This is a genomic window from Orenia marismortui DSM 5156 (assembly GCF_000379025.1).
Classification (GTDB): domain Bacteria; phylum Bacillota; class Halanaerobiia; order Halobacteroidales; family Halobacteroidaceae; genus Orenia; species Orenia marismortui.
Genome location: NZ_KB900622.1, coordinates 57,672 through 115,342, shown reverse-complemented (window position 1 = coordinate 115,342; position 57,671 = coordinate 57,672). Strand labels below are relative to the sequence as shown.

Below are 57,671 nucleotides of genomic sequence, written 5' to 3'. Positions count from 1 at the left end.
TATGCAATATTTATTCTTTAAGCAATGGACAGCAGTTAAGGATTATGCTAATGAAAAGGATATTAAAATAGTTGGTGATATTCCTATTTTTGTAGCTTTTGATAGTGCTGATGCTTGGGCTAATCCAGAGCTATTCTATTTTGATGAAAACTTAAATCCAACTAAAGTTGCAGGAGTACCACCTGATTTCTTTAGTGAAACTGGACAATTATGGGGGAATCCACTTTATAATTGGGATAAATTAAAAGAACGAAATTATGATTGGTGGATTAAGAGATTTGAAGTAATTCTTGATCAGGCTGATATTCTTCGTTTAGATCATTTTAGAGGTTTTGCAGCATATTGGGCAGTTCCTGCAGAAGAAGATACTGCAATCAATGGTCAATGGGAGTCTGGTCCAGGTGCAGATCTATTTAATGTACTTAGAGATAAATTAGGCAAATTACCTATTATCGCTGAAGACTTAGGTATAATTACTGAAGATGTAGAAGAACTAAGAGATCAATTTGAATTTCCAGGAATGAAGATCTTACAATTTGCATTTGAAACTGATGAAAGCAATGAATATTTACCACGTAATTATCCTGAAAATTCTGTAGTTTATACTGGAACTCATGATAATGATACTACTTTAGGATGGTTTTTGAATTCTGATACTAAAGTAAAAGAGAATGTTGAGAAATTTTTAAATATAGAAGCAAGTAATATTTGTTGGGGACTAATAGAAGCAGCTTGGTCATCGGTATCTGTTTTTGCTATTGCACCATTACAAGATGTATTAGAGCTTGGTAGTGAGGCAAGATTCAATACTCCAGGAGCTCCTGCTGGTAACTGGCAGTGGAGGTATAAAAAAGAAATGTTAACTGAGGATGTTAAGAATAAGTTAAAGGAATTAACAGATAAGCATCGTAATATGAATTAATTAGAATCTAAGATCTAATAATTAAAGTATTATTAAAAGAGAGTGGTATTTACCACTCTCTTTTAATATAACAAGCAATTAGATTCGAATTAGCTATATTTATGATGATGCTTTTGAAATATGTCACAATTACCATCTTGCCAATTAACACATAGGTTACATTTAGCTTTCTCTAAAGCCTCTAGATTATTTAAGATAGATGCTCCATAGTTTTGGGCTATAGTTATAGCTTCATACTCTGGACAGTTATCTGCCACAGTTTTAAGTAATTTATCATTATTCATTATTTTTACCTCCTTTATTTTAGAAAACTATCAAAATAAATATTTTCTAATAATTTAGTACTTATACTTGTATAATTAATTTCTCTTAAGAGAAGATATTTTATACAAAATAAAAGGAGGCTATAATTACTAAAATAATAACAATTAAAATAATTAAAAGAGGAGCAATATTGCTCCTCTTTTAATTATTTTAATTGTTGAAAAGATAATAATATTAATTGAGCAGTGGATTTATTTGTAGCTAAGGGTATATCATGAACATCACAGACTCTAAGTAAAGCACTAACATCTGGTTCGTGGGGTTGAGCAGTTAAAGGATCTCTTAAAAATATTACGGCATTTAGATGTCCTGAAGTTACTTGAGCACCAATCTGTTGGTCACCGCCTAGTGGTCCTGAAGCCATTCTAATTACATCTAAATTTGTTTCTTCAATTAATCTCTTTCCAGTAGTTCCTGTAGCAACTAATTCATATTTTTCTAATATTGCTTTATTATCTTGGGCAAAGGAGATTAGATCATCCTTTTTTTGATCATGAGCAATTAGAGCTATTCTTTTAGACATTTTAATTCCTCCTAATATTATTTGATAAATTATAATTTTAGTCTGTATTAAATTTAATAGATATATTTCTTAAAAAGATCGATAATACCTCTTAAAATTATAATAAATTTATTAGAAGGATATTTCAGCGCCCAAGTATAGACCGTTAAAACTTTCATTATAACTGGCTATTTCTTTAACTTGATTATTATCTGTTTTATTATTTGGGTTTGAGTCAGAAGCAAATTTATAGTTTTGATTTAGATAGCCAATTTTAATATCAAAAGTATCTGTTAACTTTCCTTTAACTGATAAATCAATTTTATATCCTGAAAGTCTTCCTTTATAATCTAATGTTTTTGAATTAACATTATATTTACCAAAGGGAGAATAGCTTAGAGAAGCAATAAATGTACTTTTTTCAGATATGATTTGTTCAGTTTTAAGTGTTATAGGTATTGTATAGCCTTCTGCTTTAGCATTGGGTTCAGTTTTGTTTAGCGAATTCAACCCTAAACCAATATAGTTTCTTCCTTGTCCTAATTTTAATTCCTTGTAAGCTGAAAAATCTAAAATATTGTAATTGTTTTTTTGTTTATCTTTGATCTTTTCTCCCATAAATAATTTTAATTCAGATGGTAAAAAGATATTAGCTCCATTATCTTTATAAGTAAAGATTGTAGTATCCAGATTATGTGCATCATTAGTTTTAAATTTTCCTGCTAAGAATTCGAAATCATTATTAAAGTCTTTGGCAAAGGATGTACTAGAAGAAATTACTGTAAATATAAATACCATTACTAAAATTAATTTTTTTCTCATATTTAATTACTCCTTTAACTAATAGTTAAAAATATAAGTTTCTTTATCTATATTATAAAAGAATTAAGTTAATTAATAAATGTTTTATTTATAGTAAGGATGTAATGAATAGGTAATTCAGGTAGTTTAATAAGTAGAAAGTGCTGCTTAATGAGTATAAAGAGACACTTTTAGGTGCTAGGTGATAGGTCATAGGAGTTAGTAAGATCTTTCTATGTCCTATCTCCTAACGCCTAACTCCGAAACTGTAGCTTTATCTATCTTAAACATCAATTTTAAGGTAACTGGTATTATTTTCTGGAATGGATACTGCTATTTTAGCCAATAATATTAATGGAGGTGGAAATCCCAATGGCTCGTATTATGTCAGATAAGACAAAATATGAATTGGCTGAAGAGCTAGGATTTGCTGATAAGGTCAAAGATGGTGATTGGGGTAATATAACCACCAGAGAAGCTGGGTCATTAGTTAAACGAGCAATAGAGAAGGTAGAAGAGAGTATGGCTCAGCAAAAATAATAGAAAGTAGAGGTCTTTTGACCTCTACTTTCTATTTGAAAAATTAAAATGAATTTAAATGGTCATATTTTACAGTTTAATAATTAATATTTTGGTTAAAATATTAATGGAGGTGGTTAGTTTATGCTATCATCACATCAAATACCGAAACAAACTTTTAGGAGTTTCGGGTTGAGATAGTAGATTATAATGAATAGCACATCTTTAACCACCAGATCATTGAGATAAGTTATTAACTCAATGATAAGGCAGCAGGAATGAATTCATTCCTGCTGTTTTTTTATATCTAAATTAAATTTTTAGTTTCATAGAGAGTCTTATGCCAATTTAATTTAGTAGTTCTATCCAGCTTAGTAGAAGTACTAAATCATAAGCTATAAATGATGAAGGAGGAACCAAAGAATGGGCCTTCGTACTGGATCAACCTTGCGTCATTAAAAGTTGAGGTCTAATATTAGAGCTATTTGAATAGCGGGTAAAAATAAAATTATATATTTTATTAGTTGTGTATACTTTTGATTTACTTTAAATATATATTTTATATAAAGAGAGGAGGATGGTAGATGAAATTATGTGATGATTGTATTAATATCCTATCATCGGAATTATCACAAAGGTCTATTGATACTTTGAATAAGTCTTTAAATTTATTTACTAGTGGAGAGCCTATAACGGCTAAAGAGATTTGGCAAGTTGCTAAAATTAGTAAATATCATATGGAAGAAGTATTAAATGAATTAGAAGAGAATATGTTCATAAAATCTTCTCAAGCAGGAAGAAGAGTCTTTTATGAGTTAACTGAAAATGGTAAGAGATTATTGGAGTTGGAATTAGAGGATAACTTTATAAAAGAAGATGCTATAGATGATCAGATTGAAGAAGTAAATAACAAGGTAGATTCTTTAGGAGAAGATTTAGATAAAGATCATAAGGAAGATTTATCTAATGATAATATCGAAGAAGTTGATGGAGAAAAGTCAGAAGTAAACAGTGTTAAGGAAGATAAAGCTGAGAAAAAAGATTCTAAGAATATTGTATGGGATTTAAAATTTTAATGGACCAAATTTGGTCCATTTTTTATTTGTCATATTTAATATATATTTAGCTATATATTTCCAATCTTAGAATGAAATTTAAATATGTCCTTGCAGAATAGTAATGTGACATTCTAACCAGTAAATAATTTAACTTGTTATTGTCACTTTAGAATTTAATATTTCTCAGTAATTTATAGATTAATATCAAAAAAAGAAGGATATATATAAATAGATTTAGAATATAAAGATAAAAAAGGTAATAATTATAAGCTCAGTAGTTTTAAATAATTTTTAGTTTTAAAATATAAACTTATTGCTGACAATTAATGTTAGAAAGGGGAGAGTAATGAAGTATAATTGGAAGCTTATTTTACTAATAGCAGTGATATTTCTATCATTATTACCACTGAAGGTATTGGCTAGTGACACTCCACAAATAATACAAGAAGTTAGAAATGGTAATATAAAGAAAATTAAATCTTTAGAATATAATCAAGATAAGATCAACATTAAAGATGAAAATGGAAAAACTCCTTTAATTCATGCAGCTTATATGGGAAATATAGAGCTAGTTAAATTCTTAATAAATCAAGGAGCAAAGATTGATATTAAAGATAAACACGGTTGGACAGCCTTACGTTGGGCTGTTTATAAAGGTCATCTGAAGATATGTGATTTTTTAGTGAAAAATGGTGCTGATGTTAATTTGAGAGATAATAAGGGAAGGACAAGCTTAACTTGGGCTGCTTATCGTGGTTATTTAAGTATAGTTAAACTTTTAATTAATAATGGAGCCGAGATTAATTCTACAGGAATATATGGATCTACTCCCTTTTTTGAAGCAGTAAGTGAAGGAAACTTAGATGTGATTAAGTTTTTATTAGAGAAAGGAGCCAAGATAAACAAAACAGCTAAATATAAGAGGCTTCCTATAATAGAAGCAATTGATAAGAATAATTTAGAAATAGTAAGTTTTCTGATAGAAGAAGGGGCAGATATTAATATTAAATCTGATTATGGTGGGACTGCTTTGATGAAGGCAGCTTATGAAGGGCAATTAGAAATTGTAAAGCTACTATTAGATAGAGGAGCAATGGTTAATCAGATAGCTGATTATGGTGGAAACGCTTTGATGGAAGCAATTTCTGGGGATAATTTAGATGTTGTTAAACTACTTTTAGAGTATGGTAGTCAGGTTAATATTAAAACTGTTAATGAGAGTACACCATTAATTTTAGCTGCTAGAATAGGTAATTTAGAAATAATTGATTTATTAATAAAGCATAAAGCAGAAGTTAATGCGATAGACATTTATGGTGGAACACCATTGATTTATGCAGCAGCTAATGGCTATCTTGATGTTGTTAAATTTATTATTCAGCATGGGGGAAGCTATAATAAAAGAGATACTTATGGAAGACCTCCTTTATTAGAAGCTGCTAAAAAAGGATATTTACAAGTTGTAGACTTATTGATTAGAAAAGGTGCTAAAGTAAATGTTAGGGACCAGCAAGATAAGACAGCGTTGATTTATGCAGCAATTAATAATTATCCTAAATTGTTAAAATTATTATTAGACCATGGAGCTAAGACAGAACTTAGAGATTCAGAGGGGAATACTTCATTAATTTGGGCAGCTAGTAAAGGTAATTTTGATATAGTGAAGTTGCTAATTAATTTAGAAGCCGAAATTAATATACAGAATAATGATGGTATTACACCATTAATAGCTGCTATTAAAGCTGATAGCTTGGATATAGTTAAATTTTTAGTTGATAATGGGGCAAAGATTGATATTAATACCGATAAGGGAGTAACTCCTTTGATGGTTGCTGCTCAAGTAGGAAATAAAGATATAGCTAGCTATTTATTAAGGCTAGGTTTAGATATAAATAAAATTGATAGCTATAATAAAACACCATTAAAGTATGCTATAGATAGTCAAGAGTTGGGATTGCTTGAACTGTTAATTCAAAAGGGGGCAGATATTAATCAAAATCAAAAAGGTAGTAGCCCTTTAATGTATGCTATCAGAAGAGATAATATTAAGGTTGTTAAATTATTATTAGAAAAAGGAGTAAATGTTAATCAAAGGGAAGAGAGTGGTTTTACCCCCCTAATGTATGCTTCCTATAAAGGTAATAATAAGATATTAAAGTTATTAATAGAATATGGTGGAGATATTAACCTTAGAGATGAGAATAATTGGACTGCTTTAGAATGGGCAGATATTAAAGGATATGATAAGATTAAGAATTATTTGAGGAAAATAATGAAGTAAAATTTGAATAGCTAGCATTATTAAGAGTTTATATAGTGATTATAAGGCTTTTAAATAACAAAGGGATATATCCCTTTGTTATTTATTAAATTTTATAGCTTAAATTAGCCTTGGTTCAAATATTAGAAAGAATAGGATTAAAAATGATTAATGCCAAAGTTTGATGGTTTCTTCATCGCTTAACTTTATCACTTCATGATCTTCTATTTGTTTATAGAGTTTTGCATAAACTTTCACAGAATCATTCAAACTTAAGCCTTGTAATTCAATACTACTTAATAATTCATCTAAGATAAGGTTATGATTTTCATAAACCCCTAAGACCATCTCTATTACCTTGTCAATATCTTTTTCTAAGATAATATCAGGGTGAATGATAAGTTGTATATCTTGAAATTCATTTAGTGTATTATCTACTACTTGTTCCATTTCTTTAATTCCTCTCATAGATATTCCCCCTTAATATATTTGTCTTTATTAAGAGGGTTTACAATTTAATTATTTTTTATCAGAATAGATATAGTGGAATTTTATCAATTAACATCAATTTAAAGCTTTATTGTAACTAAGAGTATTAAAATACATAATATTTCTTATTTATTAGATTTTATGAATTGATTTTTCATTGAAAAAAGGTATTATTTTAAATTTATTGAACTATATTATATAATTATTTTGTATATATAATGTTTTGAAATTACACAAAAAATATATTGCTATCAATTTAATATTAACTTTAGTAATAAATTATAGTAAAGTATATGAGTAGATTTAATGGTATGAGTCTTAGATATAAAATTAAATTAAAAAATTAACTTTAGCAAAGATAATAAAATATAGATATAGAAGTATTTGAAAAAAGGAGAGATTAAAATGTCTAAAGAAAGTAGAACAGATAAGAATTATTCTAAGAAGTTAGGACTGAAATTTGCTATAGGAGCTATTATATCAGCTTTACTTAGTATTCCTTTTAGTAATTTTCTGAATGGGATTATAACAAAATATCTTTATAATGGTGATAAAACTATATATTTAAATAAAATAGTTGAATATTTAATTTTATTAATTTTAATTGAAATAGTATTGAATCTGCTTGTTACTAAAAGAATTGAAAAGATTAGTAATTCGGTAGAAAGAATTAGGATAAACAGATTAGAGCCTGAGAATATCAAATTAGGTATTAATGATGAAATTGATAATTTATATAAAGAAGTTGTTAATGTTAATACTGATATAGTATCTGACCTAGATAATACGATCAAAGAGATAAAAAAAGAGATAGATAATCTATCTATTTATAGTAATGAATTATCGGCATCTTCTAAAGAAGGAAATGAAACTATTGAAGAGACCCATGAGCTTGTAGAAAATATTATGGCTAATATTCAAGAAATATCAGCAAGTGCCGAAGAGGTTACAGGCTTTGCTGAAGAATCAACAGCTCAAACACAATTAGGAAGAGATAATATAGAAAAAACAATTAGTAGTATTCAAGAAATTAATCGACTAGTAGATGAAACTGTAGAGATAATTAAAGAGTTAAATAATAATTCACAACAGATTGGAGAGATTATAGAGTTGATCACTAATATTGCTGATCAAACTAATCTATTAGCATTAAATGCATCTATAGAGGCAGCAAGAGCTGGAGAACATGGGCATGGTTTTGCTGTAGTAGCTGAAGAGATTAGACAATTATCTGAAGAGACAGCTAGTGCTACTAGTGATATAATCAAAATTGTTAAAGAAACTCAATCAAAATCGACTCAAGGTTTGAATTCTATTGAACGAGTTGAAGCTAAGGCAAAAGAAGGGAAAGTAATTGCTGAAAATACAGATCGTGTATTTTTTGAGATAGAAGAGTCTAGCCAAGAAACAGCTTTAATGATTGAACAGACAGCTAATGCTGCCCAAGATTTAGCTGATAATAGTGATAAATTAGTAGAAGAGTCCCAAATTATTTCGAGAATATTTGGTGTGGTATCAACATCTTCTGAAGAATTAGCTCAGATGAGCCATAAAGTAAATAATTTAGTAAATAAGTCAGATTTTAATCAAGACGAAGCTGATAAATTAGGTTTAGTAGAATGGGATGATAGCTATTCAGTTGGAGTAGATATAATAGATCAACAACATAAAGAATTATTTAATAGAGTTAATAATTTGATTATGTCTAATAGATTAAATAAAGGTAAGAAGGAAATTGGCAAAACATTAGATTTTTTGGCTGATTATACGGTTAAACATTTTGAGGATGAAGAGAAGTTACAGAAAGAATCTGCTTATCCTAATTATGATGCTCATAAAGAAATACATGATAATTTTGTACAGGATGTTTTAGATTTTAAAGAGAAATTTGATCATGATAAAATAGATACAGCCACAATGATGGATTTTAATAAGACTATAACTAGATGGTTAGTACAACATGTTAAAGGAATAGATCAAAAACTTGGAGAACATATTAAAACTAGTTAATTGTTAAAAGAGAGTTGCTTAGCAACTCTCTTTTTGATTATTGATAGAAAATAAAGGTATAGCTTTATATTTGACAAAGTTGTAACTCTATAATAGAATTATCAGGAAAAGTTTTTTATGAGGTGAATATAAATGGGGGTTAAGATAAAAGATATTGCTAAAAGGTTGGAGGTATCTCCTGGAACAATTTCTAAAGCATTAAATGATAAGAAGGGAGTAAGTGAAGAATTAAAAAAGAAGATAAAAAAGCTTGCAAATGAGATGGGATATAGACCTAATTTAATAGCCCAAAGGCTATCAAGTAAGAAAAGTAATACTATAGGTGTTTTTATATTGAGCCGTGATAAGATTAAATTAAGGGATAGTTTTGCTATAGAGATATTGGATGGAATTACTGAGAAGGCTAATAAACTTGGGTACGATATATTATTATTTACTACTACTGGTAATAATCTCAATGAAGAGCAGTACATAGAATTGTGTAAAGCAAGACGAGTAGAAGGTGCTATATTTATTGGCTTATGTTCTGATGATCCTCAATTAGAAGATATAAGAGCCTCAGATATTCCAATTGCTATTATTGATTTAGAGCTTGATGCTAAAAATGTTGGATATATTAGTTCAGATAATGAACTTGGAATTATTAGTGCCCTAGAATATTTGATTAATTTAGGGCATCGAAAAATTGGTTTTATTGGATCTTCTAAAACTGCCGAAGTATCTCAAATAAGATATAAAGCATATCAATCATATTTAAAAGCGAGAAATTTATATAAAGTAGATTATGTCTGGGAAGGAGATTTTACTAGAGAAAGTGGAGAGAAGGTAGCAGAGGAAGTTTTAAGATTGAAAGATATACCAACTGCTATAATCTCAGCTAGTGATTCTATGGCATTAGGTGCTCTTAAGATCTTTAAGGATAAGGGGATTAGAATTCCTGAAGATATATCCTTAATTGGCTTTGATAATATCTCTGCAACAGAATATTCTAATCCAAGGTTAACAACTATAAATCAAGATGGAATTGCTTTAGGTAAAGAAGCTCTAAATTTTATTTTAAATAAATCACAAGGTCATTCAGTTCCAAAAAGAAGGTTATTGAAACCAGAATTAATTATTAGAGATTCTGTAAAAGATATTAGAAATAATTTTTAAAAAGGTGGGATTATGATGAGTCAATTAGATTTTATTTATAAAAGGCATAGTGTTAGGAGTTTTAAAGAAGAGGAAGTACCCTTAAATGATATTAAAGAGATTATCAAAGCAGCAACTTATGCACCTTCGGGTAAAAACTCGCAAAACTGGCATTTTGTAGTGGTTAAAAATAAGGCTAAGATAGAGAAAATGGCTAAGGCTATTGAAATAAAAAATGAAGAATTAGCCTCACAAATTGAAGATCAAGACATAATTGATAATTTCAAAAGATATTTAAAATATGCAACTGTATTCAAAAATGCTCCGGTAACAATTTTAATATATACTAAAGCTTATCCTGTTACTGGATTAAATGTATTAAGAGAATTAGGTGCTTCTACTAAAGAAATACATAAATTATTAAGACCAGCACCTGGTATCCAAAATATAGGTGCAGCGATTGAAAATTTGATGTTAGCTGCTGCTAATATGGGATATGGAACTTGTTGGATGACTAGTCCTAATTATGCGGCTCAGGAGATATCAGAGGTGATTGAGTTTAATAAAGAAGATTATTTCTTAGCCGCAATTACTCCTTTAGGAATTCCAGCAGGTGAAGTGAAAAGTCCACCTAGAAAAGATGTAGATGAAGTTATGACAATAGTTGAATAAGCTTTAATTTTAAATTAACTACTGAGTCTCCCAAAAGGGAGGCTTTTTTATTATCCTTAAAGTTATCTCAGATATTATTTTTAGGCTAATGACCAGGACTAAATTTGAACATGAATTAATAGTAATAGGAGAGAGGTTGATTTATTTACTGCTAACTTATCACTAGTTTTGGTTGGCCTTGGTACTAAGTTTCAAGGGGAGATAATTATTATCTCCTATTTTATAGGCAATGTTAATCGTGGTACTACCGAATCGACTTGGCATAACCACGATCTTCTATATAAATACGCAATGTTGATCGTGGTACTACCGAATCGACTTGGCATAAAAATCCTTTTGAAACTAAGAAGTCACTTTATCTATCTTAAAAGATACTTTTATAAATATTTCATCTTATTTATTGGGATAATACTCATAGAAGATAGAATTAGGTTAATATAATCTGAAAGGGGTATTTAGGATGAAAAAAAGATTTATTTTCTTTATTGTTCTAATTTTATTACTATCTTTAGCTGTTGGATGTCCAGATAAAAGTACTAATCCAAAAGCTGGTGATGAAAAAGGAGAAGTAGGTGAATATAGCTTACAAAATGAAGAAGAGAGTGATAAAGAAAGTAAGAAAAATCAAGAGAATATTTTAAAAGATAAAGAGGGAAGAGAAGGGGAGTATAGCTTACAAGCAGATAAGAATATGAATAATAAAGAAGGAGTAGCTTCTATGGAGAAAGGAGAGATTATAAGCCAAGATAAGAACTATAAGATTAATCGAGGTCAAAGTGCTAACTTTAAATTTGATGATGAGATAGCAGTTAAATATGCTGTAATTGCTTTAGAAGAGTTTGATCAGGTTAGTAATTCTGATAGAATGGAAAATTTTGATCTTACTAGACCAACTGTTCACTCAGTACTTGCTAATAATAAAGATGATCAGAATCGTAAAGTAGTCTTAGTTGTTTTCCCTCATAAAACTAAAAATAATCATTTAGCAATGGTGTATTTACTCCTTGATCAGGATGGTTATTTCAAACTAAAAGAAAGAGGATATACAACTGCTAAAAGTGAAGAGTTAATAAAAAGAGTTGATCAAGAGGATTTTTGGGTTAGTGATATATAAATCGAAAATTTAGATATCTTGCTATCAAATTTGGTAGCAAGATTTTTTATTTGTTAATATAAATTATGATTCAGATGAATAATAATTTATTTAAGAAGTATTGAATAAAGTTACTAATTAAATTATTTAAGTTATAATCTGAAAAATAGAAAGACTTAGAAGGTTTGACTTTGAAAATCAGATAGATTATAATAATATAAAATTTGTATTTATTTTCATCAATAGGTTAATATCTTCAAAATTAAAAGGAGGAGAGAAATGAAAAGAATATTATATTTATTATTAATTTTTAGTTTAGCTATTTTTATTTTAGCAGGATGTAGTTCAGAATCTACATCATTAAATTCTACACAGAATAGGAACATAGAGAAGAATAAAAAAGTATTAACTATAGGAATTTCTAAAGAACCAGCAAATCTCAATCCTGTTTTAGCTTCAGGAGTCTATGCTGAAGCATTATTAGGTAATATTTTTGACACACTTGTTTCCTTTAAAGAAGACTCATCTATTCCAAATCCAGCCTTAGCAAAGAGTTGGGATATTTCAGATGATGCTAAGACTTATATCTTTTATTTGAGGGAAGATGTGGAGTTTCATAATGGTGAAAAATTAACTGCAAAAGATGTAAAATTTACTTTTGAATCGATCTTAGAACCTGATAATGCATCACCAAGCAAACAGTTTTTTGAGCCAATAGATAAAATTCAAATTGTAGATAAATATACCATCAAAATAAAGCTTAAAAATCCTTATGCACCATTTTTGATGGCATTAGGAAATCCTACTGCCGCTATTATTCCAAAAAAAGTAGTAGAAAAGATAGGGATGGATGAATTTGATAGACATCCAATTGGAACTGGGCCTTATAAATTTAAGGAATGGATTCCAGATGATTATATTAAGTTAGTCAAGAATAACAATTATTTTATTGCTGAACCGAATTTAGATGAAGTTGTTTTCAGGCCTATTCCTAAACCCGAGGTTATGGCAGCTGAGATTCAGGCTGGAGGAATTGATATTGCAAGTAATTTATTGCCACAAGCTATTGAAAATTTGAAAAAAGATGATAATTTAGTGGTTAAAACTATTCCAGGCCTATCTTTTAAATATGTTGGTTTTTCATATCAAATTTCACCTTTTTCAGATCTTAGATTTAGAAAAGCAGTATATCATGCAGTTCCTTTTGATCAAGTTGTAGAAGGTATATTTGGTGATATAGGTGAAAGGGCTTATTCCTGGATTCCACCATCAGTATTCCCTGATGATACTAAATATATGAAGAAAAATGCATTGAAATATGATCCTACTAAGGCTAAAGAACTATTTGATCAATTGAAAGCGGAAGGTATTATTAAAGATGGAGAAGAAATTTCAATCTATACTCCTCAAGATCCTTATCGCAAGAAAGTTGCAACTGCTATTGCTACAAGTTTAATGAAATATGGTATTAAAGCTAAAGTAGAAGCTCTTGAATGGGGTACTCTTCTTCCACTTTTAAAAGGCGGGAAGGCTGGGTTATATGTACTTGGGTGGTTCTCAGTTCCTGATCCAGATCGTTGGAGCTATAGGTTATTCTATACCGGCTCACCAAATAATTTCTCTAGATATAGTGATTCAGAGGTTGATAAGGCATTAGATAGAGGGAGAAGTCTTGTTGATCGTGAAGATAGAGCTACAGAATACAAGAAGGTTATGAGAAAGGTATTAACAGAAGATTACATTCATATTCCTCTTGCTTTTACTAATGTTACAGTTGTTATGAATAAAAATGTAAAAGGATTCGGTCCTTCACCTCAAGAATATTTCCATTTAGTAACTGAAGAGAGAAATGTATCTTTAAAATAATATTTTAAGGAGGTAGTTTTTACTACCTCCTTACTCTTTAATTAGGGAGGAGATTAATATGTTTGCATATTTGATAAGAAGACTTTTGTGGTTAATACCTTTATTATTATTTCTCTCTATTTTTATATTTTTTATTATGAAGCTAGCTCCTGGAGATCCTGCACTTATTTTAGCAGGAGAACAAGCTTCTGATGAGACTATTCAGCAGATTAAGGTAAAGTATGCATTGGACAAGCCTTTTTATATACAGTATTTTAGAATGATGAAATCTTTTTTTAAAGGAGAGTTAACATCAATTTATTATAAGCAAAGCGTACTTTCATTAGTAATTAAAAGATTGCCAGCAACCTTAGAATTAGGTTTTACAGCGCTATTTATTGCAGTGGTAGTAGCTATTCCTGTTGGGATAATTTCAGCTGTGAAAAGGAAGTCATTTTTTGATTATTTTTCGATGTCTGCTGCTTTATTTGGAGTTTCAATTCCAGTTTTTTATACTGGGATTGTTTTAATATATATTTTCGCTGTAAAACTTAAGGTTTTGCCTGCTTCCGGATATGGAGGACATTTATGGACTTTGAAAGGTCTTAAGCATGTAATTATGCCTGCCTTAACATTATCTTTTGTATTAATGGGATCTACAACTAGGCTAACTCGTTCTGCTATGCTTGATGTGATAGCAGAAGATTATATTAGAACAGCAAGAGCTAAAGGGGTAGAAGAAACTAGAGTAATATTAGTTCATGCTTTAAAGAATGCATTAATTCCTATAGTGACTAATGTAGGAAACCAAGCAGCAAGAATCTTTGCTGGAGCAGTTTTAACAGAAACTGTATTTGCTTGGCCTGGAGTTGGTAGGTTAGCAGTAAAGGCAATTTTTAGAAGAGATGAACCAATGGTATTTGCTTGTGTATTATTTTTAGCTACTATATATGTAATAGTAAATTTAATTATAGATCTTAGCTATGTTCTTATTAATCCTCAAATCAAGTATGATTAGGAGGTGATTAAATATTGTTTAAAAAATTATTTTCTTTATTATTATTTAATTTGTTTATGTTAGTTAATAATTTATCTGATATACAAAAGAATCAGGATACATTAATTTCTTATCTTTTTTTAATACTTCTAACTATTATGGTAGCAATACTTATATCAAGGCAATTGAATAAAAGTCCCTCTTCAAGTAAAAGTAGATCATTAATTGTAAGGAAGTTAGTAGGAAATAAGAATGCTATGATAGGGTTAGTAATTATAATTTTTTTGTTATATATATCTATTTTAGCACCATTTATTATTCCAGATGATCCATTAAAAATGAATTGGGGTTCATTAACTCAAGGGCCATCAATGGATCATTACTTAGGCACAGATGAATTTGGAAGGGATATTTTATCAAGAACAATTTATGGTACTAGAATAGCAATGGGGATAGGTATTTTCGCTGTTTTAATAAATTCTTTGATAGGTACTACTTTAGGATTAATTGCTGGATATTATGGAGGTAAAGTTGATAATTTGATTATGAGATTTATTGAAATGTTCAATTCTATTCCCTTTATTTTGCTAGCCATAGCACTTATGTCTGTTTTGGGTACTGGATTATTTAATTTAATCATTGTGGTGAGTATTACTGGAATGATGCAATTTGCTCGAATAATTAGGGGATCAGTGCTACAAGAAAAAGGAAAAGAATATATTTTAGCGGCAGAAGCAATGGGAAATTCAGATTTTAGAATTTTAATTAAGCATATATTACCAAATTGTCTCTCGCCTGTAATTGTTTTATCAACTCTTAGAATTGGTGAAATGATACTCACAATTGCAGGATTATCCTTTTTAGGCCTTGGTATTCAACCACCTACACCTAGTTTGGGTTCTATGCTATCATCAGGGCAACAGTATATTTCAGAGAATATAATGATGTCGATAGCTCCAGGAACTATGATATTATTAATAGTATTTGCTTTTAATTTGTTAGGTGATGGGTTAAGGGATGCTTTTGATTCAAAATTAAATAATTAAAACATGTATCATAATTATTATTCCGAAATATAAGTTAACAAAGGAGGAGAATTATGGATAAACCAGTAATTGGAATTACTACCTTTTGTGCTAAGGAACCTAGAAAAGTATATACTAAGGTAAGTTATAATTATATTAATTCTGTCTCTTTAGCAGGAGGTATTCCTGTATTGATACCTTTGTTGAATAAAACAGAAGATATAGAGAAATATATTGAATTAATAGATGGTTTGTTATTAAGTGGCGGTGAGGATGTATGTCCTCGTGAGTATGGAGAAAATCCAATTAAAGAGGTAACTATGATTAATCCCGACCGCGATGAATGGGAGTTAAAGCTTTATAAAAAGGCTTACGAAAGCAATATGCCTATATTAGGTATTTGTAGAGGCTTACAGCTAATAAATATTGCAGAGGGTGGAAGTCTTTATCAGGATATATACCAACAGGTTAATGATGTTTTAGGACATCTATCTTCAGATACTGAAATTTATCATTTATACCATTCTATTGAGATCGAGGAGAAGAGCAAATTATTTGATATTTTTTCTTCAAATCGTATTGATGTCAATTCTTATCATCATCAGGCAGTTAAGGATTTAGCTCCAGGTTTCAAAGTGACTGCTAGATCAGAAGAAGGTATTATAGAAGCTATAGAAGATAAGAAAAAGAACTTTGTTATTGGTATACAATGGCATCCTGAGGATCTAACTATGCAACACTCTGAATTTATTAAATTATTCAAGGCTTTAGTTGATAAGGCACGTATTTTATATTGATTATTTAAGATTATAAATTTAGTTATTTATTATGATAATATTAATATCCAAGCTTATTTTTGCTAACTATTTAATTACTGTTGATTTTATAATTCAATATACTAAATTTTCAAGGCACCCTAAAGGGTGCTTTTAATTTGATAACTGATAAAAATAATTTCTTTAAGTGGTTTTATTTACCTAAGATTTTTGATTTCAGATAAGATATAATAGAAAACAGTTGAAATTAGTAAAATGGCTTTTGATTTTTAGATTGAAATTTATTATTTAATGGTTCAACTATGTCATAATACTTATATGTCATAATACTTAGTAATGTTGATTTTATTATAATTTGTACAAAAAAGAGAGGATGATTAAAATTAAGAAGATATCTATACTAGGATTAATAGCAATATTTACTGTAACTTTTTCTGGGGTTAGCTTTGCTTTGAATAGTCCTGTTGTTGTGCAGGATCATGGAGTGATTACTGGAATGATAATTAGTGATAATGGACTTAGATTAACAGGGGAATATGGTTTAACTTCTCAATTAGCGCTCATAGGGACTGCAGGTGATCCAATTAATAGAATTGGAGTTAAGTATGAGATTGATCCTAACTTTGCTATAGTAGGAGGAGTTACTGAAGATAGTCCCTTTATTGGAATTAATGGTTCTCGTAAGTTACACAAAGACATAGTAGGGCTTTATGAATTTGATCTTTCAATGAGAAGAGATGATCTATCATTATTATATGAACTAGGTATTAAATTGAATTTAGATAATAATGTTGATTTAAGAGCAGGAGTAATAGATTTTGTTGAACATAGCCATTTTCCTAGTCTAGAGGTTGGAATAGGGTATAAATTTTAAAATAATTAAAACTTAATCTAAGAAACCCCCACTAAAAATTAGTGGGGGTTTTTGAATTTGTCTCTTATTTAGCAAATTTTTATTTTGTCAAAAATAGATTATACTTATACAACTATAGAGATAAATTTAAATATCTCTTCATATATTGATAAAACAAAAGTTCAGTAACCTGTAAATAACTTAACTAGTGACCTGTTACTGTTGCTTTATATTCAGTAAATTTTACTTAAACTGGGACATCTATAATTTTTTATTTGCATAAATATACATATAGTAGAAGAAGGAGGTGAATTATGAACAAAGTCTTTGAAAAAGCATTTCAAAAAATTTTAAGATTTGAAGGTCGATATTCTAATGAAAAATATGACCATGGAGGTAAGACTAAGTATGGAATTTCGGAAGAGGTGGCTAAAAGATTAGGATATGATGGGGATATAGAAGATTTAACTATAGTTGATGCTAAGAAAATTTATTATAATCATTATTGGAAGAATCTCAATTATCATAAGATAGAAGATATAGATATTGCAATTGAATCTTTTGATCAAGCAGTTAATATGGGGCCTAGAACTGCTACTAAGCATTTACAAGAGGCATATAACTTATTGAGTGATAATGAAATTGAAGTTGATGGAATTGTTGGAGCAGTTACATTAGATGCCATTAATAACTGTCCCCATCCTTTCGAGCTACTGCAACTACTTAATATTATTCAGGGAATAAAGTATATTGAAATAGTTAAAAAGGATAAAAAACAGAAAAAATTCATTAAAGGATGGTTAAAAAGAACACTATTATAGGTTATAAAAATTTATTTAGCTTATATTTTTATAGAAGTGGATAAGTTATATAATCAGATAAAGTTATTATTTAGTAATAATAGGGCTGTTTAAAATTAAACAATTATCAAATTAAAAGAGCTTTTAAAAGCTCTTTTAATTTGATAATTGAAGTGGAAGTCATTCAACTTCAGTGGTATCTTTAAATAGTAGACTGATTGAATATAATCCTGCTAAACCAACTAAAGAATAAATAATTCTACTCATAAGGTTTAAATCTCCAAATCTAGTCATAGAGATTGCAGCAACCAAATCAAATCCAAACAGTCCAATAAGCCCCCAATTTAATGCCCCAATAATAACCAATAATAATGCAATTTTATCCATCAAATTTCAGCTCCTCATATTATTTGTTCTAATTTTATTATTACAAAATTTAATAGCATCTATTCAATTTAATTATATAATTAAATAAAATAAGGAGTCCTTAAAGGACTCCTTTGACTCTAACTTTTAATGGTGGAATTTGCTCCAATCTTTACTATATCATTTGATTGGTGTCGACTTTGGGCTAAGTCTATACTTCCTAAAACTATATGGGCTAAACCAAATCCAGCAATTCCCCATCCTAATACAGGATTTATTGATCTTAGTTTCATTCCCACTCCTGTAACTACAGTACCTAATGCTGCAGGAATAGTACCCTCTTTAACTTGTGTTTTAATAACAAATCCCTCCTTGATTAGAGCTTATTATTTATTATTAGTAAAACTTTTGTTAATAATACATCTTATTTTTATTTGAATTTTAGATTTAGTATTTTGTTAAATAAATAATTTTTTATAAAATAGGTATAATAATACTAAAAATATCTTTAATTTCAAAAACCAGATGGCTATTTGATATATATGTTGTTTTTGTTAAGTTATTAGAAAGGAGGGTAAACTTAGTGGTTGATAAAGTAGAGTTAGGTTGTAAAGTTAAATTAAAAGATTTAATTATTGAGTTAGAGCATGATTATAGAATTGTAGATGAGAATATGCAAGATATAAAAAATCAGAATTTTTCTTATAAATCTCCTTTTGGACAAGCAGTCTTAGGAGCAAGAAAAGGAGAGATAGTAGAAGTTAAATCTGAAGCTGGTATTATAAAATATAAGGTGCTAGACATATTTGAAAGATAACTTAATTTTCAACTCATTAGCTATCAAAGGATAAAAATAATTTTGTCAGTAGTGAATAGATTATCATATAAATGCATATATTTCTATTAGCTGTTTTTTAAATTTTTTAAATATGTTTTACAGTAGTATTATGTGTTTTTTATGAAAATATATTTATTCAAGTTTATTTTCTTTTAAAAATGATTTATTGTAGGTAAAATAGTTGATTTATTAAAGTTGTATTTTACATATTATGTAAAATTACATTGATATTCTGTCTATATTAGTGATTTAATAAAATTAACTATTCAAACAATATAATTTTCTATATAAATTTCTATTTAAATAAATATTTTAATTTATTACTTGAAAAAAGTAGTAAAAAGTATTAATCTAAGATTATGACACAAGATTGTTTAACAAATAATGTTAATATATAAATATTTTTAAAGTAATAGGAGGTAATTATTTGAAAGTAAAAGGTTTAGTTATAGTGCAGGCAATATTAATTATAATATTATTGTCTAGTAGTTCTAGTGTTCATGCTTATGATCATCAAACATTGGAAAATTATATATCATATAGGATTAAGTATATTCACAATATAGCTTATAATAGTAATCTTACTCTAAGTAAGGTAAGAGTTCGGGAATATGCAAATACAATTGTAATGTGGTCTAATTATTATTCTAGAGAATTAGGGGTGATGATTGATCCATTACTACTAACTGCTATCTTAGAGACTGAAACTAATTTTGTTTCTCGATCTGATTATGATAGAGGAGCTAGTATAGGTATTTCTAGTATGAGAATAGATACTGCTAAATGGATTGCAAAGAGGTTAAATATTAGATATAGCAAGTGGAGAATGTTAGATGCAACAGATTTGGGGATTCGATTTACTGCATATTATTTAGGTCTTGCTTATCAACAATATAATAACGATATTAATAAGATTATTGTTTCTTATAATCAGGGATTTAATAGTGCTAATAGTAAGGACATAGATCAGTTATATAATAATTATTTATTTAAAGTTTTAGGTAGATATAATTATTATAGAAAGAGAATTAATTCCTATGGTAGTTCTGCTACCAAATATTTTGCTTATAAACTTGCTCAGTTAGAATAATTAAACAAAAAGCCTGGAGAATATTCTCCAGGCTTTTTGTTTAATTAAATTTAGTTTTTAGATATTTTATTAAGGGTAAACCAAATATTAAAATAGCAATAGCTTCACCTAAAGCAATTGTTCCAACTGTATACCAATAAGGCCATCCAGCAAGTTTGTGCACATAAATGCTAACTAAGAATCCATTGGCTAAGATAGGACTTAAATAAGCAATTATACTATTACGGTATTTATAAGTAATAAATGCAGCCAATAGTGTTACTAAGCTACCTCCAATAATATCAACTGCTCCCATCCCACCAGCATAGTTGGCAATAAAGCAGCCGATAAATAAGCCCCAAATTGATTCTGGAAATATAATAGGTAGTAATGTTAATCCTTCAGCAACTCTAACCTGAATAGGACCAAAGCTGAAAGGAGCTAAAAGATAAGTTATTACAACATAGATTGCTGCAATGATTCCGGCTCTAGTTAATTTTTTAGTATTCATTAGATCATCTCCTTATTACTTCAAAATATTATATCTTTGTATTATTTATAAAATAATTAGACAAATAAAATAGCCCCACAAAGGAGGCCATAAAATTAATTTATTAATTACTTTTGGATTATTTCAGTACGATATCCATCAGGATCAGTTAAGAAGTAGTAACCACCACTAGCTTCTTCACTAAGACTCTTAATATCTCCTACGTTATAACCTGCTTCTTTATGTCTTTGATAAGATGCTTTTAAATCATCTACTAAAACAGCAAAATGACTATAACCATCTCCTACAGTATATGCTTCCTTACGATCATAGTTATATGTAAGTTCAAGTTCAAAATCTCCCTCAGGGCTTTTCATATAAACAAGAGAAAACTCATACTCTGGAAAATCTCTTCTGCGAGATATTTCTAAATTCAAAGCATCTTCATAAAATTTAATTGATTTATCTAAATCTAAAACTCTAACACAAGCATGAACAAATTTATACTTCTGTGTCATAATAAGACCTCCTTTAATATAAAGATTTAATTACATTGTATAATTGGAATATTTAATTGTCAACCCTTTATTATTTTTTGAAGAGTTGTTATAATATAATCAATAAACATAATTAATACTAATAAAACTATATTTAACTTTGATTTCAAAAAATATTGTAGTAGCCACTAGCTTAGTAGTTTATATAGTTAAGCAGGTAAATATATTATTTAATCTAGGAGCATTGTATAATTAAATGCACAAGTAGATCAAAAAATAAAAAGTGACACATAGAAATACCTCATATATAATGTTAAATAACCACAAATAACATAAAGTGAGGTATTAAAATATGTGTCAAAATAATTATAACAGAAAAAGTAAAAAAGGAAAACACCTAACTTTGGAAGATAGGAAAATAATAGAGCATTTATATAATATTCAAGGTAAGAAAGATAAGGAGATNGCAAAAGAGTTAGGAAAACATAGAACAACAATAAGTAGAGAGCTTAAGAAAGGTGAATTAAAATTATTAAATTCTGATTATACGACAAGAATAGAATATGATGCTGAAATAGCGCAAAAAGTCTATGATAAAAATGCTACAGCTAAAGGAACTAAGATAAAAATAGCTAAGGAACATGAGTTAGCAAGATTTATAGAAAGAAAAATAAAACAAGATAAATGGTCTCCAGAAGTAATTGCTAATCAAATACAGGAAGATGAAAAATTTGAAATTAAGCTACATTGGAAAACAATATACAATTATATAGACAAAGGTATCTTGATGGTAAATAGAGATGAGTTAGTCTATGGTAATTATAAAAAGTCTAACGGTACTAAAAGACAAGAAAAGGAATCAACTAAGAGGAGAAAAGATGGCAGAAGGATATCAGATAGACCTGAGGAAGCTAATAAAAGAACAGAGTTAGGTCATTGGGAAATGGACTTAGTAGAAGGTAAAAAAGGAAAAGGAGAGCCATTCTTACTAGTTTTAACAGAAAGATATAGTCGAAAAGAGATAATAGAAAAAATATCTAATAAGACTCAAGAAGCAGTTATAAATGGATTAGATCGAATTGAAAGAAGAATAGGNGTAAGAAGGTTTAGAGAGTTATTTAAGACGATAACAACAGACAACGGGCGGGAATTTTATGATTATGAAGGAATAGAGACTTCATTTACAGGAAGTAATATACCAAGAACTAATCATTACTATGCTGATGCCTATTGTTCTTGGCAAAGAGGTAGTAATGAAAATTTAAATAAGATGATTAGAAGGTTTTTGCCAAAAGGAAGCAGTTTTAAAGATATTAGTACGAGTGAGNTTAAAAATATTCAACAATGGATGAATAACTACCCAAGAAAGATGTTTGATTTTAAAACTTCGAATGAAGTTTTTGAAAATAAATTAAAAGTAGCTTAAAAGTTTATATTATATGGGGTATAAGTGTTTTAGAAAAAAACGTGCATTTTATATTGCAATTCTCATATTATTTAATCTAAGATTTTTTCTTATTTAAGATAAAGAGTTTTTGATATAATAATTATATTATCCTGATTTGGTATAATTAATATTTATTAATAGCTGTATTATTAATCAAACTAATAATAATTAATTTAATTACAATCGAGTTAATTGCTATTTTTGAGATAGGAGGTAATCTGTTGAATTTAAAGAGGTTTATAGTAGGTGTAGGTGATGTAAATTGTTATATAATAAATGATAGAAATAATGTAGGTCTAATAGTAGATCCAGGTGGCGATAAGAAAAAATTAATTAATTACATAAAGGATAATGATATTGATTTAAAGGCTATTGTTTTAACTCATTATCATTATGATCATATATTAGCTGTAGAGGATTTAAAAGCAGAGTTTAATTTAGACGTATGGATTCATGAAGAGGATGTAGAAGGATTATCTGATGCAGGAATAAATTTATCAGCTGATCGTCCTGTTAAAAATATTAATATAAAAGCAGATAGAGCATTAAAAGATGGGGAAAATATTTGTATAGGAGAGATGGATCTTGAGATAATTCATACTCCAGGTCATACTCCTGGAGGTATTTGTATTAAAGTTGAAAATACACTATTAACAGGAGATACTTTATTTAAAGGTTCGGTAGGTAGAACCGACTTATTTGGAGGAAGTTATGATAAGTTGCTTGATTCAGTAATTAATAAATTATTACCTCTTGATGATAACCTGAGAGTATATCCTGGACATTATCTTTCAAGCAAGTTAGGGATAGAAAAGAAGAGAAATCCAAAGATACAACGAATGTTAAGGCTAGTAGATTGAATTTGATTAAACTATAACTTATAGTTTAGATATTAATATTAAGTTTTAGTTTAGTTATATAATATGGGGTGAGATGAGATTATGGGTGCTAAGTTGTTAAGAGATAAATTACTTAATTATTTTAAAGCTGGAGAAGGTCAAATAGAGAGTATTGGTACTGAGATAGAACATTTTATAGTTGAAAAAGATACTCTAAAAACAATTAGTTATCAAATAGAAGGTGGAATAGAAGAAATATTAAAACTATTAGAGGAGAAAGGTTGGCAAGGGGAAGAAGAGCAAGGTAAGTTAATAGGTTTAAAATCTTCACAAGCTGATATAACTTTAGAACCTGGAGGGCAATTTGAGGTAGGAATACGTCCTCAAAATAGTATTGAAGAATTAGAGAATATATATTTTGATTTTTTAGAGGATGTAATACCTATATTAGAAGCAAAAAATTATTATTTAATTACCTTAGGTTATCAGGTAGATAGTAAGATTTCTGAGATAGAGTGGAATTCTAAAGAACGATATAAAATTATGTCTAATTATTTAGCTAAGACTGGGAAATATGCTCATAATATGATGAAGGGTACTGCTGCTTTACAAGTTGCCTTAGATTATAAGAATGAAGAAGATTTTATTCGCAAATTTAGAATAGCTAATACTTTATCTCCAGTTTTGGGGAGTATATTAGATAATTCCCCCTTTTTTGAAGGGAAAGTATATGATAAACAAGCCTTAAGAACTAAAATATGGTCTAATACAGATAATGAAAGGACTGGAATTGTTCAAGAAGCTTTTGATGATGATTTCGGTTATGAAAAGTATGCAGATTATATTTTAAGCAGAAAACCTATTTTGATTAAAAGTAATGATCAATATATTGCTACTTTTGAAAAGAGTAACTATGATATTTTTATAGAAAGAGATTTGGGCAAAGAAGAGCTAGAGCATATATTAACCATGGTTTTTCCTGATGTTAGAGCTAAACAGTTTATTGAAATTAGAATGGCAGATTCTTTGCCTCCTAAGTATAGTTTTGCAGTAATAGCTTTATGGAAAGGTTTATTTTACAATTCATTAAGCTTAGAGAAGGTATATCAGTTTATTAGACAATTTAGCTTAGAAGATGTTTTAAAGGCTAGAAAAATGATTATGAGTAAAGGGATTGAAGCAAGTTTAGGAGAATATAAGATGGTAGAAATAGGTGAGCTCCTAATAAACTGGGCTCAAGAAGGTTTAACTAATGGAGAAGATAGATATTTAGAACCGCTAATAGATATAATAAATAATAAGAAAACATTAGCCAATAAAATTAAATCTCGATTAAACAATGGCAAAAAATCATCAATTCGAGATTGTATTTTAAATTCAATGGTTTAAGGAGGATAGATAAGTGGAAGAAGTTTTTTTGAAGTATAAGGATATATTAATAAAAGATATAGAAAAATATTATAAAGATTATCAAAAGATTTATGATAATTTAGAAGATTCTCCTGCTTATTATCATGGTAAAGTAATTCCTATTTTATATCAACCTCTCTTTTTTGACAATAAAGAAATTAAAATTTTTAAAGAATTAACAAATAAGTTAACGGTTATCCTAAATAAAGTAATAGATAGATATCTATCAGATTCTGATTTTCGTTCTTATTTTGGCTTTTCTAAACAATTAGAAGAATTAATTCTTAGTGATCCAGGTTATAGTTCTAACTTTCCAATGGCTAGATTTGATATTTTCTATTTTGGGGATCAAGGTTTTCAGTTCTGTGAATTAAATGCTGATGGGTCTTCAGGTATGGTTAAGACTAATACGTTAGAAAAGTATTTTTTATCGGCTAAGGCTATAGAGGAGTTGAAAGAGAACTATAAAATTTCTTATTGTGAGCTCTTAGAAAGTTGGGTTGATACTCTATTAGATAATTATCAGGAGTTTAATCCAGAAGATAAGCGTCCTAACATAGCTATAATGGATTTTAGTGGCTATGGAATGGTGGCTGAATTTGATTATTTTAAGGCTTTAATTAAAAATAGGGGTTATGAAGTTGAAATTGTTGATCCACGAGAAGTCGAATATCGTGATAATAAGTTATATTATGGTGATTTTAAAATTGATTTAATCTATCGTAGAGCTGTAACTATGGATCTAATGAAACATTATGATGAAATAGAAGATTTGATAAAGGCTTATCTTGATTCTAATGTTTGTTTGGTTGGTCCAATTAGATCGCAAATTATTCATAATAAGATTATTTTTTCGATTTTACATGATGATGAAAAGGTATCTTTTTTAACTGATAATGAACGGTCATTTATTAAAGATCATATACCTTATACAGCTATTGTTGATCCTAAAGATGAAGATATGTTAAAATATATTAGTAATAATCAAGAAAATTTGGTATTAAAACCAATGGACCTTTATGGTTCAGAAGGGGTTAGTATTGGAAGAGATTTGAGTAAAGATGAATGGAGTTTGAAGATGAATGAAATTAATGGTAAAAGTTATTTGATTCAGGAATTCTGTCAGGTTCCAGAAAGAGAAATGGCTGTTTTTGAAGGAAATAAATTAGAGTTTGAAGATTTCAAATATACATTAGGACTTTTTATTTATGATCAAGAGTTTCAAGGAATTTATACTAGAGCTGGTAAAGATAATGTAATTGCTAGTGCAACTGGTTGTGTTACTTTACCTAATTTAACTATAAAGAAGAAATAATTTATAGAGTAATTACTATATTATTGGAGGTGCCTATTATGTCTACAGGAATAATGGAAGGTAAAAAAGGTCTAATTATGGGAGTTGCTAATAAGAAATCAATTGCTTGGAAGGTTGCTGAGCGTTTGAATGAAGAGGGGGCAGAATTAGCTTTTACGTACCAAAATGAGAAGATTGGAGAAAGAGTAATACCTCTTTTTGAAGAGCTTGGCTCAGAATTTTATAGAACATTGGATGTAAGTAATGATGATGATTATGAAAAGGTTTTTAATGAATTATCACAAGCATTTGATGGAGAATTAGATTTTATTGTACATGCAATTGCTGGAGGACCAGCTAAAGAGGATTTAAAAGGAATGTATTTAGATACATCAAGGGCAAGTTTTTTAAGAGCAATGGAGATTAGTGTGTATTCTTTTGTTAAGGCAGTGCAATCAGCTTATCCAATGATGAAAGATAATGGTGGAAGTGCTATTACTATGAGTTATTATGGTGCTGAGAAGGTTGTTCCAAATTATAATGTGATGGGAGTTGCCAAGTCTGCTTTAGAATCTTCTGTAAGGTATATGGCTGATGATTTAGGAAGAGATAATGTTAGAGTTAATGCTTTATCTCCTGGACCTGTATTAACTAGAGCGGCTAGTGGAATTGGAGAATTTAGAACTTTACTTAAGGAATTTGCTGCTAAAGCTCCATTAGAACGATTAGTAGAAAAAGAGGAGATTGCAAGTAGTGCATTGTATCTGTTAAGTGATTTATCTTCAGGAGTAACTGGAGAAGTAATTCATGTAGATTCTGGCTATCATGTTGTTGGATAAAATTAAATTCAGTTATTCAAAAAGATAGGTGCTAGCACCTATCTTTTTTTATTAATTTTGTCTTTAGTTTAAGTATGATTTTATAGAAAGATAATACTACACTTCAGTAGCTAGTTACTATTGACGAGTAACCACTAAATAACTTAACTTGTTACCTGTTACTATCTTTAGACTTGGATATTTATATTATTATTCTAAATTTAATAAATAAAAATATAAAGGAAAGAAAGTAATAAAACTAGAATTTAAAACTATAAGCTAAAATATAGACTAAGACCTTAAGGAGTGAATTAGATGTATTATATTTTTAGAAACTTCATTTCAAATTTATTATTGCCGCCTGGATTTTTTCTATTATTATTGGTAATTTTAGCGATAATAATTTATAAGAGAAAAGAGGGTTATGGTTATTATAATAGTAAAAGAAATATCTATTTTATTATAATGGTCTTGTTTATCTCTATTTATTTATGTAGTTCTTATTTAGGAGAGATGATTATGGTTAGACCCCTAGAGAATAATTACTCTCCTGTAGTTATAAATAAGTTATCTAATAAGGAAGATATAAAGACAGCAATTGTAATTTTAGGTGGAGGAATAAATAGAGGTACACCTCGTAATGAAGAGATTGCTCAAAAGGCTTTGAGTAGACTTTATGAAGGTTTTAAAATACACCAAGCTACAGACTATGATATAGTTGTAACTGGGGGTGTGCCCCCTACAGTAGAGGGTAGTTCTGAAGCAAAGATCATGAAAGAAATTTTAATTGATTGGGGAGTGAATAGGAAAGATATAATCATTGAAGACAAGGCTTTAACCACTTGGCTTAATGCAATTAATACTACTAAAATTTTAGATGAAGCAGGGTATAAGAGGATTTTACTTGTTACTAACGCTATTCATATGAACAGGTCTATTTATTCCTTTAAAAAGAATTGGGACTATAAATTAATAGCTGCTCCAGCTACTTATTTAATAGAATCTAAAGTTGGATTTTTAAGGTTTTTGCCTAATAGTAATTCTTTAGAGAAATCTTTACGCGCTATTCATGAATGGGTTGGATTATTATGGTACTATATTTCTAAATAAAAACTATAATATTCATTTTAAGGTTATATATTCCTTGTTCTATAAATAAAATAAAATGAGATAATATAAAAATATAAGGGGGATAGAGAATATATGCCTGAAATTAAATTAGAGTCTAAAAGTAAAGAAGATGCTTTGATGGATATTGTACAGTCTACTGCTTTAGAGAAAGCAGCATTAGCAGAACTATTTAATGCCAGTGCAGAAGAAATGAGAAATGTTATGAAATTAGAAGATATTACGGTAGATAAATTAATTAATTTTCAAGGCAGTCTAGATACGATTATAAAAAATGGTGTAGAGGTACAAAAGTTATTACAAAGTGATATGAATTCATTATTTCAACAAGGTCAAAGTTTAGCAGCATTGGAAGAAGAGGTATTTGAAGTTGAAGAAGAGATTAGTGAAGAGATTATAGATGGTAAAAAGAGAATTAAAAAGACTATAACCAAGAAGAATAAATAGAAGATATTATTTTTAAGCCCTCAGGAGATTAATTCTTCTGGGGGCTTATTATTTATATTTTTACTTTTAGCTATGAATAAGTTGATTGGTTTATAGAAAGTATATTAAATGTGAGAAAGACACGTTTTATTATATATTAAAGTAGAATAGTTAAATCAAGGTGCTGAAGTCGATATGAAATTAACAGTTCCTGAGTTGAAGAGCTAATTTTCTACTTACAGGTCTGAGAATAAAGCTAGTAAAGCTCTTAAACTTAAAACAGATAGTTACAGATTGGAATATAGTTATTTCATACCTACTAACGTTAAAAAGAGCTGGTAGAGAGTATGCTTAGGACGCAATGGAAATTACTAAGCAGACTTAGTTTTTTAGAAGATGCTTTTAGAATGAGCTTACACCATGCTTATGAAGTATGGAGATGGATGAATCAAAAGGGATATTATCCAGTATATTTTGCTAAGCAATAAGCTGTGTAAACATGTATCAGACAATAGGCAAGTCTGAGTTTTAAATTCAATAAGTATTATTCTAAAATTTTGATCTTCAATTATAAATCTTAGATTATTAAATTTAAATTGATTAAAACTATATAATTATATAGTTTAATTTATAGCAATGAATAATCAATCTTGGTGGTGAGAAAATGGATTATTTCAATGGACATAAGATAATTAAAGTTGAAGGGGAATACACGGTAGTTTTATATTTGGATCAAGAATTAAATGAATTTGCAGAAGGTTTTGAAGATATCACAAGTCAGGAAAAGAAGAGTTTAGAGAATAGAATTAAAGAGTATATTCATACCAAACTACCAGATCTTAAGGTTAAAACAGTAAATATTATGTTAGGGTCATTACTTGTAGCTTCACTTCCTTTTGCTAATATTAACTTGGCCAATGCAGTTGAAAATAATCAAGCAGAGATGCAAAGTCTGTTCAATACTTATACAGTAAAACCAGGTGATACATTATATAATATTGCTAAAAAATTCAAGACTACTGTTGTTAAATTGAAGTCACTTAACAATTTAAATAAAGATATAATTTATGTTGGACAAAAGTTAGTGGTACCTGAAAAGAGAGCAAGCAGTTATATAGTACAAGCAGGTGATACTTTATACAATATTGCCATAGAACATAACCTAACTGTTGAGCAGTTAAAATTGCTTAATAATTTAGAAGATGATTTAATTTATATTGGTCAAGAGCTATATATTCCAAATAAAGCTAAGGTTGAAATTATTAATGCTTTACCCGATGAGACATTTAGTTTTGGGAAGCAGGGAGAGGGAGTTCTAAAAATACAGCAGGGATTAAATAGTTTGGGATATTCAATTATTGAAGATGGTATTTATGGAGCAACAACTAAGAAAGTAATTTTAGATTTTCAAAGTCAATATGAAGAACTAATAGAAGATGGAGTATATGGATCCAAGACAAGGTATTATTTGCAGCAAGCAATACTTACTGACCATATTATTGTATCAGATCCAAGTGATCTGTTAGTGGTAGTAAATAAAAATAATAGTCTTCCTTCTGATTATATTCCTAAAAATCTTGTTGTACCTGATGTCCCTTTTCCATTTGAAGAATTTCATCAGAAGAAATTGATGAGAGAGGATGCTGCTAAAGCACTTGAAACTTTATTTAGACAAGCTAAAAAGAAGGGCATTGAACTATATGCTACCTCAGGCTATCGATCTTATAATCGTCAAAAAGCAATTTTTACTTCAAAAGCAATGTCCCAAGGTTTAGAAAATGCTAATAAGTTTAGTGCTAAGCCAGGTGAGAGTGAGCATCAGACGGGCTTGGCAATGGATGTAACTAGCTCTAAAGTGAATTTTAGTTTAACTCAATATTTTGGAGATACTAAAGAAGGAAAATGGCTAAAAGATAATGCTCATAAATTTGGTTTTATTATTCGTTATCCACAAGGAAAAGAAGGGGTTACCGGATATGAATATGAACCTTGGCATCTTCGTTATGTTGGAGGGGGTTTATCAGAAGAAATTGCATATAATAACTCAACTTTAGAAGAATATCTAGGAATGGCTTGATGATTAATAGCTAGAAAACAGAGGGAATTATTCTCTCTGTTTTTTTAATTAAGCCAGATATTAAATTAGTATTTTTCATAGATATTATAGAGAAAGATTAATTTTAATTATATCTTGTTATGCTAATAATTGACATAAGTAATTATATTTATTATAATATTACTAAATGCTAATAGTTACTAATATTGCAAAGGGGGATTTCTATGAATATCTATGAATTTGCTATTGACTTTGAACAAGAGAATAGAGATTATTATCAGAAATGTGCTGAGCAGACCAAGGATGAAAATTTAAAAAGAATCTTTAATTATTTGACAGAAGAAGAAAAGAAGCATGAAAGAATTGTGAAGCAACTAATGAAAGAAGAGTCTGTTGGTGAAATTGAATCTGATATTTTGCCAAAGGTTAAGAAAGTCTTTAATGATATTGTTGAGAATATATCTATTAATACAGAAGAGCCACCACAAGAAGATATAAGCGTTTATAGAAAAGCTGTAGAGATGGAGCGAAGTAGCTATGAATTTTATAAATCAAAAGCAGAAGAGCTAGATGATTCATCAATTAAGGATAACTTTTTGAAGTTAGCTAAAGAAGAAAAACGCCATGAGATAATAATGGATAATATAGTTGAACATTTGGAAAGACCACTAAATTGGATTGAAGATGCAGAGTTTAATCATTTAGAGGCTTATTAAGAGGTTATTAATCAAATACTATAGTAGAAGTAGATTGAATTTAGGATTTAATCTATTATCTTAATTATATTAAAGTGTATTCTTTATGTTTATAGGCAATATAATCAAATTAAATTTATCTGATCTAATCAAAAATAGGTTTAGCAGTTGCTAAACCTATTTTTAATTAATTTTAGTTAGACATAATAAGATGAATTTTAGCAACTAAAATTTAAATTTATCAACTAATTTTGATAGCTCTGTAGACATTATTGCTAATTCTTGTGAGGAACTAACAATTTCTTGGGTAATAGCTGATTGTTCTTCGCTAGAAGCAGATACTTCTTCAGTATTAGCTGCAAATTCTTCAGTTACTGAAGATATATCATCTACGGTGTTTTTAATGTCATGACTCTTATCATTCATAATATCTATGTTAGAAGTTACACTTTGAATAACCTCATTTAGCTTGAAAGTAATCTTTTTAATATCCTTAAATCTATTTCCAGTATCTTCGATTGATTTAACACTATCATTAACTACTAATTCACTATTTTGCATCTGTTTTACAGCTTTAGCAACTTGATTTTGAATATTTCCGATTAATTTAGCTATATTACTAGTAGCTACTGAAGATTCTTCAGCTAATTCTCTGATTTCATCAGCTACAACAGCAAAACCACGTCCATGTTCTCCAGCTCTTGCTGCTTCAATAGCTGCGTTTAAAGCCAATAAATTGGTCTGTTCTGCTATACTACCGATTAAATTAACTATTTCATCAATTTTTTTGGAATGTTCTCCTAAAGAAAAGATGATTTCAGAAATATCTTTAGAACTAAGTTTTACTTTGTTAATTGTTTCAACGGAATGTTCAATAGCTTGATTACCTGACTTTACATCCTCTAAAACATCATTATAAATTTGTGTCATACTTGTAGTTTTATTCTCAATACTTTCAATTTCAGAATTCAAATCTCCAATATTAGCTGATATATTTTCAATTTGAGAAGAATTTTCTTCAGCACCAGTAGCTATTTCTATAACAGATTTGGTGATCTGACTTGAACCCTCGCCCATCTGTTCTCCTGCAGCAGATAATTCTTCACTAGAGGCTGTTAAGTTTTCTACAGATTCACTAATATTCATTACCATTTCTTTTAAATTCTTAGACATATTATTAAGTGCTGCTCTCAACTGTCCAATTTCATCTTCAGATTTCACCTCTAATTTTTCAAGCTCTAAATTACCTTCAGCTATTTGATTAGCAAAGTTTGCTGCTTCTATCATTGGATTAGATAACTTAAGTGCAACAAAGTAGAAGGCAATGATAATTAATACAGATATAACTGAACTAAATAAAAGTACATGGTTAAAAGTTTCAGATATCATTTGATCAACAAATTCTTTAGAAGCTCCTACATACCAAATTCCGATAATATCTCCTTGAGCGTTTTTAATAGGTGTATATCCAGTCTGATAAATATGCCCTACTACATTAGCCTCTCCATAATAGTCTCTACCTTCTTTTAAAACTCTTCTTTCAACTTCCTCAGAAACAAAGGTTCCTACTTGTCTTATGCCATTTTTCTTAACATTTGTTGCTACTCTCTTATTCTTAGCGAAAATTGTTACTGTATCGTTGGTTAAATTACCTATGTGGTCTACAATAGCAAAATTATTATTAATTAATACTTCCCCTTTATATAGCTTATCACCTTCAAGACGCCAATCTCCTGGAAATTCTTTTTCAATAATATCATAACCTGTTGCTAAGTCTGTTTCTACCTTAGTGATTGCTACTTTTTTGGCTTGATCGGTAATTACAAGTTTGACTACAAATAAGCTTGCACCTAATAGTAATATTATGCTAGTGATAATCATGAATAATAGTTTCATTTTTAAAGACATTTTCTTAATTGATTTCATTAGAATCCCTCCCCTTAGATAAGCTACTAAAAATAATTAATTAATATTAATATTGATTATATTAATAATTCTTCGTTTATTTACTAAAATCCTTTGAAATTAAATATTATTAAATGATAATTTATTAACAATACTAAGGTTTAATAAAGAGCTTTAGTATAAAGGGATAGGAGTATAATAGTATAAGAAGAATAATATTATTCGAGTGAATATCAAAAGATTGATCTGGAATTTATTTTAAGAAGTTATAATTTAGGTTTGGAAATCTGATAGAAGTTAATAGAGATAGATAGAAAAAGTAGGAGTTGTAAAGAAGATAATAGAGTCATCTAATCTTAAAATAAAATCTAAGTTAAAGTAAAGTTAGATGAGAGTGACTATTAAGCAGTAGATAAGATAACTTGCACATGTTATTATTACGTTATGTGAATATGGTTTTATATTTAAAGTAAATTCTAGGGTTATATGTCTATAAAATATAAAGTTTTATTTAAGAAAGTAATTAGGTAGTTGAAATAAATTTTCAACCACCTAAAGTAATATCTTGTTGCTTATACCAGTCAAGTGCATCATAAAAATGTTGAGGTTCAAAATCTGGCCAATAGCTATCAACAACGTAAAAATCTGAGTAAACTGATTGTGCTGGTAGAAATCCACTGAGTCTTCTTCTTTCTCCCCAACGAATTATTAGATCAATTCTTGAGATATCTCTTGATTTTAGAGATCCTATAATGCTTTTTTTAGATTTCCCATCTTTTGCACTTAAAGCGCTTAGATCCCAATGCCATCCATAGTTAACTAGCAGATTAACTTTCATACCTCCTTGACCAAAATTAATTCTTTTGGTATAAGGTAGTAATTCTTCTGGAAACTTATCTGACTCGGTATTACCTAAGACTAACAAAGAAGTATCTTCTTGGCTTAGTAACTTTACAGCATTAATACATTCTTGAGTAAAGGCTTTAGTTTGTTCATTCTTTCTTTTTGTATTGTCCATAGTAAATCCATAATAAGTTAACTCCTTAACACCTATTTCTTGACATAATTTAAATAACTGTAATCCTGGAAGAAGACCATGATTGTATCCTTCAGACTTTGGCAGCCCATTTTTTACAGCCCAACGCCTATTTCCATCAGGGATTACTCCAATATGATTTGGAATTCTCATTTTTGTTCCCTCCTGCAATAAATACTAAAGTTATTATCATCATTTTGAGTAGATATTATTCTTGAATAGTTATAATTTCTAGAGTTATTGTTGATATTTAACACAAGAAAATTATTGTCTTTTATGATAGAGATTGCGACACTTTTTATAATGGAGAATTGATAATTTATAATTAAAAGATTTCAAACTGAAAAAATTTTTGTTTGAACAAAGCAAATATTATCTAGGACTAATAGTAACAATGTAATGTTTGAATTAAAACTTCTATATTTCTTAACCTCAATAGGTGTTGATTGTGGAGTGAGCTCTGCCACGAAGGGTTATTTCCTCAAACCCGGAGGTATAATTTTTTTCTTACTTTTTTAAAAGTAAAAAATGCTTCTTTATACTCAAAATGCATAATTATCCCTATAATTTGAGAGCTTCACAACCAATTTTCTTTAATCCAATTGATTACAGGAGTTAGATCCTCTTTTTCTGCTAATTCAATTAAATCAGGAACTTTTTCATAATCATCAAGGTCAATGTGATTTACTAAAGTAGGGTTTAAACGAAAATAATTATCTCCTAAGAGTTGTGAAAGAAAATATACATCTACTTCTGTTGCACCATCTAATAATATTTCTAAAAGTGGAAAGGAAGTAGGAGAAAAAGGATTAAATGTCCATTGTATGATACCCCAGTTTTCAGTATCCTCGGTAATTTTATTATTACTAAATCCTGTGCCAATGGATAATAGACTTATATTGTCAAGCATTTGGTCACCGGCTTGAGAGTCTTTTGCAAAGGCTAAAGCTGATGTACTTGGATTATTAATTACTACTCCACCATCGATATAATTATTATGAGAGGGAAAATAGGTGGGTGCTGCACTGCTAGCAAGTGCTACATCTAAAACCGATGTATTTGCATTTTCAGAGTTAGGAAAGTTGTTAAAGAATGTTGGGCACCAATTATTATATTTATCATTAAATATTTTAAATGAGGGAATGACAACTTTTTTGTTTAATCCTTTTAAAGTTAATTCTTGAGGAAAGATATTATTTAGTATAGCTTTTAAGTTATCATTATCATAACGTGGTATGAGTAAATTTATTCTAGGAAAAGAGAATATTGACTCTAGATTTTCTAAGGAATACATATTTACAACATCTTCAGCAGTCTTTCCATAAGCTAGGGCAAGAGCAATAAAAGAACCAGTCGATGTCCCAGCAAATAAGTCAGTTAGCTTAAGTAGTTCTGGTATCTCTTCAGCTAACCTTTTTAGTAATCTTGCAGTTAGTACTCCTTTAACTCCCCCTCCATCAAAACTTATAATTCTGTATTTTGAAATTATCTTCACCTCCTTTGAATTTATTTGATCTAATGATCTTCTATAGATATTTTATTCATGATTAATGAAATATTTTATTCATTTTTAAGATTAAATTTAGATTTTATTAATTTATAATATTAGAAATTATGCATAAATGATTGTAGAAGTGGAATATAAATTAAAAAAGTTAATTTTTATATTAATATCATTTTATTTCCAAAAATAATTAAGGAGGATTTAGATGAATTCATTATTAATTGCTATTCTTACTTTTATTGCTTACTTAATTGCCTATAGACTTTATGGAACTTTTATTAGTGATCGACTCTTTACCCCAGATCCTGATAGCCTTACTCCAGCCCATGAATTTAAAGATGATGTAGATTATGTACCTACTAATAAGCATGTTCTTTTTGGCCACCATTTCACATCTATTGCAGGGGCAGCACCTATTGTTGGACCTGCTATTGCAGTTATTTGGGGTTGGTTACCTGCTTTATTATGGGTAATCTTTGGATCTATTTTTATGGGGGCTATACATGACTTAGGAACATTAATTATATCTAGTAGGAAGAAGGGGAAATCAATTAGTGAAGTTACTAAAGATATAATAGGAACAAGGGCAAGATATTTATTTTTGATTGTAATGTTCTTCTTATATTTGATGGTAATATCAGTGTTTGCTTTAGTTATAGCTACCTTATTTATGAATTATCCTGAGACTGTATTTCCTATTTGGATGGAGATTCCTACAGCAATACTAGTGGGCTATCTAGTTTATCGCAAAAATGCTAATATTAAAGTTGCTTCGTTATCTGCTTTATTATCACTATATATTTTTGTTTTTATTGGACAGTATATTCCTTTTCAAATGCCAGGAATAATTATGGGTAGTCCTTTATTAACTTGGGTATTTGTCTTATTTATCTATGCTTTTATTGCTTCGTTATTACCAGTTTGGACCTTGTTACAGCCACGAGATTTTATTAATTCCCATCAACTATATGTCGGAATGATACTAATGTTTCTTGGAATGTTGGTGGCTAGACCAGAGATTGTTGCTCCAGCAGTTAATACAGATGTAGTGGGTGCTCCCAACTGGATACCTTTCTTATTCATTACAATAGCTTGTGGAGCTATATCAGGCTTTCATAGTGGGGTAGCGTCAGGTACTACTGTTAAGCAATTAGACAATGAAAAAGATGCTAAAATGATTGGTTATGGAGGAATGTTGGCTGAAGGTATGTTATCAATCTTTGCAATTTTAGCTGCAACAGCCGGTTTTGCTTCTAAAGCTGCTTGGACAGAACATTACTCTAGCTGGAGTGCTGCTTCTGGCTTAGGAGCAAAGGTAGGGGCTTTTGTTGAGGGGGCAAGTACATTTATTACTTCTATAGGAATACCAGAAGGATATGCTACAGCAATTGCTGGTGTTTTAATTGTAAGTTTTGCCGGGACTACATTAGACTCTGCTACTAGAATTCAAAGTTATATTATTGGAGAATTAGCAGAAGGGATGGGATTTAAAAAGCTAAGTAAACGTTTACCATCAACATTAATTGCTGTAGCTACAGCTTTTATATTAGCTACAATTAATGGTGGTAAAGGTGGGTTAATATTGTGGCCGCTATTTGGAACTACTAATCAATTGCTAGCTGGATTAACTCTATTAGCTATTACTGTCTATCTATATAAAGCCAAAAAACCAATTCTTTATACAATTATACCAATGATCTTTTTACTAGTAATGACTTCTTGGGCAATGGTAATTAATATACAAAACTATTTAAGTAATCAAAATATAATATTGATTGCTTTTAGTATTTGTATCTTGATATTAGAACTTTGGATGATAGCTGAAGCAATTATAGCATTTAGATTGGCCAAGAATGAAAAATTAGCAAGTTCGGAAGTTATTAATTCATAAAAGAAACAGCTCTCCTTAATTAAGGAGAGCTGTGTTTATAGTTAAATTAATAATCTACTTTAATTCCAAAAGCAAAACCTTGTTTAGATTCAATAGAAGAACCAATGGCTCTATAACTGAGATGAGCTCTAAAGTTATCTATGATTTTAAATTCCATTCCAACTTGACTATCTAAAACCCAGCCACCTTTTTCACGAGGATCATAAGCTATCTCAATATTAGAGAATAAATTACGCTTCTCCCAACGTGAACGACTTAGTAAGCCAAAAGTAAGGTAAGTTTTATTAAGATCTACAGTATTAGTCCCTGCTTGATCAAATACTTCCCCTTCATAGGTTTTCAGTCCGATTTGCACAGCATTAAGAGAATTTGGAGTTACAAACAAATCATGTCTAGGTATATATTGATAGCTAATATCTAGAATAGGACCTGAAAGATTATATTCTGTTTCATCAGAATAACCATCATAACTAGGAACTAAAAAATTCATATTAGGGTCACTACCATCGGAATCTTCTCCATCAGCCATAGTCAATTTAAAATTAATAGAAGAATTTTCGCTAATACCTAAGCCAATTAAAAATGATTGTAAACTTATTCTAGTATCTGCATTAAAATTATCTACTTTAAAAGTATGTTTTCCTTTTCCAGTAGTAAAGGTTGCATAAGAATTATTAGTAAAAATAATTACAAGTACAAGTGTTAAAAAGATTGTTATCTTTTTTTTCATTTAAATATTCTCCCTTCATTAGCTCTTCAATTATAGTATAAATACTATAATTTTAATAAAATTTATACTTAATTATTCGTATATCTCTAATATTCTAGAAGAAGTAAAAATCTCCTTCTTTTTAATTATTATAAAATTACTATCAATAATAAAAGATTTTTTTGCAGGAAAATATTAAATAGAGATAGAATAGATAATTTGAGTAACTTTAAAATTGGAAGGGGTAAGATAATGAAATTAATCAAAAACACTGTACTTTTATTAGTAGTAGGATTGTTTTTAATAATTTTTAGTGGTGTTTCGGCAGCATCAACTTTAAACTTAGGTGAAGAAGTTTATAAATTTAAAATGACAAATGTCAACTCTAATGATGGAGATTATATGCAGTTTAATTTGGGTTATGGTTTAAATAAATATAGTGGCTATGGTTTGTCAATTGTTGCTCCTTATAATAAGGATGATAATCAAGCCCAAGATGACACACAAGATACAGGACAGACTAATCAATCGGCTCAAGAAAGTGAAGATAGTAAAAGTTCTTTTGTAGAATTAGAATATCAATTTATACCAGAGTCTAAGCAAGATGAAAGAAAAGAATTCAATTATGCTTTTAAAATAGGAGGAGTAAGTGGTCATGTCTTTGATGGCTCTGATGCAGGAGTAAAGGCAGGATTTATAATTGAAAAGGAATTTGAAGATAAATTGTTCTATTTTGACGGAGATATAATTAGTGCTTCAACTATGCTTGTTGATGGTGAATTTGGGGTCTGTGGTGAGATAGGAGAAGGTATATTGGGGATAATTGGTTTTAAAGCAATTGTTAGTGATGATGAAGAGTTAGATGTTGTTAGAGGAGTTAATTATGGAATTAGGGTTGACTTTTAAGTGATAGAGTTGATTAGGTAAATAAGTTTCTTCTTAAATTTGTAATATTTGAATATATAATAACCACTAGGGGCGTAATATATTACGCCCCTAGTGGTTATTATAAGAATAAAATATTAAAATAAAAAAAGGAATTATAAAATTTATATAAAATAATATATAGTTGTGATATCTTTGTTAATATTGAGGAGGGTTAAAATGAATTATTTTACAAGAAAGAAAGTAAAAGATATTTTAAGTGGCCAAGTAGAGGATATGTCTAATGTAACTGTGTTAGGTTGGGTTAGAACTAAGAGAGTTTCTAAGAATATTGCTTTTATAGAGATTAATGATGGAAGTACATTAGAAAATTTACAAATAGTGATTTTAAATCCTGAAGAATTTGAAGTATTAAATGATATTAATACAGGGAGTAGTCTAAAGATTGTAGGGTATTTAGATGAGATAAAAGGTAGAGAGCAAAGTGTAGAGATGAAGGCAGAAAAAATAGAGATAGTTGGTGATTGTCCTTCAGACTATGAATTACAGAAAAAGAGACATTCCTTTGAGTATTTAAGAGAAATCGCCCATTTAAGACCAAGAACTAATACTTTTGGCGTGGTTAATAGATTTAGAAGTAAGATGTCATATGCAGTACATAAATTCTTTCAAGAAAGAGGATTTAATTATATTCACACTCCGATTATTACAGCCAATGATACTGAAGGAGCAGGAGAGATATTTAGAGTAAGTAATTTTGATTTAGAAAATCTACCATTAACTGACAAAGGAGAAGTTGATTATAGTCAAGATTTCTTTGGGGAAGAGACCGGTTTAACTGTTAGTGGACAGTTAGAAGCTGAAGTTTTAGCCTCTGCCTTAGGTGATGTATATACTTTTGGACCTACTTTTAGAGCAGAGAATTCAAATACAGCCCGTCATGTAGCAGAGTTTTGGATGATTGAGCCTGAAATGGCTTTCTGTAATTTAGAAGAGAATATGCAGGTTATTGAAGACTTCTTAAAGTATCTATTCAAATATGCTTTAGAAGAATGTAAAGAAGAGATGGCATTCTTCAATAAGTGGATTGCTGATGATAACAGGGTAGAGAAATTAGAAGAGCTTATTGAAAGTGATTTTGATAGGGTGAGCTATACTGAGGCTATTGAAATCTTAATAGAAGCAGAGCAAGATTTTGAATATGATGTCGAATGGGGAATTGATCTTCAGACAGAGCATGAAAGATATCTAACTGAAAAGCATTTTAAAAAGCCAGTTATGGTAACTGATTATCCACGTGAGATTAAGGCTTTTTATATGAGGTTAAATGATGATGGAAAGACTGTAAGAGCAGTTGATTGTTTAGTGCCAGGAATTGGAGAAATTGTTGGGGGTAGTCAACGTGAAGAGAGATATGATGTTTTAGTTAAGATGATGGAAGAAGATAATATGGAATTGGATCAATATGATTGGTTTTTAGATTTAAGGAAATATGGAACTGTACCACATTCTGGTTTTGGTTTAGGTTTTGAAAGAATCTTAATGTATATTTCTGGGATTAATAATATTCGTGATATTATTGCCTTCCCAAGAACTCCAGGCAATGCAAAATTTTAATTTATAAATTTTAATTTATAAATTTTAATAAAAGTAGAGGCTCTTTGAAGAGCCTCTACTTTTATTATTAGAAGGAACGTTTATATTATTGTAGTTATTTAGATATACTAAGCTTAAATAGCTTAGAAGGTGATAGGTCAAAAAGTCTGCTCGCAAACCTCGTGGGCTTGCCCCGAGGATAGAGCAGACGGTCTTAAATTTTATTTTTGGTATTTTTCTCTTACTGCATTTTCAATAAGACTATTAATTGGAATACCAGTATCTTTACTAATATCTCTAACAATATTCATTAATTCTTCATCAATAGTAGTACTAATTTGTTCTCTATTAACTTTGTTCTTAGGTCTAGCCATTTTAAAATCTCCTTGCAGTTTTATATATAAGGAGGTGAGTTGTCAATGACTATCAGAGAAAAAGCCTACAAATTTAGATTATGCCCTAATAAAGAACAGAGAATATTAATCAATAAATCAGTAGGTTGTGCTAGATATGTTTATAATCANTTNTTAGATAAAGCTAAAGAAAATGAATATCAATCATACTCAAAATTTTCTAAACAACTAACTCAACTAAAGAAAGAAATAGAGTGGTTAAAAGAGCCAGATAAATTCAGCTTGCAAAATGCACTTAAAGACTTAGATAGAGCTTTCAAGAATTTCTTTAGTAAAAAATATGATTTTCCTAAATTTAAGTCTAAGAAAAATCCTAAAAACTCCTATCGTACTAATAAATTCACTAGAAGAAGTGGAACTACCAATATTGAGGTTAAGAATAATAAAATTAAATTACCTAAATTAGGTTGGATTAAGTTTAGAAAATCTAAAGAGGTCAAAGGCGAGATATTGAATGTAACAGTAACTAGAACTAATACAGATAAATATTATATTTCAATAGCAGTTAAAGAGAAAATTGAAGAATTACCTAAAGTAGATAAGCAAATAGGAATAGATTTAGGACTTAAAGAGTTTGCTATTATGTCAGATGGTGAGAAGATAGCTAATCCTAGAGTACTAAAGAAATATGAGAAAAAGATTGCTAGACTAAATAAAAGTTTAGCTAGAAAAGAAAAAGGGTCTAATAATTGGTATAAAGCTAAAAAGAAACTAGCTAAGGTTCACGAAAAGGTGGCTAATATTAGACTAGATTTTCTTCATAAGTTGTCAACTAAGCTAATTAAGGAAAATCAACTTATAGCAGTTGAAACTTTAAAGGTGAAGAATATGCTTAAAAATTCTAAGTTAGCGGATTTATCACGTGGGTTTTCAATGAAAACCCTAAGGAAATCCATATCAGATGTTAGTTGGAGTAAGTTTATTGAATTGTTAACTTATAAAGCTAAATGGTATGGGAGGAATTTGGTTAAGATAGATACTTTCTTTGCCAGTAGTCAATTATGTAGCAACTGTGGCTATAAGAACGAGAAAGTTAAAGACTTAAAGATTAGAAAATGGGAATGTCCAGAATGTAAAGATATACACGATAGGGACATTAACGCAAGTTTAAATATCTTAAACGAAGGATTAAAAATAAAGGCAAGTAGCACTTAGGATATGTACCGTTGGACTAACGGGAAGTTACGCTTAGGAGATATGAGTAGTGGGTACACTCTCAGCCTAAGAATCCTCGTGGGCTTGCCCCGAGGAGGGTCAAAGGATGTTCTTTAATATAATTATTGGGTTTATACTACCTTGGATATTGGGATTTAGACTCTATAAGAGAGCTCCTAAAATTATTCTATTTATTGCTCCAATCAGTTCAGTGATAGCTCATATAATTAATGAGTTAGCTGTTCATTATCGTTTTTGGAAGGTTAAGCCTTTTGGATATGGTGATTTTTCTCGTCTGCCCTTTGATATAGGTTTATATGCTGTGCTTGGAAGTTTAGCAATTTATTTGATCCATTATCAAAGAATAAATGAATATTTAGTTGTTTTATTCTTTGCTTTTCTTACTACGATTGGAGAATTGATTATGGTTTTGATCAAGAGAGTGGATTATTTTAAGGGCTGGAATATTTATTTAACCTTTTTTTCTTATTTAATTGCTTATATTTTGGTTTATATCTATTATCAAAAGATAAGAAATCAAAAATTATGACAGTTAATATTCATGTCATGAATATTAACTGTCATTTTTAATTTAGTTATTAATAGAAAAAATATAGTTCAAAGATTATTTTAGGGTATTAAAATAATAATTATATGATCATATTAATTATTATGTAGCTAGAAAATTTTAAAATTGAAAATTAAAGAATATCATCTATTGCTTTATTTTTTTTGTTTATAATTATATTTTTGAGTTATTTTTATTCTTTTATAATTATATGACCATAAAAGTAAAAAAATGTGTTATTATGTCTTGATTTGCATCTTGTAGCACCATATAATGATAGTAATGGATTAGTGTTAATCAGATTTCAAAGGAGGATTAAGATATTGAATAAATCAAAGTACTTAATTAATGTTGATGAAGAATCATGTGTAAATTGTCATCGTTGCATAGCAGTCTGCCCCACAAAGTTTTGTAATGATGGAAGTAAAGATTATGTTACTGTAAATCCTGATTTATGTGTTGGTTGTGGTAACTGTTTGGATGCTTGTGATCATAATGCTAGAGTTATTATAGATGATTTTGAAGATTTTATGGCTGATCTAAAGCAAGAAAAGATGGTTGCTATTGTAGCACCAGCAATTGCAGTTAATTTTCCTGATGATTATTTGAGATTTAATTCTTGGTTGAAATCTTTGGGTATTGAGGCAGTATTTGATGTATCTTTTGGGGCTGAACTGACTGTTAAAAGTTATTTAGAATATATAAAGAGAGAAGATCCAAAATGTGTAATAGCTCAACCTTGTCCTAGTTTAGTTAATTATATTCAGATCTATAAACCTGAATTGATTGATTATTTAGCGCCTTATGATAGTCCAATGTTACATACAATTAAGATGATTAAAGAATTTTATCTAGAATATAAGGATCATAAAATTGTAGCCATCTCTCCTTGTGTGGCTAAGAAGAGAGAATTTGAGGAGACTGGTTTTGGTGATTATAATGTTACTTTTCATAGTTTAGCAGAGTATATTAAATTAAATGTTAACTTAAATAGTTTTGCTGAAGAAGATTATAATAACCCTTCAGCTGAAAGAGCTATTTTATTTCCTAAGCCTGGTGGCTTACTAGCAACTGCTAAGCGAGAGCTTCCTGAGCTTGAGAATAGGACAAGAAAGATTGAAGGTACAGAAATTATATATGAATATTTGGATAAATTAGGGGAGTCTATAAAAAAAGATTTTAATCCATTACTAATTGATTGTTTAAATTGTGAATTTGGTTGTATGGTAGGAACTGCCGTTTCTACAGAACAAAAAGAAGCTAATATAGATGAGATAGACTATTTGATTCAAAAGAGAAATGAAGAGATGCAGAGAAGATATAAGCAAGATAAAAGTTTTATTGCTAAAAAACAGGGTAAAATGGAGTTGGAGAAGGTTCTTAATGAGAAGTGGGATGAAGAGCTTTATAGAAGAAAATATAAAGATTTGAGTTCTAATTATAATCTAAAGAATCCTAGTGAGAAAGAGTTAGATAATATTTATAATCAGATGAAGAAGTATAATCAAGAAGATAGAGAGATTAACTGTAATAGTTGTGGTTATTTTAGTTGTGAAGATATGGCTAGAGCAATCCATAATAATTTAAATAAAAAGGAGAATTGTCACTTCTATAAGAGAGATTTAATACGGGAGCGTAAAGATTTATCTACTGAGCATATTGAAAAAATAGCTGATAGTGTGGAGAATTTATCTGCTACAATGGAAGAGTTAGATGCTTCTAATGAAACTGTTGTTCATAAGTCAGAGATAACGGCCCAGAAGGCTAATAGATCATTAAATTTCTTAGATAGATTAGTAGGAGATGCAGTTGACTTAGATAAAAATGTAGATGATTTAGATAGAATTGTAGAAGCAATTACTGCTATTGCTGAACAGACCAATTTATTGGCATTAAATGCATCTATTGAAGCGGCTAGAGCTGGTGAGGTAGGGAAAGGATTTGCTGTAGTGGCTGAAGAAATAAGAGCTCTTGCTGAACAATCTAAGGATGAAGTTGAAAAGATAAAGCCTTTTTCTCAAAATTTACAATCTGAGTTTGAAACAATCTTAGTAGGAGCTAAAGAATCTTTATCAAATATAAAGGATAGTGTAGAGAATAGCGAAGATATAGTGGCTTCTACAGAAGAGATAGGAGCTGTAATTGCTGAAGTAAATCATGAAGTTGAGAATCTTAATTATGCTAATAGAGATTTTTTAAATCAGTTAGCTGAAGATAATGAAGACTAAAAAAAGAATATCTGCTTTAAGAAATTTTATTTTGGACTTATATTTTGCTGTGTCAAATTTAAGTTGCCTATTCTATTATTGTATAAATTGCAATATAAAATGCACGGTTTTTTATTTACTCAATACCTCATAAATTTTAAGCTGCCTTTAACTGTTCTTCAAATATATAATTTGCATTCTTAAACCCAAACATTTTTCGTGGATAATTATTTATCCATCGCTCAATTCTTTTAACTTCATTTCTGCTAATATTCTTAAAGCTACTTCCTTTTGGTAAAAACCTTCTAATCATTTTATTTAAATTCTCATTACTACCTCTTTGCCAAGAACAATAAGCATCAGCATAATATTGACTAGTTCTTGAGATATCACTTCCTGTAAAGGAAGTTTCTATCCCTTCATAATCATAGAATTCTTTACCATTATCTGTAGTTATAGTTTTAAATAAGTCTCTAAATTTTCTAACTCCTATTCTTCTTTCTACGCGATCTAATCCTTTTATTACAGATTCTTGAGTCTTATTAGGTATTAGTTCTATTATTTCTTTGCGACTATATCTCTCTGTTAAAACTAATAAAAAGGGCTCATCTTTACCTTTCCTACCCTCTACTAAGTCCATTTCCCAATGACCTATTTCTGACCTTTTATCAGCTTCCTTAGGCCTATCTGATATCTTTCTTCCCTCTTTTCTCCTTTTTGTTGATTCTTTTTCTTTCTGTTTAGATTTATTAGTCTTTTTATATCTACCATAAACCAAATCTTCTCTATCTATAAACAGAATGCCTTTATCTATATAATTATATATCGTCTTCCAATGTATTTTAATTTCAAACCCATCATCCTCTTTAATCATCTCTGCAATTACCTCTGGAGAATAATTTCCTTTTATTTTTTCTTCTATGAATTCAGCTAATTGATGATCTTTTCCTATTTTAATCTTAGCTCCTTTAGCAGTCGCATTGTTATCATATAAGTTTTGAGCTATATCAGCATCGTATTCTATTCTTTTAGTGTAATCTGAATTTAATAATACAAGCTTTCCCCTTTCAATTTCTCGACTTATTGTCGTCCTATGCCTCCCTAACTCTCTTGCTATTGCTGTCTTCGATTTGTTTTGTATATTATATAAATGTTCTATTATCTTTCTCTCTTCCCACTTTAAATGTTTTCCTTTTCTACTTTTTGTGTTATAATTATTTTGGCACATATTTAATACCTCCAATGTTTGCTTTGGTCAGTTAACATTATATATGAGGTATTAATGTGTGTCATTTTTTATTTTTTGAACTATCCGTGCATTTAATTATACAATGCACCCTATTCTATTATTGCTAAATCTAATAAGAAACTACCGAATTTATTCGGTAGTTTCTTATTTTTTGATGTATATTTTAAATTTGTTTTTAGAGTTGTTTATTTATAATTAAAGAGTACTTGTCTAAAAATATTTAATATAACTTAATCGTATTTTCTGATAGAATTGAGTTAATAGATATAAGTATGTTTCTATAGTTTATTCTAAATCTTAGAAAAAATTAAATTTAATAAATTTCTATTGATTATTTATTAAGTCTTTTAATTATTTAATTTCTGGAAAGTAATTATAGAAGGATTATCTTTAAGTAGAGTGAATTTAATAAATTAGAGGAAGTAAATTTTAATATAACTGAGGTGTAGAGATGGATAAAAATACTCTATTAAAAGAAGTCAAAGAGATTTATGATATAATTTTAAAACATTATCAAGAAAAATTTAATCTAAAATTAGAAGAAGTAGACTTTAAGAAGCAGATTGAAGAGTATCAAAAAATAGATAATATTACTTCTAAAAAAGAAAAGGCAGATTGGATTAATAATTTCTGTATCAAAGCTAGCTTATTATTTACTATTAAATTATTATTTTTAAAATTCTGTGAAGCAGAGTCTATAATAGATAGTAGTAAGTTAAAAGATTACTCTTTATCTAATATATTTGAGCTAGTCTTTAATAAGTTTTCAGATAGATTAGAGTTTGATAATAAATGGGACTTGTTAGAAGTAGATCAGGAAATTTTAGAGATGATAAATTATAAGCTAGATCATTATGATTTTAATTTTTTTACTAAAGGTTTATTGGGAGAAGTTTATCAATATTTGACATCACAAGATATTAAAAGGCAGATGGGTCAAGTCTATACTCCAGAAGTTATTGTCGATTATATTTTAGAGGAGAGTATAAAAAAAGTTAATATTATAGCTAATCCTTATATTAAAATTTTAGACCCCTCTTGTGGAAGTGGGTATTTTTTAATTAGGGCTTATGATATCTTATTTGAAAAATATATCAATGCTTTAGATCAATTAGTAGCCAAATATCCAGAAGAGAATTGGAGTAAGGATATTATTCATCAGCATATTCTGGCTTATAATCTCTATGGAGTAGATATTGATAGCTTTGCTTTGCAACTAACTACTATTTCATTATTGTTTAAAGATATTAATCAAGATATAAGTGAAGTAAATATTATTCAAGGTGATATGTTAAAGCTAGATTTGAAAGAGGAATTTGATTTTATTATCGGTAATCCACCCTATGTTGGACATAAGGAGATAGACAAAGAGTATAAATTGTGGATTAAGAAGAATTATTCTGTTTATAATGACAAAGCAGATCTGTCTTATTGTTTCTTAGAAAAGGGATTAGATTTATTGAAGGATGATGGAGAATTAATGATTATTACTTCTCGATATTTTTTAGAGGCACCTATGGGAGGGAAGCTGAGAAGTTATTTGAAAGAATATAGTAATATTTTATTTATATTTGATTTTCATGGTTTACAGGTCTTTAAGAGTGCTATTGTAGATTCAGTTATTTTAAGGTTGAAACCAAAAGAGAATAGGAATAATTTAATTGAAGTTATAAAATTAAATAACAAAGCCCAGTCTTTTCATGGAAAAGAGATAATTAATGATATCTCAGCAGGTAGATTAAGAGAATATTATCAATCTTTTAGTGTGAATCAAGATGAGTTAGATGATATAGGTTGGAGATTATTGTCAGGTAAAGAATTAGATATTTGTAATAAGATAGAGGAACTTTCAGATTATTCTTTGAGGGAGATTTGTAATAGTTTTCAAGGTATTATTACAGGCTATGATCAGGCTTTTATTCTCTCAAGTGAAGAAATAGAAGAAGTAGAGATAGAAAAGGATTTACTCAGACCTTGGATTAAAAATCGGCATATTAACTCTTATATAGTAGATCAATCTGAAGATTATTTGATTTATACTGATCAAATAGAAGAGATTAATGATTTCCCTAAAACAATGGCTTATTTAGATGATTTCAAAGAGAGATTAAGTAAAAGGCGTGAATGTAGAAAAGGAATAAAAGAATGGTATAATCTCCAATGGGGAAGAAGTGAAGAGATTTTTAATACTAGAAAGATAGTTTATCCTTATAAAGCAGCAGAGAATAGGTTTGCAATTGATGAAGGAAATAACTATTGTAGTGCAGATGTTTATTTATTATTAATGAAGAATGATTTCAAGAATAAAATTACTCTAGAATTTTTAATTGGACTACTAAATTCTGATTTATATCAATTTTATTTTAAGAGTTTTGCTAAAAAAATGAGTTATGAGTTATATGACTATTACCCCAATAAAGTTTTAGAATTAAAATTAAAACTTGGAGATCAGATGCAGGAAATAGAGGAATTAGTCAGAAAGATCCTTGGATTAAAGCAAGAATTAAAAAAATTATCTTTTTTATCTTTTTTAGATAAAGAGTATGGTACTTCAGAGGAGTTATGTAATCAATATATTATTTTTCATAAAAACACCTTAAAATTAAAAAGTGAATCAAAAGACTTGGAAGGAGTTTTAAATTACTTAATTTATAATATATATCATCTAAATAATGAGGAGATTAAATTAGTTAAAGATAAACTAAGAGATGATAGTTATGGAATCTTGGAGGAAGAGCTTTTAGATAATAATTATAATTTTAGAATTAAAAATAGATTCAAATTAATTGATAAATTAAGTCAGAAATTAAGTAGAGAAAGATTTATTAATTTATATCATCAAGAAGAGAAAAAATTAGAAGAGATTGCTAAAAAAGTAGGCTGTGAATATCAAACCTTGGCCTTATTACAAGAAGAATATGCTAAGTCTAGTACAGATAAGTATCAGTATTATAACTATAAAGAGTTAAAGCAAGCAATAAAAGAATATTTAGCAAAAAAAGTTGAGAAAATATTAAATAAGGTTAGTTCATATTTAACACTAAAGCAGTTATATCAAAGCTTAAAAGTTGAAATAAATACAGTGAAATTGAATATATTATTAAATCTTCTTGATCGGAAAAAAGATAATAAATTAATATTAAAAGATGTCATCTTTGCTAGAAAATATACTTGGAGAGAGTATCAAAAAAGGAAGAAGAATAACTTGAAGTTAAGATTAAAGTTTATTAACTATGAGAAATACAATTTTGGTTTGAGCTATTGGTCTAATCAGAAACATAAATTGTATTTTAAAGAGAAGTATGAAGAGTTTAGAGAAGAGGACTTAAAAAAGGCAAATAAGTATTTAGAAGTATTAAAAAATATAAACTAAATGTAAGGCAGTAGAGTTTAAGTAACTTTACTGCTTTATTTTCTTTACATGCAGAAATTTATTATTATAAATTCATTTGAATTGATGATAATAATAGATAGGAGATAGGAGATAGGAGATAGGGGATAGGGGATAGGGGATAGGAGATAGGAGATAGGAGATAGGAGATAAGAGATAAGAGATAGGAGATAGGAGATAGGAGATAGGAGATAGGAGATAGGAGATAGGAGATAGGAGATAGGAGATAGGAGATAGGAGATAGGGGATAGGAGATAGGAGATAGGAGATAGGGGATAGGAGATAGGAGATAGGAGATAAGAGATAAGAGATAAGAGATAGGAGATAGGAGATAGGAGATAAGAGATAAGAGATAAGAGATAAGAGATAAGAGATAAGAGATAAGAGATAAGAGATAAGAGATAAGAGATAAGAGATAAGAGATAAGAGATAAGAGATAGTAACTAGTGACCAGTAATCAATAAGCAACTTCAAAATGATTGAGGTGAATTAGTTTTATGAATCTATTTATAAGAACAATTTTCATCTATTTTTTAACCTTAACAGCTATGAGATTAATGGGCAAAAGAGAGATTGGCGAACTAACTCCTTTTGATTTGGTAGTTTCTTTGATGATAGCTGAATTAGGAATTATTTTAATTGAGGATAAAAGTGCTAGTATTTCAGATGCAATTATTCCAATTGCTACCTTAGCGAGTGTAGAGATAATTATGTCTTATTTATCGTTGAAAAATAAATTTATTAGAAAGTTAATCAATGGAGAACCAACGATTTTAATAGAGAATGGAAAGATTAGAGAGGAGGCAATGAGTAAATCACGTTATACTATCCATGATTTATTTACCCAGTTAAGAGAGAATAGTATCTTTAATATTTCCGATGTAGAATTTGCTGTTTTGGAGACTTCAGGTGATTTAACAGTAATTCCTAAATCTCAAAAGAGAGGACTAACTCCTGAAGACTTGGGTTTATCTACTGAATATGAGGGGTTACCTACATTATTAATAACTGATGGAGTAGTTAATTATAAAGGTTTAGAAGCTGTTAATTTGGATAAAAAATGGTTATTCAGTCAGCTAGAGCAGCGTGGGATAAGTAGACCCCAGGATGTGTTATTGGCTGTTTTAGAGACCAATGGAAATATATATATATCTACATATTGAAATAACAGTTATATAATTTTAAGTTTATTAATAAGTTGATTAGATTATTTCCGAAGATTACTAACTATAATTTTTATTATAATGTGGAAGATTAAAAGTAGAACTCTAAATAAGGGGGGATAAAAATGACTAAAGGTCCTAAAAATAAGAAGAATTTAGAAAATGAATCGGTTGTTGACTATAATCCAGATGATGTTGAAGCAGGAGAAGAACTATCTGGACTTACAAATGTAAAGGGTAAGCTGAAAAATCGTGAACGAGAAAGAGATTTAAATCCAGATGATTTTGAAGACTTTGAGAATAGATAAAAACAAGAGCTAAGCTCTTGTTTTTATCTATCTATGATATATATTCTGTGGAGGTGATTAATGGATTTGTAGGGGTTAAAGTAAATTAATATCATATATTATATGATATTAATGAGTGATAAATTAAAAACAAAGGTATTAAGATATAGATGTCCAATTCTAAAGTGAAACTTAATGATTATATTGTGACACATTTAATTCAGCTTGCATCTCAAGGCCTTGGAACTAACTCTACTTTGAACTTTTTATGTTCATTTTAGGGTTGATCTATATTGATAAAAATAAGGAGGAAGATAATGTCTAAAATTAATTGTAATGTAGAAAGTTGTGCTTATAATCAAAAAAAGATATGTTCTTTAGAAGAAATTTTAGTTAATTGTGATGATAATGGGGAATTTACAATTGAAGCTGCTGGAACAAAATGTGCCAGTTTTGCAAGAGAATAAATATGAGTTGCCATTATAGCCAGCTTTTTAAGCAGGATTTTTTTTTATTTTAGTGAATAAAGAATATAGTAATCAATCTACTATTATTTATTAAATTTTTTGTGCAGGAGTGATATTGATGTCTGCTAAAGAGAGAAGAAACGATCTTTTAAATAAATTAAAAAAAGAAAACGAACCTATAACTGGTTCTGATTTGGCTGGATTATTTGGTGTAAGTAGGCAAGTAATAGTACAAGATATAGCAATATTACGAGCTCGAGGTGAAGAAATTCTAGCAACAGCTAGAGGATATATTATTTCTAAGGATAGTAATATGGTTAGGCGCACAATTGCTTGCCAGCATGGAGCAGCAGATATAGAAAAAGAGCTATCAATAATAATAAGATATGGTGGTAGAGTAAAGGATGTTATTGTAGAACACTCTATTTATGGAGAGATTAAAGGATTACTAATGATACAAAGTCGAGAAGATTTATCTAAATTCTTGGAGAATTATAATCAAGAACGAGTTAAACCATTATCTGCTTTAACTGAAGGGGTTCATTTACATACTATTGAAGCGCTAAATGAAGAAGTGTTAGATTTAATAGAGAATAAGCTAGAAGATGAAGGCTATTTGTTGAAAAGTTAAGATTATATAAAAGGGGATGATTCTAGTTAGTAAAGAAGAAAATAAGACTATACCATTTTTGATTACTATATCTTATCTATTTTCTTTTTTATTAATCAGGCTAATGGTATTGATAGCAGGATCTGCAGAAAGTCAATTTGCTCAAGTTGCTAAAGAAGGTTTAAGTCCAGATACTAGATTTTATATTGGAAGAAATATTATTTTATTTGGTCACCATATACATCATTTTTATTTTGGGATTATTTTAATTGCTATTGCTGGTTGGATTTCTATAGTTGGTTCTTCAATCTTAAATAGGAAGCATGCAGCATTAATTTATGGTTCAGGTTTAGGCCTATTTATGGATGAAATTGGTCTGTTATTAACTTGGGGAAATTATTATTCAGGATTAACCTATTTATTAAGTTTGTTTTTAATCGGTATTTTTTTGAATATATTATTCTTTCCCTATTTTTGGCGAGAGGTTAGAAATAATATTTTAGAGTCTAAATTACACTCAATTACGTGGAATACATTACTAAAGAATACTAATGTGGTAAAGGTGGCTGATATTGTGAGTGAGAAGACTGGTAAGACAGAACGGGCAAGTTTAATCTTTACAGGTATTATGTATTTATTTGTGGGAGTATTGATATTATTATATCCACAATTTGTATACTATTGGGTTGCAGGAATATTCTTTATCCAAGGAGTATCTTCTTTGGTAGGAGCCTGGCAAAAAAAAGATGATTATGATAGCAATTAATAAAACTTATATCTTAAATATTTTCTTAAATTGCAATATTAAATTGAACTAGTTTCAAACTGTAATAATTTGGTTAATTAGTTATATAGAATTTCTCTTAATTGATCTTCAAAAGCTTCATCAGGAGTTAGGTATCCTAAAATTTTTCTTGGTAGAGTATTACACCAGTTTTGAACTCTAGCAATAGATTCAATAGAGAATTCACTTATACTTCTGCCTTTAGGTATAAAACGTCTTATGAGACCATTATGACGTTCATTGGTACCTCTTTCCCATGATGAATAGGGATGAGTAAAATATACTTTTGTATCAACTATTTCTTCTATAACACCTAGCTCTGAAAATTCAGAGCCATTATCGCAGGTAAAGCTTTTAAATACATTAGAAAAAAGCTCTCCAGAGTCTTTGATTAGTTTTAATATAGCATTTTGAACAGATTCAGCTGTTTTACCAGGAATTTTACGAATGATTTCTTTACGAGTCATGCGCTCTGTCATAGTGAGTAAAACTTCATCATTTTTATTCTTTTTTACCAATAACAGTGTCAATTTCCCAATGCCCAAATTCACTGCGATCATTAATATTTTCAGGGCGTTCATCGATACTTGTGCCAAGTTTCTTTTTATTACGCTTAAGACATTTTGATTTTGAAGAACGTTTAAGCTTCAATGGCAAATCAATATTGCTAATCTGAAGTAGTCCAAGATCTATATAGTTATATAGAGTTTTAGTGCATACCATCTCTGACTTTGAGAATTTGTTATGCAGCTTTGCTGCACCACAAATAGAATCAAGAGATTGTTTATGCTCGCAAAATAACTCTATAACATAATCAATGAATGTTTCACATTCTAAAAGCTTAAATTTCGGTCCGCAATTTTTACGATTAGATTCATAAACTTTTTGACCAGCGTCAGGGAAGTAAATCTCTACAGTTTTATTGCCTTTAATTTGGGAAACTGTACCACGCTTTAACTCGTTTCTAATTGTATTAGAAGCTCTACCTAGACGTTTTGCAATAGCATAAGGCGACATTCCTTCGGAATGTAACAATGCAATTTGACCACGCTCATAAGCATTTAGGTGTTTATTTTTTCGGGATTTTGGTGTATCATGTAAGTAGTCCATAGTGTGCACCCTCCTGTAATTTTTTGTTTTGTGGTGATTCAATTATATTACAGTTTGGTCCACTATGGGCATTTTTTTATTAATTTTTTTATTAGTTCAATTTAATTATACAATCAACCTCTTAAATATTTTATAACATTACTTCCTATCGGCTTTATTAGAAAATGGTTAATAAAATATATAGTGTGTCTTATTTGATGTTTATGTAACTTCTTGACATAAAAACAAAATATGGGTTATAATAATGACTAATGATGTTCAAGGAATAGCGAAGATATTTTCTTAGAACTTAAGGAATAATTAAATTTTATAAAGGTATTGAATTGGAGGTACTAGTATGTATAAGAGATTAAGGCTTAGAGAAAAGACATTATTTTTAGTGGGCTCTCTTCTAATAATTACAGTACTAATTATTATTATGATTTCTGCTACTAAAATAAGAGAACAAGCAATTGATATGGGTAAGGAAAGAATGATAAATACAGTTAGAGAAAGTAAGTCAAAAATAAAATTGAAATTTGATCTTCCTATTAGCATAACTAGAGATATGGCTTCTGTTCTGAGAGGAGCTAGAGAATCTAATGTAAATAGAGATGCAGTAGAAAATATGCTTAAATCAACGATTAGTGAACATTCTAATTTAAATGGAATAACTACAGTTTGGGAAGTGAATGCCTATGATATGAGAGATAAAGAGTTTAGCAATGATTCATTCTATTCTGCATCTAATGGAAGATTTGCTTTTTATATAGTAAGGGGAAAGAACCCATCTAATTTATTAGCTGGTCCTGATGAAATAAGTAAAATTAATTGGTATGATGCTGTTAAAGAGAATAAGGATACTATTCTGATAGAGCCCTATAGATATAATGGTGATCCTTTAACTACTGTAGCTGAACCAATTATGGTTAATGGAGAATTCAAAGGGATGGTAGGTCTAGATGTGCGTATAAGCTTTATTGAAGAGATTATAAATGAGGTTACTGATAAAGCAGATATGTTTGTTTTAACTGATGAAGGAAGTATATTAGGATACAATAAAAAGAGAGATGAATTATCTAAACTCATTACCAATCAGAAAGCTGATAACAAAAAATCTGATAATAAAGATTTTCAAGATTGGTATGATGTTAGATTAAGCGATATTATTAGAAATGAAAAAGAATATAATGAATTTTTATCTTATATTAAAGATGAGAGAACTAAAGTTATGATAAGAGATAATAAAATTGAAGTATTAGAGCCTATTAAAATTGCCAATAAAGACTTAGCTATTTGGTATACAATGCCTAAAAAAATTATAACTAAACAGGCAACTTTTGAGATGTACAAGCAGTTGGCTATTGGATTGTTATTATTAGTGATATCTATATTTATTTTAGCTATGTTTGTTAACAAACTAATTAAACCAATTATTAAGAGTAAGAACTTTGCTAATCAAATAGCTGATGGACACTTAGATATAGATGATTTATCTGAAGATAATAATGATGAGGTCGGAGATCTGGTGTCATCGCTTAATCATATGAAGAATAATTTAAAGAATATGGTCCATAACATTTTAGAAACTGTAGATAAATTATCAGCCTACAGTGAGGAATTATCTGCTTCATCTGAACAGGGTAATGAAACCATAGAATTAACTATCGAAAATTTAAAAAGTATGATATCTAATATAGAACAGGTTTCTGCTACGAGTCAAGAGGTTGCAGGGCTTTCAGAAGAGGCAAATTCACAGACTGAGATAGGTAAGCAGAATATTGAAAAAACAATTACTAACATTAATGAAATCAACAACTCTGTTAAAGAAGCAGTACAAGTAATTAATAAATTAGATAAAACTTCTGCTAAAATTAGTGAAATAGTTGAGTTGATAAATAATATAGCAGAGCAGACCAATCTATTAGCATTAAATGCAGCTATTGAGGCAGCTAGAGCTGGAGAACATGGTAAAGGTTTTGCTGTAGTAGCAGATGAAATTAGAGAATTAGCTGAAGAAACGGCAAAATCAACTGATAATATTACTACATTAACTAAAGATATTCAAAACAAATCTTATGTAGGGTTAGAAGCAATTAAAGATGTGCAGGTAAAAGCAGAAGAGGGAGAATCAATTGCTCAAGAGACAGGGTTGGTATTTGATCAAATTAGAGGTGCAATCCAAAATACATCATCGCAAGTGGAGCATACTGCCCATATCTCTCAAGAGCTTAATCAGGAGAGTGAGCAAATTATGAATTCTTCACAAGAAATTACTAATATGTCTGAAGATATAACGGATTCTGCTCAAGAATTAACCAATATAGCACAGAAGTTACATATTTTAGTTGAGAAGTTTAAAGTTTAATTTATTATAAATAGTAAATTTTTCAAAATTAGCTCTAATACTGTAGACTTTAGAATGTTGTTTAGTATTAGGGCTACTTTATTTTTTGATTATTATGATAATAAAAGAGTTTATTTTTATTAAAGTTTAATTATAAGAAATATATATTTGATAGTTTATCTAATTTCGTTTGGGGGTATAGTATTGCAAGAGATTAAGTTATGGGATAAGATTATTAGGAGTAATAGAAAGACCTTGGCTATCATAGTAGATCCTGAAGATGGAGTAGTAATTAGAACACCTAAGCATTTATCTAAATCTAAAATAAGAGAATTGGTAAAGAAGAAAGCTAATTGGATATTAAAGAAGAAAGAACAAGTCAGCGAGATCAAGCCTAAGGCTGCTCCTAAAAAATTTATCAATGGAGAAAGTTTTTTATACTTAGGAGAAAGCTATAAATTAAGGTTGATAAAAGGTATAAGTAAAGAAATAGCTATAGACTTATCCCAAGGAAGTTTGCAAATTAAAGTTAATCCTAAGATAAACCTTAATAATAAAGAGTTAATTAAAGATAAATTAGTAGATTGGTACAAAGATCAGGCAATAAAGATATTAATGGAGAGAATAGAAAGATATAAAGTAATCATAGGTAAAGAAACTAATAAGGTTAGAGTTAAAAATCATAAAAAGAGGTGGGGCAGTTGTAGTAGTTTGGGTAATCTTAATTTTAATTGGAAGATAGTTATGGCACCAATAGAGATAATAGATTATTTGGTAGTACATGAATTGGCTCATCTGGTTCAGCCAAATCACTCGCCAAATTTTTGGAGTTTAGTGGAGAATATAATTCCTGACTATAAAGCTAGGAAGGAATGGTTAAGAATTAATGCTAATACATTAAATATTTAAAAGGATATATAATATCAAAATAATTAATTTTTAATAAAACCATGGAGCTGCAC

Annotated in this window: 54 protein-coding genes and 1 pseudogene (1 of these 55 only partly in view); 40 read left to right on the top strand and 15 right to left on the bottom strand. The window is 29.1% G+C overall.

Going from position 1 to position 57,671, the window contains the following annotated elements:
• Positions 1 to 922: the 3' portion of a 4-alpha-glucanotransferase gene (malQ, locus tag OREMA_RS0112735; RefSeq protein WP_018249649.1), read on the top strand. Its footprint begins 572 nt before the window's first position; 922 of the gene's 1,494 nt are visible here — the last part of the coding sequence; its start codon lies beyond the left edge, outside the window; the stop codon is at positions 920 to 922.
• A gap of 89 nt (positions 923 to 1,011) precedes the next feature.
• On the opposite strand, the gene OREMA_RS0112730 is transcribed toward malQ, so the two are convergent.
• The 3 genes from OREMA_RS0112730 to OREMA_RS0112720 form a co-directional block, all read right to left on the bottom strand.
• Entirely contained in the window at positions 1,012 to 1,206 is a 195-nt protein-coding gene (locus OREMA_RS0112730; RefSeq protein WP_018249648.1) for a hypothetical protein, read from the bottom strand.
• Between the two features lie 185 nt (positions 1,207 to 1,391).
• Positions 1,392 to 1,769, bottom strand: a complete 378-nt coding sequence (mgsA, locus tag OREMA_RS0112725) for a methylglyoxal synthase (RefSeq protein ID WP_018249647.1) — start codon at positions 1,767 to 1,769, stop codon at positions 1,392 to 1,394.
• A gap of 111 nt (positions 1,770 to 1,880) precedes the next feature.
• Complete coding sequence (locus OREMA_RS0112720; protein WP_018249646.1) at positions 1,881 to 2,570, bottom strand: hypothetical protein; 690 nt, start codon at positions 2,568 to 2,570, stop codon at positions 1,881 to 1,883.
• A 351-nt stretch (positions 2,571 to 2,921) separates the two neighbouring features.
• Between OREMA_RS0112720 and OREMA_RS0112715 the strand changes: the two genes are divergently transcribed.
• From OREMA_RS0112715 to OREMA_RS0112705, 3 genes are all read left to right on the top strand, one after another.
• Positions 2,922 to 3,089, top strand: coding sequence for a small, acid-soluble spore protein, alpha/beta type (locus OREMA_RS0112715; protein WP_018249645.1), 168 nt, complete (start codon positions 2,922 to 2,924; stop codon positions 3,087 to 3,089).
• Positions 3,090 to 3,652: 563 nt separating this feature from the next.
• Positions 3,653 to 4,144: a hypothetical protein gene (locus OREMA_RS0112710; protein WP_018249644.1), complete on the top strand. Its 492-nt coding sequence runs from the start codon at positions 3,653 to 3,655 to the stop codon at positions 4,142 to 4,144.
• Between the two features lie 328 nt (positions 4,145 to 4,472).
• Entirely contained in the window at positions 4,473 to 6,407 is a 1,935-nt protein-coding gene (locus OREMA_RS0112705) for an ankyrin repeat domain-containing protein (protein ID WP_018249643.1), read from the top strand.
• A 147-nt stretch (positions 6,408 to 6,554) separates the two neighbouring features.
• On the opposite strand, the gene OREMA_RS0112700 is transcribed toward OREMA_RS0112705, so the two are convergent.
• The gene (locus OREMA_RS0112700) at positions 6,555 to 6,854 is read right to left on the bottom strand and encodes a hypothetical protein (RefSeq protein WP_018249642.1); all 300 of its coding nucleotides are present in this window, start codon (positions 6,852 to 6,854) and stop codon (positions 6,555 to 6,557) included.
• A 426-nt stretch (positions 6,855 to 7,280) separates the two neighbouring features.
• On the opposite strand from OREMA_RS0112700, the gene OREMA_RS0112695 reads away from it, so the two are divergent.
• The 10 genes from OREMA_RS0112695 to OREMA_RS0112650 all read left to right on the top strand — a co-directional run bounded on the left by OREMA_RS0112695 (position 7,281) and on the right by OREMA_RS0112650 (position 18,101).
• The gene (locus tag OREMA_RS0112695) at positions 7,281 to 8,885 is read left to right on the top strand and encodes a bacteriohemerythrin (protein WP_018249641.1); all 1,605 of its coding nucleotides are present in this window, start codon (positions 7,281 to 7,283) and stop codon (positions 8,883 to 8,885) included.
• Between the two features lie 132 nt (positions 8,886 to 9,017).
• On the top strand, positions 9,018 to 10,040 hold the full coding sequence (locus tag OREMA_RS0112690) for a LacI family DNA-binding transcriptional regulator (RefSeq protein WP_018249640.1): 1,023 nt from the start codon (positions 9,018 to 9,020) through the stop codon (positions 10,038 to 10,040).
• 15 nt (positions 10,041 to 10,055) lie between these two features.
• Positions 10,056 to 10,691 (top strand): nitroreductase family protein, encoded by a 636-nt coding sequence (locus OREMA_RS0112685; protein ID WP_018249639.1) that lies wholly within the window; start codon positions 10,056 to 10,058, stop codon positions 10,689 to 10,691.
• A 460-nt stretch (positions 10,692 to 11,151) separates the two neighbouring features.
• Positions 11,152 to 11,805, top strand: coding sequence for a hypothetical protein (locus OREMA_RS0112680; protein WP_018249638.1), 654 nt, complete (start codon positions 11,152 to 11,154; stop codon positions 11,803 to 11,805).
• 258 nt (positions 11,806 to 12,063) lie between these two features.
• Positions 12,064 to 13,650, top strand: a complete 1,587-nt coding sequence (locus OREMA_RS0112675; protein WP_018249637.1) for an ABC transporter substrate-binding protein — start codon at positions 12,064 to 12,066, stop codon at positions 13,648 to 13,650.
• Between the two features lie 58 nt (positions 13,651 to 13,708).
• A complete protein-coding gene (locus OREMA_RS0112670; protein ID WP_018249636.1) occupies positions 13,709 to 14,647 on the top strand; it encodes an ABC transporter permease in 939 nt (312 codons plus the stop codon).
• A 14-nt stretch (positions 14,648 to 14,661) separates the two neighbouring features.
• Positions 14,662 to 15,672 carry an ABC transporter permease gene (locus tag OREMA_RS0112665; RefSeq protein ID WP_018249635.1) on the top strand — a complete coding sequence of 337 codons (1,011 nt, stop codon included), beginning with the start codon at positions 14,662 to 14,664 and terminating at the stop codon, positions 15,670 to 15,672.
• 53 nt (positions 15,673 to 15,725) lie between these two features.
• Positions 15,726 to 16,448: a gamma-glutamyl-gamma-aminobutyrate hydrolase family protein gene (locus tag OREMA_RS0112660; protein ID WP_018249634.1), complete on the top strand. Its 723-nt coding sequence runs from the start codon at positions 15,726 to 15,728 to the stop codon at positions 16,446 to 16,448.
• Between the two features lie 352 nt (positions 16,449 to 16,800).
• On the top strand, positions 16,801 to 17,301 hold the full coding sequence (locus OREMA_RS0112655; protein WP_018249633.1) for a hypothetical protein: 501 nt from the start codon (positions 16,801 to 16,803) through the stop codon (positions 17,299 to 17,301).
• Positions 17,302 to 17,594: 293 nt separating this feature from the next.
• The gene (locus tag OREMA_RS0112650) at positions 17,595 to 18,101 is read left to right on the top strand and encodes a glycoside hydrolase family 108 protein (protein ID WP_018249632.1); all 507 of its coding nucleotides are present in this window, start codon (positions 17,595 to 17,597) and stop codon (positions 18,099 to 18,101) included.
• 159 nt (positions 18,102 to 18,260) lie between these two features.
• Here OREMA_RS0112650 and OREMA_RS0112645 read toward each other — a convergent pair whose 3' ends face one another.
• Complete coding sequence (locus OREMA_RS0112645) at positions 18,261 to 18,467, bottom strand: DUF378 domain-containing protein (RefSeq protein ID WP_018249631.1); 207 nt, start codon at positions 18,465 to 18,467, stop codon at positions 18,261 to 18,263.
• Positions 18,468 to 18,586: 119 nt separating this feature from the next.
• Positions 18,587 to 18,739, bottom strand: a complete 153-nt coding sequence (locus OREMA_RS19240) for a hypothetical protein (RefSeq protein ID WP_018249630.1) — start codon at positions 18,737 to 18,739, stop codon at positions 18,587 to 18,589.
• Between the two features lie 290 nt (positions 18,740 to 19,029).
• On the opposite strand from OREMA_RS19240, the gene OREMA_RS17800 reads away from it, so the two are divergent.
• Both OREMA_RS17800 and OREMA_RS0112630 read left to right on the top strand, forming a co-directional pair.
• Positions 19,030 to 19,263, top strand: a complete 234-nt coding sequence (locus OREMA_RS17800) for a GreA/GreB family elongation factor (protein WP_018249629.1) — start codon at positions 19,030 to 19,032, stop codon at positions 19,261 to 19,263.
• A 448-nt stretch (positions 19,264 to 19,711) separates the two neighbouring features.
• Positions 19,712 to 20,374, top strand: coding sequence for a transglycosylase SLT domain-containing protein (locus OREMA_RS0112630; protein ID WP_018249628.1), 663 nt, complete (start codon positions 19,712 to 19,714; stop codon positions 20,372 to 20,374).
• A 40-nt stretch (positions 20,375 to 20,414) separates the two neighbouring features.
• On the opposite strand, the gene OREMA_RS0112625 is transcribed toward OREMA_RS0112630, so the two are convergent.
• Positions 20,415 to 20,864 (bottom strand): QueT transporter family protein, encoded by a 450-nt coding sequence (locus OREMA_RS0112625; protein ID WP_018249627.1) that lies wholly within the window; start codon positions 20,862 to 20,864, stop codon positions 20,415 to 20,417.
• 107 nt (positions 20,865 to 20,971) lie between these two features.
• Positions 20,972 to 21,361, bottom strand: coding sequence for a lactoylglutathione lyase (gene gloA, locus OREMA_RS0112620; RefSeq protein WP_018249626.1), 390 nt, complete (start codon positions 21,359 to 21,361; stop codon positions 20,972 to 20,974).
• 331 nt (positions 21,362 to 21,692) lie between these two features.
• Here gloA and OREMA_RS0112615 point away from each other — a divergent pair, with 331 nt between their 5' ends.
• The 10 genes from OREMA_RS0112615 (at position 21,693) to OREMA_RS0112570 (ending at position 31,474) form a co-directional block, all read left to right on the top strand.
• Positions 21,693 to 22,766: an IS30 family transposase gene (locus OREMA_RS0112615; protein WP_018249625.1), complete on the top strand. Its 1,074-nt coding sequence runs from the start codon at positions 21,693 to 21,695 to the stop codon at positions 22,764 to 22,766.
• A 242-nt stretch (positions 22,767 to 23,008) separates the two neighbouring features.
• On the top strand, positions 23,009 to 23,647 hold the full coding sequence (locus OREMA_RS0112610; RefSeq protein ID WP_018249624.1) for an MBL fold metallo-hydrolase: 639 nt from the start codon (positions 23,009 to 23,011) through the stop codon (positions 23,645 to 23,647).
• Positions 23,648 to 23,728: 81 nt separating this feature from the next.
• Positions 23,729 to 25,015 (top strand): glutamate--cysteine ligase, encoded by a 1,287-nt coding sequence (locus OREMA_RS0112605; RefSeq protein WP_018249623.1) that lies wholly within the window; start codon positions 23,729 to 23,731, stop codon positions 25,013 to 25,015.
• A gap of 13 nt (positions 25,016 to 25,028) precedes the next feature.
• Positions 25,029 to 26,351 carry a glutathionylspermidine synthase family protein gene (locus OREMA_RS0112600; RefSeq protein ID WP_018249622.1) on the top strand — a complete coding sequence of 441 codons (1,323 nt, stop codon included), beginning with the start codon at positions 25,029 to 25,031 and terminating at the stop codon, positions 26,349 to 26,351.
• Between the two features lie 38 nt (positions 26,352 to 26,389).
• Complete coding sequence (locus tag OREMA_RS0112595) at positions 26,390 to 27,169, top strand: enoyl-ACP reductase FabI (protein WP_018249621.1); 780 nt, start codon at positions 26,390 to 26,392, stop codon at positions 27,167 to 27,169.
• 294 nt (positions 27,170 to 27,463) lie between these two features.
• Positions 27,464 to 28,258 carry a YdcF family protein gene (locus OREMA_RS0112590; protein ID WP_018249620.1) on the top strand — a complete coding sequence of 265 codons (795 nt, stop codon included), beginning with the start codon at positions 27,464 to 27,466 and terminating at the stop codon, positions 28,256 to 28,258.
• 93 nt (positions 28,259 to 28,351) lie between these two features.
• On the top strand, positions 28,352 to 28,723 hold the full coding sequence (locus OREMA_RS0112585) for a hypothetical protein (protein WP_018249619.1): 372 nt from the start codon (positions 28,352 to 28,354) through the stop codon (positions 28,721 to 28,723).
• Between the two features lie 326 nt (positions 28,724 to 29,049).
• Positions 29,050 to 29,190 carry a spore coat protein gene (locus OREMA_RS18880; RefSeq protein ID WP_018249618.1) on the top strand — a complete coding sequence of 47 codons (141 nt, stop codon included), beginning with the start codon at positions 29,050 to 29,052 and terminating at the stop codon, positions 29,188 to 29,190.
• A 176-nt stretch (positions 29,191 to 29,366) separates the two neighbouring features.
• Positions 29,367 to 30,779 carry a D-alanyl-D-alanine carboxypeptidase family protein gene (locus OREMA_RS0112575; RefSeq protein ID WP_018249617.1) on the top strand — a complete coding sequence of 471 codons (1,413 nt, stop codon included), beginning with the start codon at positions 29,367 to 29,369 and terminating at the stop codon, positions 30,777 to 30,779.
• Between the two features lie 203 nt (positions 30,780 to 30,982).
• Positions 30,983 to 31,474, top strand: a complete 492-nt coding sequence (locus OREMA_RS0112570; protein ID WP_018249616.1) for a ferritin-like domain-containing protein — start codon at positions 30,983 to 30,985, stop codon at positions 31,472 to 31,474.
• Between the two features lie 204 nt (positions 31,475 to 31,678).
• Here the strand turns inward: OREMA_RS0112570 and OREMA_RS0112565 are convergent, their stop codons facing one another.
• The 3 genes from OREMA_RS0112565 to OREMA_RS0112555 form a co-directional block, all read right to left on the bottom strand.
• On the bottom strand, positions 31,679 to 33,379 hold the full coding sequence (locus OREMA_RS0112565) for a methyl-accepting chemotaxis protein (RefSeq protein WP_018249615.1): 1,701 nt from the start codon (positions 33,377 to 33,379) through the stop codon (positions 31,679 to 31,681).
• A 523-nt stretch (positions 33,380 to 33,902) separates the two neighbouring features.
• Positions 33,903 to 34,547 carry an undecaprenyl diphosphate synthase family protein gene (locus tag OREMA_RS0112560; RefSeq protein WP_018249614.1) on the bottom strand — a complete coding sequence of 215 codons (645 nt, stop codon included), beginning with the start codon at positions 34,545 to 34,547 and terminating at the stop codon, positions 33,903 to 33,905.
• Positions 34,548 to 34,971: 424 nt separating this feature from the next.
• On the bottom strand, positions 34,972 to 35,889 hold the full coding sequence (locus tag OREMA_RS0112555; RefSeq protein ID WP_018249613.1) for a patatin-like phospholipase family protein: 918 nt from the start codon (positions 35,887 to 35,889) through the stop codon (positions 34,972 to 34,974).
• A gap of 214 nt (positions 35,890 to 36,103) precedes the next feature.
• Between OREMA_RS0112555 and OREMA_RS0112550 the strand changes: the two genes are divergently transcribed.
• Positions 36,104 to 37,789 (top strand): carbon starvation CstA family protein, encoded by a 1,686-nt coding sequence (locus OREMA_RS0112550; RefSeq protein ID WP_018249612.1) that lies wholly within the window; start codon positions 36,104 to 36,106, stop codon positions 37,787 to 37,789.
• A gap of 46 nt (positions 37,790 to 37,835) precedes the next feature.
• On the opposite strand, the gene OREMA_RS0112545 is transcribed toward OREMA_RS0112550, so the two are convergent.
• A complete protein-coding gene (locus OREMA_RS0112545) occupies positions 37,836 to 38,519 on the bottom strand; it encodes a M14 family metallopeptidase (RefSeq protein ID WP_018249611.1) in 684 nt (227 codons plus the stop codon).
• 231 nt (positions 38,520 to 38,750) lie between these two features.
• On the opposite strand from OREMA_RS0112545, the gene OREMA_RS0112540 reads away from it, so the two are divergent.
• Together OREMA_RS0112540 and asnS are read left to right on the top strand one after the other, a co-directional pair.
• Positions 38,751 to 39,404, top strand: coding sequence for a hypothetical protein (locus tag OREMA_RS0112540; RefSeq protein ID WP_018249610.1), 654 nt, complete (start codon positions 38,751 to 38,753; stop codon positions 39,402 to 39,404).
• A gap of 198 nt (positions 39,405 to 39,602) precedes the next feature.
• The gene (asnS, locus tag OREMA_RS0112535; protein ID WP_018249609.1) at positions 39,603 to 41,000 is read left to right on the top strand and encodes an asparagine--tRNA ligase; all 1,398 of its coding nucleotides are present in this window, start codon (positions 39,603 to 39,605) and stop codon (positions 40,998 to 41,000) included.
• Between the two features lie 200 nt (positions 41,001 to 41,200).
• Here the strand turns inward: asnS and OREMA_RS18710 are convergent, their stop codons facing one another.
• On the bottom strand, positions 41,201 to 41,353 hold the full coding sequence (locus tag OREMA_RS18710; protein ID WP_018247432.1) for a ribbon-helix-helix domain-containing protein: 153 nt from the start codon (positions 41,351 to 41,353) through the stop codon (positions 41,201 to 41,203).
• A gap of 45 nt (positions 41,354 to 41,398) precedes the next feature.
• Here OREMA_RS18710 and tnpB point away from each other — a divergent pair, with 45 nt between their 5' ends.
• From tnpB to OREMA_RS17785, 3 genes are all read left to right on the top strand, one after another.
• The gene (gene tnpB, locus OREMA_RS0112525; protein ID WP_018249608.1) at positions 41,399 to 42,547 is read left to right on the top strand and encodes an IS200/IS605 family element RNA-guided endonuclease TnpB; all 1,149 of its coding nucleotides are present in this window, start codon (positions 41,399 to 41,401) and stop codon (positions 42,545 to 42,547) included.
• A 106-nt stretch (positions 42,548 to 42,653) separates the two neighbouring features.
• Positions 42,654 to 43,097, top strand: coding sequence for a hypothetical protein (locus OREMA_RS0112520; RefSeq protein ID WP_018249607.1), 444 nt, complete (start codon positions 42,654 to 42,656; stop codon positions 43,095 to 43,097).
• A 341-nt stretch (positions 43,098 to 43,438) separates the two neighbouring features.
• Positions 43,439 to 45,343, top strand: a complete 1,905-nt coding sequence (locus tag OREMA_RS17785) for a [Fe-Fe] hydrogenase large subunit C-terminal domain-containing protein (RefSeq protein WP_018249606.1) — start codon at positions 43,439 to 43,441, stop codon at positions 45,341 to 45,343.
• Between the two features lie 136 nt (positions 45,344 to 45,479).
• Here the strand turns inward: OREMA_RS17785 and OREMA_RS0112510 are convergent, their stop codons facing one another.
• Positions 45,480 to 46,550, bottom strand: coding sequence for an IS30 family transposase (locus OREMA_RS0112510; protein WP_018247563.1), 1,071 nt, complete (start codon positions 46,548 to 46,550; stop codon positions 45,480 to 45,482).
• 472 nt (positions 46,551 to 47,022) lie between these two features.
• On the opposite strand from OREMA_RS0112510, the gene OREMA_RS18455 reads away from it, so the two are divergent.
• The 6 genes from OREMA_RS18455 to OREMA_RS0112480 all read left to right on the top strand — a co-directional run bounded on the left by OREMA_RS18455 (position 47,023) and on the right by OREMA_RS0112480 (position 53,255).
• Positions 47,023 to 49,944, top strand: coding sequence for an Eco57I restriction-modification methylase domain-containing protein (locus tag OREMA_RS18455; protein WP_018249605.1), 2,922 nt, complete (start codon positions 47,023 to 47,025; stop codon positions 49,942 to 49,944).
• Positions 49,945 to 50,459: 515 nt separating this feature from the next.
• Positions 50,460 to 51,125: a DUF421 domain-containing protein gene (locus OREMA_RS0112500; RefSeq protein WP_018249604.1), complete on the top strand. Its 666-nt coding sequence runs from the start codon at positions 50,460 to 50,462 to the stop codon at positions 51,123 to 51,125.
• Positions 51,126 to 51,250: 125 nt separating this feature from the next.
• A complete protein-coding gene (locus tag OREMA_RS0112495) occupies positions 51,251 to 51,433 on the top strand; it encodes a hypothetical protein (protein ID WP_018249603.1) in 183 nt (60 codons plus the stop codon).
• Positions 51,434 to 51,729: 296 nt separating this feature from the next.
• Positions 51,730 to 51,879, top strand: coding sequence for a DUF1540 domain-containing protein (locus OREMA_RS18700; RefSeq protein ID WP_018249602.1), 150 nt, complete (start codon positions 51,730 to 51,732; stop codon positions 51,877 to 51,879).
• A 118-nt stretch (positions 51,880 to 51,997) separates the two neighbouring features.
• Positions 51,998 to 52,510, top strand: a complete 513-nt coding sequence (locus tag OREMA_RS0112485; RefSeq protein WP_018249601.1) for a transcription repressor NadR — start codon at positions 51,998 to 52,000, stop codon at positions 52,508 to 52,510.
• A 16-nt stretch (positions 52,511 to 52,526) separates the two neighbouring features.
• Positions 52,527 to 53,255 (top strand): hypothetical protein, encoded by a 729-nt coding sequence (locus OREMA_RS0112480; protein WP_018249600.1) that lies wholly within the window; start codon positions 52,527 to 52,529, stop codon positions 53,253 to 53,255.
• Between the two features lie 77 nt (positions 53,256 to 53,332).
• On the opposite strand, the pseudogene OREMA_RS17775 reads toward OREMA_RS0112480, so the two are convergent.
• Positions 53,333 to 54,383 (bottom strand): annotated as a pseudogene (locus OREMA_RS17775) (IS30 family transposase).
• A gap of 337 nt (positions 54,384 to 54,720) precedes the next feature.
• On the opposite strand from OREMA_RS17775, the gene OREMA_RS18450 reads away from it, so the two are divergent.
• Positions 54,721 to 56,730: a methyl-accepting chemotaxis protein gene (locus OREMA_RS18450; protein WP_018249599.1), complete on the top strand. Its 2,010-nt coding sequence runs from the start codon at positions 54,721 to 54,723 to the stop codon at positions 56,728 to 56,730.
• Between the two features lie 183 nt (positions 56,731 to 56,913).
• Entirely contained in the window at positions 56,914 to 57,618 is a 705-nt protein-coding gene (locus tag OREMA_RS0112465; protein ID WP_018249598.1) for a M48 family metallopeptidase, read from the top strand.
• The last annotated feature ends 53 nt before the right edge of the window (positions 57,619 to 57,671 follow it).

Excerpts from the sequence above, each read along its gene's own strand:
- OREMA_RS0112730 (WP_018249648.1), bottom strand. The coding sequence starts at position 1,206 with ATGAATAATGATAAATTACTTAAAACTGTGGCAGATAACTGTCCAGAG.
- mgsA (WP_018249647.1), bottom strand. The coding sequence starts at position 1,769 with ATGTCTAAAAGAATAGCTCTAATTGCTCATGATCAAAAAAAGGATGAT.
- OREMA_RS0112720 (WP_018249646.1), bottom strand. The coding sequence starts at position 2,570 with ATGAGAAAAAAATTAATTTTAGTAATGGTATTTATATTTACAGTAATT.
- OREMA_RS0112715 (WP_018249645.1), top strand. The coding sequence starts at position 2,922 with ATGGCTCGTATTATGTCAGATAAGACAAAATATGAATTGGCTGAAGAG.
- OREMA_RS0112710 (WP_018249644.1), top strand. The coding sequence starts at position 3,653 with ATGAAATTATGTGATGATTGTATTAATATCCTATCATCGGAATTATCA.
- OREMA_RS0112705 (WP_018249643.1), top strand. The coding sequence starts at position 4,473 with ATGAAGTATAATTGGAAGCTTATTTTACTAATAGCAGTGATATTTCTA.
- OREMA_RS0112700 (WP_018249642.1), bottom strand. The coding sequence starts at position 6,854 with ATGAGAGGAATTAAAGAAATGGAACAAGTAGTAGATAATACACTAAAT.
- OREMA_RS0112695 (WP_018249641.1), top strand. The coding sequence starts at position 7,281 with ATGTCTAAAGAAAGTAGAACAGATAAGAATTATTCTAAGAAGTTAGGA.
- OREMA_RS0112690 (WP_018249640.1), top strand. The coding sequence starts at position 9,018 with ATGGGGGTTAAGATAAAAGATATTGCTAAAAGGTTGGAGGTATCTCCT.
- OREMA_RS0112685 (WP_018249639.1), top strand. The coding sequence starts at position 10,056 with ATGAGTCAATTAGATTTTATTTATAAAAGGCATAGTGTTAGGAGTTTT.
- OREMA_RS0112680 (WP_018249638.1), top strand. The coding sequence starts at position 11,152 with ATGAAAAAAAGATTTATTTTCTTTATTGTTCTAATTTTATTACTATCT.
- OREMA_RS0112675 (WP_018249637.1), top strand. The coding sequence starts at position 12,064 with ATGAAAAGAATATTATATTTATTATTAATTTTTAGTTTAGCTATTTTT.
- OREMA_RS0112670 (WP_018249636.1), top strand. The coding sequence starts at position 13,709 with ATGTTTGCATATTTGATAAGAAGACTTTTGTGGTTAATACCTTTATTA.
- OREMA_RS0112660 (WP_018249634.1), top strand. The coding sequence starts at position 15,726 with ATGGATAAACCAGTAATTGGAATTACTACCTTTTGTGCTAAGGAACCT.
- OREMA_RS0112655 (WP_018249633.1), top strand. The coding sequence starts at position 16,801 with ATGATTAAAATTAAGAAGATATCTATACTAGGATTAATAGCAATATTT.
- OREMA_RS0112650 (WP_018249632.1), top strand. The coding sequence starts at position 17,595 with ATGAACAAAGTCTTTGAAAAAGCATTTCAAAAAATTTTAAGATTTGAA.
- OREMA_RS0112645 (WP_018249631.1), bottom strand. The coding sequence starts at position 18,467 with ATGGATAAAATTGCATTATTATTGGTTATTATTGGGGCATTAAATTGG.
- OREMA_RS19240 (WP_018249630.1), bottom strand. The coding sequence starts at position 18,739 with ATGAAACTAAGATCAATAAATCCTGTATTAGGATGGGGAATTGCTGGA.
- OREMA_RS0112625 (WP_018249627.1), bottom strand. The coding sequence starts at position 20,864 with ATGAATACTAAAAAATTAACTAGAGCCGGAATCATTGCAGCAATCTAT.
- gloA (WP_018249626.1), bottom strand. The coding sequence starts at position 21,361 with ATGACACAGAAGTATAAATTTGTTCATGCTTGTGTTAGAGTTTTAGAT.
- OREMA_RS0112605 (WP_018249623.1), top strand. The coding sequence starts at position 23,729 with ATGGGTGCTAAGTTGTTAAGAGATAAATTACTTAATTATTTTAAAGCT.
- OREMA_RS0112595 (WP_018249621.1), top strand. The coding sequence starts at position 26,390 with ATGTCTACAGGAATAATGGAAGGTAAAAAAGGTCTAATTATGGGAGTT.
- OREMA_RS0112590 (WP_018249620.1), top strand. The coding sequence starts at position 27,464 with ATGTATTATATTTTTAGAAACTTCATTTCAAATTTATTATTGCCGCCT.
- OREMA_RS0112585 (WP_018249619.1), top strand. The coding sequence starts at position 28,352 with ATGCCTGAAATTAAATTAGAGTCTAAAAGTAAAGAAGATGCTTTGATG.
- OREMA_RS18880 (WP_018249618.1), top strand. The coding sequence starts at position 29,050 with ATGCTTAGGACGCAATGGAAATTACTAAGCAGACTTAGTTTTTTAGAA.
- OREMA_RS0112575 (WP_018249617.1), top strand. The coding sequence starts at position 29,367 with ATGGATTATTTCAATGGACATAAGATAATTAAAGTTGAAGGGGAATAC.
- OREMA_RS0112570 (WP_018249616.1), top strand. The coding sequence starts at position 30,983 with ATGAATATCTATGAATTTGCTATTGACTTTGAACAAGAGAATAGAGAT.
- OREMA_RS0112565 (WP_018249615.1), bottom strand. The coding sequence starts at position 33,379 with ATGAAATCAATTAAGAAAATGTCTTTAAAAATGAAACTATTATTCATG.
- OREMA_RS0112560 (WP_018249614.1), bottom strand. The coding sequence starts at position 34,547 with ATGAGAATTCCAAATCATATTGGAGTAATCCCTGATGGAAATAGGCGT.
- OREMA_RS0112550 (WP_018249612.1), top strand. The coding sequence starts at position 36,104 with ATGAATTCATTATTAATTGCTATTCTTACTTTTATTGCTTACTTAATT.
- OREMA_RS0112545 (WP_018249611.1), bottom strand. The coding sequence starts at position 38,519 with ATGAAAAAAAAGATAACAATCTTTTTAACACTTGTACTTGTAATTATT.
- OREMA_RS0112540 (WP_018249610.1), top strand. The coding sequence starts at position 38,751 with ATGAAATTAATCAAAAACACTGTACTTTTATTAGTAGTAGGATTGTTT.
- asnS (WP_018249609.1), top strand. The coding sequence starts at position 39,603 with ATGAATTATTTTACAAGAAAGAAAGTAAAAGATATTTTAAGTGGCCAA.
- OREMA_RS18710 (WP_018247432.1), bottom strand. The coding sequence starts at position 41,353 with ATGGCTAGACCTAAGAACAAAGTTAATAGAGAACAAATTAGTACTACT.
- OREMA_RS0112520 (WP_018249607.1), top strand. The coding sequence starts at position 42,654 with ATGTTCTTTAATATAATTATTGGGTTTATACTACCTTGGATATTGGGA.
- OREMA_RS0112510 (WP_018247563.1), bottom strand. The coding sequence starts at position 46,550 with ATGTGCCAAAATAATTATAACACAAAAAGTAGAAAAGGAAAACATTTA.
- OREMA_RS18455 (WP_018249605.1), top strand. The coding sequence starts at position 47,023 with ATGGATAAAAATACTCTATTAAAAGAAGTCAAAGAGATTTATGATATA.
- OREMA_RS0112500 (WP_018249604.1), top strand. The coding sequence starts at position 50,460 with ATGAATCTATTTATAAGAACAATTTTCATCTATTTTTTAACCTTAACA.
- OREMA_RS0112495 (WP_018249603.1), top strand. The coding sequence starts at position 51,251 with ATGACTAAAGGTCCTAAAAATAAGAAGAATTTAGAAAATGAATCGGTT.
- OREMA_RS18700 (WP_018249602.1), top strand. The coding sequence starts at position 51,730 with ATGTCTAAAATTAATTGTAATGTAGAAAGTTGTGCTTATAATCAAAAA.
- OREMA_RS0112485 (WP_018249601.1), top strand. The coding sequence starts at position 51,998 with ATGTCTGCTAAAGAGAGAAGAAACGATCTTTTAAATAAATTAAAAAAA.
- OREMA_RS0112480 (WP_018249600.1), top strand. The coding sequence starts at position 52,527 with ATGATTCTAGTTAGTAAAGAAGAAAATAAGACTATACCATTTTTGATT.
- OREMA_RS18450 (WP_018249599.1), top strand. The coding sequence starts at position 54,721 with ATGTATAAGAGATTAAGGCTTAGAGAAAAGACATTATTTTTAGTGGGC.